Source organism: Microbispora triticiradicis (genome assembly GCF_005864065.1).
Lineage (GTDB): Bacteria > Actinomycetota > Actinomycetes > Streptosporangiales > Streptosporangiaceae > Microbispora > Microbispora triticiradicis.
This window is the reverse complement of sequence record NZ_VANP01000020.1, coordinates 56,288-113,958: the sequence shown is the minus strand read 5'-3', so window position 1 is coordinate 113,958 and position 57,671 is coordinate 56,288. Positions and strand designations below refer to the sequence as shown.

The window sequence follows — 57,671 nt, the reverse complement described above, 5'->3', positions numbered from 1 at the left end:
GCAGGTCGACGAACCGCTCCCGCGACGGCGGCGTCCGCTCCGCGAGCCGCCGGACCTCTCGCGACGCGGCCCCCATGTTCTGCATGTTCCCCGGCAGACGTTCTGCTGACTGCCGCTCTGGAACAAGACCGCCTCCACGTTCGGAGGATGGGCACCACCGGTTCGGTAGAGATCGAGCGATGGATCAGACTCCGTCGTCAGGCTCGGGTCAAGACCGGTCTGGACGCTCGCGTTCGACCGGCGTACGTTCAAGCCGAATTCGCAGCACCCCGTGACCCGGCCTCGTCATCACCTCCCTCGCCCGCCGTGGCCGGGGTGCCCCAGGTGGTCAGGTGGTCTCAGGCCGGGATCAACTGCCATTGCTGGTTGGTGCCGCCGTTGGCGGTCCACTGCACGACCTGGGCACCGTCGGAGGTGGACGCGCCGTACACGTCCGCCAGCAGCCCGCTGCTGTAGCTGACGATCGTGTAATAGCCGTCGCCGGTGGACCGCAGGTACCACAGCTGGTTGGTGCCGCCGTTGGCGGTCCACTGCTGCAGTTGCAGCCCTTGGGTCGTACTGCTGCCGTTGACGTCGAGGACCTTGCCGGTGGGGACGTAGCGCAGGGTGTACGCACCGCCCTGACCGCTGGTGACGGTCCACGCGCCGGAACCGGACTGCTGCACGGCCTTGGCGCCGTCGGCGGAAGAACCGCCGGCCACGCCGAGCGGCTTGCCGCTGTTGCGGTTGACGATGCGGTAGGTCGCGCCCGACACCGGGCCGCTCGAACCGGACCCGAGATTGAAGTACTCGACCGCGTCGCTGAACGTCGTGGCACCCGACTTGGCGGTCGTCAGCACCAGGTACACCCGCGAGCCGCTCGCCGGTGTGGTGAAGGTGACCGGCTGGGTGACCCGCGAGCCGAGTGGGATGTTCAGTGTGGTCTGCCCCGACGCGATCACAGTGCCGTCGGGCCGGTCGAGCCGTGCCGACCAGGAGAATCCGACGGAGGTGCCGCGCAGGTCGTCGTTGAAGACGGTGATGTCGCGGGTCACGGAGGCGTTGGAGGCGTAGGTGTTCACGGCCTGCGGCAGCGGGAAGGTGCCGTTGCCGTCGGAGGCTCCGGACGCCGACCAGTAGGGCAGGTCGATCGCCGCGACCGGATTGAACGCCGCTTGGACGCGCTGGATCTGGGGGTTGCTCCAAGGATCGGACAGGTTGTCCGCACCGTAGAGCGGATGACCGCCCTCCTCCGGCACGAAGTCCGTGGAACGCACCCCGGGCACGAAACCGGCCCACGCGGACAGCAGCGTGTACGGACGCAGGTCGGCGGCGTCCTTGCCACGTTTGGCGGCCGTCGCCGTGGCGAACCACATGAAGCCCTGCTTGGTGTTGCACTTGTTCCAGACGTACTCGCCCTCACCATCGGGACGGCCGGTCACGGTGGCCACCCGCTCCCCGTACTGCCCGACGCCGTCGAGGTAGTGGGCGAAGACCGCGAAGTTGCCGTACCTCATGTTCGGGTACCGGCTGGGTGCGTCGGCGCCTGGCGCGGCGTCGAGGCTGACCGGGCGGGTGCCGTCGTTGCCGTTCATCGCCGCGTAGAGATCCTGCTCGAACTGCTCGGAGTCGTTGCCGAAGGTCGGTTCGTTGGCCTGGCTCCAGCGGATGACGGCGGGATGATTGCGGTCCCGCAGCGTGAGCGCGCGGGCGTGAGCGACCATGTTGTCGTGCCCTGAGACGAAGTCCTGCGCGCTGCCGCGGATGCCGGTCTCGTCGATGATCATCAGGCCCGTCTCGTCGGCCACGTCGAGCATGTACGGACTGGCCGGCTCCTGGTGGATGCGCACCACGTTGTAGTTGAGCCGCTGGTAGTTGTCCACGGCCTGCGGCCAGCCGCCGTTGCCCGCCGAGGGCGGGAGGAAGCCGGGCAGCGTGTCGTAGGCGTCGCCCTTGCCTGCGTTGTCGACCCGGTCGTAGTCCGCGCCCTGCAGGTTGTCACCGCGGAAGTTCACCCGGACGCCGTTGATGTAGTAGTACTCGCCGTTCTGGGTGGTCTCACGGAACCCGAACCGGTATGTCGCGTCACTTGTCCGGCCGTCGTCGGTCGCCGCGCTGACCTTGAGACGGTGAAGCTGGGCTCGATACCCCGACCGGTAGGGGACGTTCGGCCACCAGTACGAGGTGCTGCCGAGGTTCCACGCGACGGAATCGACCGTGACCTTGGCCGTGGACCGCGCCCCCACGGTCACGGTGCGGGCCGGCAGCGCCGGGTAACCGAACGTCCCGCCGCCGTCCGACGACAGCTCGCCGGTCACCGTCACCGATCGAGCGCTGCTCGAGGTGTTGGTCACCCACACGTCGTAGCCGAGGGTTTGATTCGCCACCGAAGTACGGATGAACGCGTCACTGACGTACACGGCCGGATACACCCGCAGGAACGCGGAGCGGAAGATCCCCTGCGGGACCGCCTCGGACCAGTCGGCGGCCACGGGCACGATGTACTTGCCGTTCGCCGGGTTCTTCAGCGCGCCGCGGCCCTTCACGTCGACGGTGATCGTATGAGTGGTGCCCGGGGCGGCGTAGGCGCTGATGTCGAACTTCGACGGGGTGAAGGCCGTGGTCTGCGTCGCCACCACCCGGCCGTCCACCGACAAGGTCGCCTGGTGGTTCACGGCGCCGAACTCGATCCACGTCGACTGCGGCTGCCCCGAGTCCGGCACCGTCACCGTACGCGAGTACACCGCCTGGGACACATCAGTGAAACCCTGCTTGTACCAGCCACCTCCGGGCACCTTGATCGACGTCGTCGACCGGCCCGCCGGGGTGAAGCTCCACGTCCCGGCGAGATCGACCGAGGCGATCGCGGCATTGCCCGCGGTGAAGCCGTCGATGTCCCCGGCGGCGGCGACCGTCGCGCTGGACTCCGACGGTGCGGACTGCTGTGCCGCCACAGCCGGCTGAGCCCCGATCATCGCGACAAGGAAGACCGCCAGCACGGCCGGCCACCTGCTCACCGGACGTCGAGGACGGGAGGAGGGATCGCTCCGCTTCATGGGTAATCCTTTCGGGTGAATCCCTGGTGCGATGTGCGTCTCATCCGGCCGCCGCCCACGACGCCGCGGCGGAAACCGACGGCTCGATGGGGGCACGCTGTCTCCTGGTGATGGCAGTGTCGTATCGATTCGACGTATGGCCGGACACCACACGTAAGCTCGTGCCTCCTTACTGTCAAGGCTCATGGTTCAGGTGAGATGGGATCACTTGGGCCAGACGTTTCCACCACAGCCGATTCGCGATGGGAACCCCTACGTCGTGCAACTTTCAGACCGCGTCGGACGTCTCGTACATAGGATGTGTCAGCGGTTCCGAGATCGAGAACCGGAAGCGCATGCGGCGGAAATGTCCAGACTGGGCTGGATCTCCAGCGACTCGATTCGATGCCACGGCGAGCCCGTACGCGGGGCCACCGGTTCCGCCTGCCACTTGCCCTGACGCCGGGCGCCGGGCCCACGCCGACGCGGTCTCGCCGTCACACGGTGATGAGCTGCCATTCCTGGTTGGCACCGCTGTTGGCGGCCCATTGGATGACTCGGGCGCCGTCGGCTGTGGACCCGGCTTCGACGTCCGCGCACAGTCCGTTGCCGGCGTTGACGATCCGGTAGTAGCCGCTCGTGGCGGCGGGGACGAGTTTCCACCGCTGGTTCGCGCCGTTGGTGTCGGTCATCTGGACGAGCGCGGTGCCCTGGTTGGCGTTCGGGCTGGTGAGAGCCTTGCCGCTGCCGAGACTGATCAGCCGGAAGGAGCCGTCGGAGTTCTGTGTCATCCGCCACTGCTGGTTGGTCCCGCCGGTCCAGGGCCACTGGACGATGGTCGCGCCGTCGGCGGTGGAGCCGCCGTAGACGTCCAGCACCTTGCCGCTGTTGCGGTTGACCAGGCGGACGACGCCGGTGGACGGGCCGCCGGCGCTCAGCTCGACGGTGATCTGGGTCGGCGTACCCGCGGTGAGTGACACCTGCCGGGCGTGGCTGCCCAACGGCGAGGCGGTGACGCTCGCACCGGTGGTCAGGGAGGCGATCCCGCGCCGGCAGATGAGCGTTATGGTCTGGGTGATGTCGGAGACGACGGCGGCGGTGACGGTCCGGGCGTTGATGTCCCAGGTGAGCGAATCGATCCGGATGCGGTTGCGGCCGCGTACGCCGGTGATCGTGCCCTTGGCGAACTGGTCGGGCAGCGCGGGCAGCAACTCCAGGACGCCGGGCCTGCTGTAGATCAACGCCTCGGCGAGAATCGCGGGCAGCGAATTGGCGGCGTCGGCGTTGTAGATCGACAGGTTCGGGTTGTGCGAGGTCATCAACGATCGGAAGACCATGTTGTTGCCCAGGATCTTCCGCAGGTTGCCGTACACGCCGGCGCCGTCCTTGAGCCGGGCTCGGGCGAGGCCGCGGTGGATGGCACCGTGGGCCTCCCCTCCCTCGTCCCCCCGCAGGTCCAGGGCGCGGCTCGCGTAGCGGATCAGGTCGGGCTTGTCCTCGGGGTTGATCTCGTGCAGCGGCCAGACCGGGTACATGTGCTGTACGTGACGGTGGTTGTACCGGTCGGTCAGGCTGGGCCACGACCATTCCGCGAGCGCCCCGTCGCCGTTGATCCGGTAATCGGGCATCTTGGCCAGCAGGGCGGTCCAGCGTTGCACGCCCTGGCCCGGGCCCTGCTCGGTGCCGAGGAAGTCAGCGGCGTCGATGGCGGCCTGCAGCGCATGCCTGCCCGCTGCGATCTCGCCGGTCGCATTGATCGACAGTTGCCTGCCCGTGTTGCCCGGGCTGTTCTCCATGGAGAAGCACGGCACGAAGACGACCCTGCCGTTGGCGTCGGTGCGGGTGAGGAAGTCCTCGTAGAACAGTGCGAGCTCGATCAGGACCGGGGCGAGCCTGGTGCGGTAGAAGGTGGCGTCACCGCTGACCTGGTAGTACTCGAGCAGCGGATAGAGCAGCCAGTCGGCGCCGCCGATCCAGGTGTGGCCGGGGAACCCGCTGTCGAAGTGCAGCATCTTGCCGTACTCGCCGTCGGTCCGGGAGGGAGCGAGCAGGCCGCGAGCGCCGTAGAGGTTTCTCGCGTTGGTGCGCCAGTCGTCGATCTGGCCGAGGATCAGGGTGAAGTAGCCGTCCATGGCTTCGGTGAGGGACAGGATGTTGCCCCCGGCGACCTGGAAGTTGACGTTGGCGTCGGTGGTGAAGTCCCCGGCCCACGCCGCGTCCCAGGCGCCCGTCCACAGGCCGGTCAGCCGTGGTGGCAGGACGCCGCTGGAACTGAGGAACAGATAACGGCCGGAGTCGTACATCCGCTCCAGCAACGCGAGGTCGATGACGTTGCGGTTGGAGTTCTGCCGGCCGATCAGTTCACTGGTCGGCAGTTGCCGATCGGCCGCGCTGACGTTCAGGTCGAGGCGTGAACGGTCGTACAGCGGGGTGTGCAGGGCGGTGTGCCGCGCGAGCAACGCCGTGTAGTCGGCGGTCAGCGCGGCCAGCGCCGTGTGCAGGGGTTTCGCGTCCCACGCGGTGGACGACTCGTAGCGGTCGAGTTTCGTCAGCAGCACGAGCTTGGTCGCCGCGGCCACGACGATGGTCGACCCGCTCACCCGTACCGAGCCGCCGGTCGCGACCACCCGGGTGACGCCCTCATAGCCGAACGCCCCCTGCCCGGCCGGGTATGTGCCCCGCAGGTTCAGGTAGCCGTCACCGTTTCCGACCGTGGCGAGCGTGGTGAAGCCGACGGACCCCGGTACGCCGCTCAGGGCCGTGTTGACGCTCAGCGTGGTGTCGATCGTCCGGCCCGGCGCGGGAGTGAGTTCGTGGACGATCACCCGGTCGGCTCGGGAGGCGAAAGCCCGGCGCGTCCACGCACCGTAGCTGTCGGTCCACGTCGAGGTGACCTCACCGGTCCTGAAATCGGTGACCCGGGCGTAGTTGCCGACCGTCGTCATCCCCGGGGTGCTGATTCGCAGCGCGTAGCCCGGATGGAAGGTCTGGGTCCAGCGCAGCGACCATCCGGAGGTGAAGTCGCCGGTGGCACCGTTGAAGTCGCCGGCAAGCGCCTTGTCCCTGACCCCCGCCAACCGGCCCGACAGAACCGGCGGAGTCAGGTTACGGGTGCCGTTGGGCAGCACGAACCGATGATGCGTGAAGACCACCTTCTCCAGAGTGGGCGCGCCGTAGAGCATGGCCCCGTACTCCCCGTTGCCGGTAAGGAAGGCATCGGTCCAACTCGCGGCCGCGGCCGTGTCGTAGATGCCGCGTTGCGGCAGCGTCACCTGCGGCGGCACCGCGGCAGCCGCTCGGCCGGAGAAGATCGCCGAAGGAAGCGCGGCGGCGCCGACGGTCGCCGCCGTGGTGGCGATGAAGCGTCGACGGTTCAGCGGCATGTTCATCAAAGCTCCTGGTGGCGGGTTGGGGTGATGACCGCGGCCGAGCGTCGCCTGTACGGGCAGAGGACCGTTTCCGGGGGAGCCGTGGCCCCACCCGGGTTCCGGACCTCTGCCCGTGGCTCAATCAGCTGCGCAGGGTCCACTTCTGGTTGTTTCCGCCGTTGCAGGCCCAGAGGATGAGCTTCGTGCCGTTGGCGGTGCCCGCCGCGTTGGCGTCCAGGCACAGCCCGGACTGCACGCCGGTGATCGTGCCGTTGGAGTTGACGTTCCACTGCTGGTTGGCCTGGCCGTTGCAGTCCCAGATGATCACCTGGGTGCCGTTGGCGGTGCCCTGCCCGTAGGCGTCCAGGCACTTGTTGCCGTACACCTGCAACTGCTTGCCCGAGGTGTACGTCCACCGCTGGTTGGTGCCGCTCCCGCAGTCCCACAACTGCACCTGGGTGCCGTTGGCCGTGCTGGAGTTCGGCACCTCGACGCACCGGCCGGACTGGCCGCCCACGATCTGGACGCCCTGCTGCGGGTTGCCGCCGCCCGCCGGCGCGTAGCCCGCGGCGGCGATGTTCGCCTGTACGGCGTCCTCGGTGGCGGCGCTCGGATAGCCGGAGGTCAACACGCCCTCGAAGAAGGTGCCGCGGCCGGAGACGCTGTTGTCGCCGCCGATGCCGAGCAGGATGGCGCCTTCCTTCTTCATCGGGTTGTAGCCGTTGGGGCGCCGTCCGTCGAAGTAGTTCGTCAGGCCGCCCGACTGCGCGTTCCCGCCCCGGATGGCCCAGTGATTCGGCTCGCCCTTGACCATGGCCGTGACGAAACGGTGGTTGATCGACGCGAGGTTGTTGTAGCCCGCGTTCACCCCGGAGAACAGTCCCCACTCCAGGTCGGCCATGATCCAGGGACCGGCCCCGGCCCCGTAGCCCCACTGCTTGTTGGCGCCGAAGTAGACGGTCTCCATGATGGCGGGGGAGTCGGCCTGGCCGTCCGTCTGGGCGTTGCCGTAGTCGAAGCAACACCACTGGTTGTAGTGCGTGCCGTCGACGACGGCATAGATGCCCTCGGGCTGGTCGCCGGTCGCCACACCGTTGGTGTTGTTGTTGCGGTAGCCGGTGCCGGGCTCCACGCGGACGCCGTAGGCCTTCTGGCCGCCGATGGTGATCGGGGCCGCCTTCGCGTCGGCGAGGTTGTCGTATCCGCCCGCGGCCGGACCCTTCCAGTAGCCGGGCGGCGCCTGGGTGAGGCGGTTGTTGCGGCCGGACTGGTCGTAGAGGATGGTGATCACACAGTTCGTGCCGGCGCAGAACGAGTCCTGCGTGGCGGCGTTGACGACTCCGCCCGCGCTCAGCACGCCGATGTCGCGAGTGGTGTTGTCCGAGGCGCGCCTGACTTGGTAGAGCGGGCCGTTGTAGGCCGCGTACAGAGCACGCGTGGTGCTGTGCGCCGCCACACACGGCGTGCCACCGGCCGCGTAGATGTCACACGGACCCTGCGTCGCGGCCTGCGACGGCGTGGAGACGCCGGTCAGGCAGGCGGTGGCGATCAACGCGCTCGCCCCGGCCGTGAGCACCCTTCTCAGGCTCCCGAAAAGCATCATGCCTTCTTCTCTCAATCAGGAATCATGACCGGACGGCACCGATGCGGCAGGACTGGCCAGGCGCGTGTTAGCGCTAACATCGATGAGCGTCCGAATCGATTCGATGGTTAACGGGGTAGTGCGGAGTCAAATCAAGGAAGGTCCCGGCGTCAAGCACGTGGATCGCCTCTCTCGGACGCCCCGGCTGCCGTCGGCGCGCCGCCTGGGCTCTTACCGCGACAAGTGCGCACCGTCGCGATGGGATGTCGTGAAACTTTCATCCCCCGCGTCCGCCGTGCGGCACGCCCTCACCCGCCTCATCCAACCGGCCGTCCCGCTCACGTGGACAACCAGGCGGCCCCAGATTGGACGAGATCAACTGCCGCATAGAAATGGGACTATTTGTCCGGCGAGCCGTCTGCGCGGACGCCTTCGCCGCGTTCCCGAGAGCTGAAAGTGAATCCCCCCGCATGCCTCTGTCTGTAAGGGTCGCCCGGAACCTGATCTGGGTCCAGGCGACACTCGCCCTGCTCGGCATCGTCCTGCTCATCCCGGAGCTGGTTCTCGATTCCAACGATGTTTTGGAGAACCTGCTCTACGCCCCCTTCTACCTTCCGCCGATCCTCGCCGGCTGGTTGGCGAACCAGTGGCGCACCCGTCGCCCACGGATCCGTCACGCCACCATCGCGGTCCAGGTCGCCATCCCCCTGCTCGACTTCGTCCACTTCTTGGTCGAAGGCACTTTCGAGTGGGTTCTGACCGCGCCCTGGTCCGCGCTCATCGTGACGCTGCTCCTGCTTCCTCCGGCGAGAACCTGGTTCACGCCGACGCTGCAAACCCCCGGAACCCCGTCGCAGCCGGCACCGCGGCGACTCCCGTGAATCCCGCGGTGGCCAGCCACGACCGGAAGATCCGCCAGGCCGGCCACGCGGCCGATCCGGCTCGCAGCAGGTCGACGAACCGCTCCCGCGACGATGGCGTCCGCTCCGCGAGCCGCCGCACCGCCCGCGACGCGGCGCCCACGTCCTGCATGTTCCCCGGCAGACGCGGAGGTACGAGCTCCTTCTCGAAGCGCGCGCCGGCGACCACCGCGTTTGACCGTCGGTGACGGCGATTCGGATCGCCGTCACCGGGTCGCCGGGATGCTACGTGGCCGGTTGGAGGACGGTGACCACATGGCTGGTGTTCGCCGGCTCGATGACCGAGTTCCCAACCAGCCTGACGGTGTACTCGTGTTCACCGGCCGTGGTCGGCGTATCGGCGAAGCCGAACGATCCGTCGGCGGCGGGAGCCACCTTTGGCAGGGCTTTCGAGGTGACGGTGCCATCCGGGCTGACGACCTTGCGCGAGACGACGATCGTCGTTCGCGGGAAGGAGACGCCGTCGGCGCCGAAGGTTCCGCTGAATTCGAGTCGCTGGTCGACGGTGCCCGTCGCCGGTCCGGTCACGGTGAGCACCGGCCGGTACGGGGCCACCGTCACCGTCGCCGAGGCGCCGCGACCGTCGAACCATGAGTTGCCGGGCCAGTACACCTGATAGCGGAACGCCCCGCTGGAGGGTGGAGTGTCGGTGAACTCATAGGTTCCGTCCGCCGCCGTGGTGATCTCCTGATAGGGCCTGGAGGTGCCGTCGGGGAGCCAGCGGTACAGTTCGAGCGTCTGTACGCCGGGCAGCGAACCGGTGCTCAGCGTGAGCCGTCCGCTGAAGGTCGACTGCGTGAGCGCGGTCGCCGCGGAGGGAGCCGTCAAGGTCAGCGCGGAGGAGTGGTAGGGCGAAGGCGGCAGCCGCCAGAGGTGCATCCGCCCGGTGCCGGTGTCCTTCAGCACCGCCCAGGTGTATATGCCGTGGAAGGCGATGCTGCCCGCCACCAACGCCTTCCCCTGGTGGTCGGCCTCGTAGATCACCTCCGCCGTGGCCGGGTCGTACACCACGAGTTCCGCGGTGTCACCCGAAGAGGAGTTCCAGCCGCCCACGACGTACGCGCCGTCCGGACTGGCCGCGACAGCAGCGGGGAGGCCCTGCTCGCTCAACTCGCTGCTGTCGTAGGCACGGGCCTGAGTCAGGGTCGTCGTGTCCCAGGCGTCGAACCGGCGGGTGCCGTCCAACGCCGACAGTGCCGACCCGTCCTCGGTGAGGGCGAGATCCCGCAGGGGCGGCAGCCCGTCCGCGTCGCCGCGGATCTCGCCGCGCGGGATGCCCGGGGTGGTGTTGACGTCGTACACCCTGACTACAGCGGGACTGACTCCCGGCTCCCCGGCCACCAGCGTGGCCCCGGCGACGGCGACCAGCGGAGGCCGGGTCGTGCCCGGCCCCACCCGGACGGGGGTGGGTGTCGCCGCCGACACGATGAGGCCGACGACACCTCCCTCTCCAGCTTCGCCGCACCCGTATCCGATCCACAGCCGGTCGTGGGACTGCGCCAGATGCGACGGGCACGGGTACGCACTGAGGTCGATACGTCGGGTGATGGTGGCCGTAGCGGTGTCAATCTCGATCACTTCGTTCGAATCGCGCAGCGCCGCGTACACCTTCCTGGCGCCGTCCGATACGGACAGGGCGACGGCGCCGGACAGGCCGCTGATCGTGTCGATGGGCCGGCCGTCGTAGGACGCGACCACGATCCGGTCGTCGGCGGCGACGAAGACCTTGCCGCCGCCGGCCACCACGTCTCCGCCTCTGCCCGCGACGACGCCGAGGTCGGCGACGACCCCGGTGTCCGCGGCCGCGGCGGCCGGCGACTGAGCGGCGAGCAGGCTCGCCATCACGAGCAGGGATCCGGCCAAGGCGACTAATCGGCGGGATAGGGGAGCACGGCCAGAGGTCGACGGGCGCACATGCACTCCGTTCTGATGAGAAGGGGAGAAGCGAGCACTCTGACGTGCCTGGAGGACCCGCTTCCGATGGCGATCTTCATCAATCGAACGTATATTCGCATAGTGCGGCATCCTCGTCCAGGGCGTCTTCGGTACGGCGAGTGATCGACGGGTGCGACAGCAGCGGCCGCTCGCACGGCGTACGGGCCGAGGCGCTCGGCCCGTCTACTGAGCCGGCTCCGCCGAGCCGACCGGCCCGGCCTGTCCGCCGCCGAAAACCTCTTTGACTAGCCTTTGCGTCGCCTTCTGGAACGCCTCGCCGAGGGACAGCGCGGCGTCGTCGACATAGTTGAGCGCGGCGGTCAGGGTCTTGCTGCCGTCAGGCGTGCTGTACATCAGCGCGGCGTGACCCGCGGCTCCGCCGTTGTGGGTGATGACGGTGCCGCTGTTTTCGCCCGCGTCCTGCACGAACACCCCCAGGCCGTAGCCGGCCTTGGGCTCCGGCGTGCACATCTCGGCCAGCAGAGGGGCCGGCAGGAGCTTGCCGCCCACCAGCGCGGAGATGAACGTGTGCAAGTCCCGCGTGGTGGAGATCATGTCACCGCCGCTGGAGATCCAGGAGGGGTTGTGGCGGGTGACGTCGACCGTATGGGTCTGGCCGTCCTCCTCGTAGCGGTAGTAGGCGTGGGCGTGCGGCTCGGGGATGTCGGTCTCGGTGGCCGGCTGAACGGTGCCGGTCAGGCCGAGCGGGCCCAGGATGAGGCGCTGCATCTCCTCGGCGACCGGGCGGCCGGTGACCTTCTCGATCAGCAGCCGGGCCAGCACGTAGTTGGTGTTGGAGTAGCTCCAGTCGGTGCCGGGCTCGAACCGTGACGGCTTGGACAGTGCCAGCCGGACCAGCTCCTCGGGCCGGTAGGTGGTGAAGCGGTTGTCGATCCACTCCTTGCCGGAGGGGGTGGCGGGGATCCCCGGCACGAACGTGCCGTCCTCGAAGTACTCGCCGGTGAAGTTGAACACCCCACTGGTGTGCTGCAGCAGCATCCGCACCGTGATCCGCCGGTCCAGCCCGAACTCCGGCAGGTAGTCGGCGACCGGGCTGTCCAGCTCGACCTTGCCCTCGGCCACCAGTTGCAGCACCACGGTCGCCGTGAACGTCTTGGTGTTGCTGCCGATCCGGACATGTCCGTCGACCGGCGGCTTGGCGTTCTCGCCCAGCTTGGCCACCCCTGCGCTGCCGACCCACTCGCCACGTTCATCGTGCACACGCATCGTCACCCCGGTGAAGCCGGCATCGATCATTTCCTCGATGACCTTCTGCAGCTCCGGGCGGTCCTGGTCGGTGAGGGTGAGGGACATGGTGGCGTGCTCCTTGAGAACTGTTACGGATTTCGATCGAACGGACAGGATCGTCGCGCCTGAGAGGTGCCCCTCTCACAGGCTGCGGGCGGTGATGTCGCCGTAGGCGGTGGTCGCGTGGATGGTCAGGGCGGCGTCGGCGCCGTCGGTGTTCCTGAGCGCGTTGTGGATCCGGCCGTAGGTGGTGCCGGCGTCCAGGGCGGCGGAGACTCCGCGGGCGGCGCCGACGGAGATCTCACCGGCCTCGGTTCGCAGCGTGACGGTGCCGCTCACGGCCTCGGTGATGCGGAGGTCGCCCTTCAGGGTGCTGATCTCCGCGGGGCCGCCCAGGCGGCCGACCGAGACGTCGCCGGACTGAAGGGTGAGGCGAGCGCTCGCGGCCTCATCAAGCTTGACCGAGCCCTGCGCGCTCTCGACGACGACGTCGCCGAGCCTGCCGACTCCCCGGAAGTCGGCGAGGGCCGCCTTCGCTTCGATGCGGGAGCCGGCGGGCAGCTGGACGGTCACCTCGACGGATCCGGAAGGGCCGAGGATCTGGTTCTTCGCCTCCGGGGCCTTGATCCGCAGGACGCCGTCGCCGTACACGACCTCGGTCTGCTCCGCCGCCGTCACATCGCGGCTCTTGGAGGCGTTCGCGGGGAGGACCTCGACCGCGGTGTCGGCCCGGTCGGCGGCGATGAACCGGATGCGGCCGGCGGGGACGTCGAGGACGGCGGTCACCGGGATGGGGGTGTCGAACTTCTGCATCGTGCTCTCCTGCGGCTCGTTTTTTCCGATAGCGGAAACACTACGTTGCATTTCGCGATGCGGCAATCAGCTCGTTGTGTAAGACGGCCGTCACTGCAGGTAGAAGGCAGTATTTTGTTGCAATGGTTTTAAATCTAATGCAACAACACTCACTGCGCACGTTGCAATGAACCGAGAGTGAACGCTATTCTGGAGGCACCGCAGACAACGAAGGAGACCGCGATGCCGGGAGGCCGACTTACCCAGCAGGAACGCCAGCAGATCGCGCTGGGACTGGCCGACGGCCTCGCCTACGCGGAGATCGCCAGAGGCCTCGACCGTCCGACCTCGACGATCACGCGTGAGGTGATGCGCAACGGCGGCCCCACCGCCTACCGCGCCGACCTCGCCCACCGCGCCACCGAACACCGCGCCCACCGCCGCAGGCGCGCCGCTCCCCGGGACCCCAACACGCCCCCGCAGGCCCACGGGCGCGATGCCGAGGCCGTGCGCGAGTACGAGGAGACGTTCGCCACCGTCTTCATGCAATCGGGCCTGCCCAAGATGACGGCCCGGGTGCTGGCCGGCCTTTACACCGCCGACACCGGCAGTCTCACCGCATCCGAACTCGCCGGGCGCCTCCAGGTCAGCCCGGCGTCCGTCTCCAAAGCGATCACGTTCCTCGAAAGCCAGGGGCTCATCCGCCGGGAACGCGACGAACGCCGCCGCGAACGCTACGTGGTCGACGACGACGTCATGTACCAATCCACGATGGCCAGCGCCCGCGCCACCGCACACCTCGGCGAGGTCGCCCGGCAGGGCGTCGGCATCCTCGGCCCCGGCACCCCGGCCGCCGCCCGCCTGGAGAACATCGCCCGCTTCATCGACTTCGTCTCCGAGAGCATCGCCCGCGCTGCGGACCAGGCCCGCGAGATCCTCCACACGAAACCCGAAACGACCTCGGACGGCGTCACCTGAGCCGTCTTCGGATCGTGGGCGGGCAGCCTCGGCGACCACCGCCGGGACATCGGCGGCCGAGATGGCCAAGGTCCTGAAGGAGGCGGATCCCGCCGACCGGAACGACCTCCACATGCGGATGGGCCTGCACCTCGCCTACGACCCCCTGGAGAGAGTGGTCGCAGTCGAGGCCAGGCCCGACATGTTTCGGATCCCCGGCACCGAGCGCGCAGCACGAGCGCGGCACCGGGGAGGACGTGACCGCGGATCCGCGGTCACGGCGAGACGACCGTCAGACGGCCGTGCGCGACCACTGCTGGTTGGTGCCGCCGTTGCACGAGTACTGCTTGAGGATCACGCCGTCCGCGGTGGACGCGGCCGGTACGTCCACGCATTTGCCGCTGTGTCGTGCCCGGAGCTGGAAGTAGCCACCGTTGGCGACCATCTGGAACTGCTGGTTGTTCCCGGTGCCGCAGGTGTACTGGATGAGCTCGGCCCCGTCGGCGGTCGAGGCGCTGGTCACGTCGAGGCACTTCCCGCTGTGGCGGCTGATGACGCGCCAGTAGCCGCTGCCGGCGTCCTGGAAGCGCCACTGCTGCCACGCGTTGCCGTTGTAGGTGTACTGGTCGATGCGCGCGCTGTTGTTGGTGCTGGCCTGCTGGACGTCCATGGCCTTGCCGCTGTGGCGCGCGTCGATCCGGTAGAACGTGTCCGGCTGCGGCGAAGACGAGGGCGAAGACGAGGGCGAAGGCGAAGGGCTGGAGTCGCCGACGGTGTCGCCCCAGCCGTAGCGGACCCGGTTGGCGCCGTAGCCGTTGCGGGTGGACAGGTTGAGGGTGGTGCCGCTGCCGCCGAGAGCGAACATCGAGTACCAGTCGTAGCCGATGGTGCCCGGTTTGCCGCCGACGGCGGGCCAGTAGGTGCCGCCCATCTGGTTGTCCCGCATGACCTGCGTCACGGCGCGGAGGTAACGCACGAAGTTGTCGGTGCTGTTCGGGTCGCCGTAGTTCAGGCCGGTGGACATCGGCGCACCGTACTCCGTCACGACCGCGCGGGAGGCGCAGTTGCCCAGAAGCGACTGCATGTGGCTTCGGAAACCGTCGTAGGTCATCGCGCTGTAGAAGAAGGCGTAGTAGTGGAAGGAAAGCAGCGTCGAGTTGAAGCGGCTGTCGTTGCAGATGTCCCGCAGGTCCTGGCTGAAGCCGGTGCCGCCGATGAGTACCCGGCCGGGCACCGCCGAGGGGTGGGAGCTGAGCCAGTTCGCCGCGACGTTGCGCCACTCCGACGACGAATAGCCGTGCGGCTCGTTCATCGGCTCGAAGTAGACGTTGCCGTTCGAGCCGTACGTACTGATCACGCTGGACCACATCGCGTTCCATGCGGCGAGGTTCGTGATCCTGCCGCCGGAGGCGGCGCCGTCCTCCCAATAGGCCAGGATGACCTTGAATCCGCGTTCGGCGGCGGCGTCGATGGCGCCGCGGTAGGCGTTCCACCAGGTCGTGTTGGCAACGGTGTGCGTGTTGATGGGCAGCCGGACGGTGTTGACCCCCATGAGGTATTCCATGCTGTCGTAGAGCGAGTTGGCCTTGGCCCGTACCGTCGCATTGCTGTCGGACTGGCTCAGGCCCTGCACGACCAGCGGGCCGGTGCTGAAGTTGTCACCCAGCACGGCCCAGTTCATGCCTCGGAACTGGCTCGTGGCGGCGTTGGCCGACGGTGCGGGGGCGAGGGCTGCCACTGCGGTGAGCGCGGTCACCACAAGGACGATCAGCAATCGGCGCGCCGACCGGATGCTCCGCGATGGTCCTGATAAGTAACGATCAGACGCCATGCTCAGTGCCATGAAATGTCCCATCACTAGATGTCTGCTCGGAGAGGTTGGTGACGCGGCTGATGGGTGGACAGCCGGTGATCGGCCCGGAGGCGGGCGGTCGGCAGTTCTCAGTCAGCGGCAACATCCACCGCCGCGAGTCGATCACAAGGGTCTGTGGAGGAAGGTGTTAGCGTTAACACAGAGTGTCCGGACGGCTCCTCCCCCGGGTCTGGGTGGTGGTGGGTGGGAGCAAACATGAGGCCGTGATGATCTGTCAATCCCGGGATTAGACACGGACGGATGTGGGGCGTCTGCCGGGCGTCTCCGCCGCGTCGCCGTCGGGCAGCACTGAAAGTTTCACGGCACACTCGCATCATCTTTGATCACATTCGATCGCTACACTGCTCTCCAAGCGACAAGGAGGACGATGGCAGGCACCGCGAACAGCTCTGGCGAGCAGATGGCGGACCACACGCGTCCCGCTGCTCGACGTCCGATGCTCTCGGCTGTGTGGGGTGGAAGCCTGACCCGGCCGGCGCCGATCCCGCCGAAGACGGCACAGGGAGTCATCCACGTGCGGGTGGAGGTTGGCGAATGACGGTGTCCGGCCCAGCCGCACCGCTTCCGGATGAGCGGCGGGCACAAGTGATCGCGCTGCTTCGGAGACGCGGTGTCCTGCGGGTCACCGAGTTGGCGTCGGAGCTCGATGTCTCGGCCATCACCGTTCGTCGTGACATCGCCCGCCTTGCGTCCCAGGGGCTGATCCGGCGCGTCCGTGGCGGGGCTGCCCTTCCAGGCGCGACCATGGCAGCTGACGCACTGATCAGTCAGATACCCGAGGTCTCAGCCTCTCCCGAGGCGATGCCGGAGGCCGCCGGCGACGCCGGAACCCGGGCCACGGTCGGGATGGTGGTGCCGTCGCTGGACTACTACTGGCCCGACGTCATCCGCGGGGTGCGCGAGGCCGCGGCCGCCTCCGGCACGCGCGTCGTCCTGCGGGGCGCGACCTACCAGGCCGCCGACGAGCGGCGTCAGCTCTCCTGGCTCGTCGACTCGGTAGGAGTGGACGGCCTCCTGGTGGCTCCGACCACCACGGGGGAGGACGGGGAGGAACTGGTGCGCTGGCTGCAGTCCGCCGACGTGCCCGTGGTCCTCGTCGAGCGCGCCGCCGCCGTGGGGCCCTACCGGGAGGCCATGGAGTCCGTCGTGAGCGACCACGCGTTCGGGGCCGCCATGGCCGTACGGCACCTGGCCGGGCTGGGGCACCGGCGTATCGGCGTGGTCACCACAATGGACAGCCCGACGAGTCCGCATGTGCGGCGCGGTTGGCGACAGGCCTGCGAGGAGCTTGGCCTCGGGCTTGACGACGCGGTGGATGCCAACACGGTCGACCGCAGAGACCCCGAGTGGCCGCATGCGCTGAACGACCTGCTCGACCGGTGCAGCGCTTCCAGGACGACCGCGCTGCTCGTCCATTCCGACCCGGAGGCCATCTCCCTGGTGGAATCCTGTCAGGAACGCGGCATACGGATACCGAAGGATCTTGCCGTCGTCGCGTACGACGACGAGGTGGCTGAACTCTGCGACCCTCCGCTGACCGCGGTCCGTCCGCCCAAGTCGGCCGTCGGGCATGCGGCTTTCGGGCTCCTCTCGGCGCGCTTGGCGGATGACGATGCGCACCGTCCCAGGCACCGTGTCGTCATAGAACCCCGCCTGGTCGTCCGCTCGTCCTCATTGTGAGGTGGGCTTCCAGCCTGTCGACATTGCCATCCGGCCAGGTGACGACCGCCGCGGAGCTGTCCCAGCACACGGCCGGCGGCTCCCCCGGTTTCCGCCCGCCGAGGAAGATCGCCGCGTCGTACCAGGTGTGGGGTCGAGCCGGTCCAGTCGTGGCGCTCCACGGGATGAGTATCCGGGCCGCGAGTGGCGAGGCGTCCTCGGCGGATACCACGCCGGACGCGTCCAGCCCTTCCCCACCTACGATCCGCGAGTGTGCGGTGCCGTTCGACACGGTGGCCGTGGCCGCCAGGGCCGTTCCCGCCCCTGGCAGTGGCCATCCGCCGACGCGGAGCGCGCCCTGCTCGCCCCCCGCCGCGGACACCTGGATCAGGCGTATCTCCCAAGGACCACGCACGACTGAGATCGTGTGAATCCATGGGCCGAGGCGCACCCGTCCGGCCCGTCCGTATCCGTGGTCGGGGCTTGTTCGATCGGGCTCGATCCAGTGCGCCTGCCATTGGGACGCGCCGACGAGCGTCCCGGTGGGCAGCCGATCGATGGCAAGGGTCTCGAATCCGGTGCGGTGGCTGGGTTCACCGCTGCCCGTGAGGATCACCACCGACTGGTCCAGCGGGTGGCCGGCGTGCTCACCGGCGAGTACGGGCGAGGTGGCCGTCGAATATCCGAGGCGTGCATACAGCGGGGAGTCGGTCAGGGCGGATCCCGGGTGGGAGTGGTCGGTGCCGTGGTTGGTCACCCGTACGACGCCGTCCGCGCGCGTTCCGCTGACGAGCCATCCGGGCGAGGAGACGATGAGGTGGTAGTCGTGGGACTCGACCGGCAGGGGCTCCTCGACCGCCGTCCAGACCGGGTGATCGGCGGGGAGGGACAGCCCGAGGAAACCCTTGGCCGCCCAGTACGGTGACCCGGGTCCGGAATAGGACTGGGCGATCGGCCGCCACGGCCCGTGCCAGCCCAGCGTCAGCAGGCCCTCCTCGTCGGGGGCCCCGTGGTCGGCGAAATGCCGGGCGATACCGGAGGCGGCGCGGCGCAGGACACCCGGCGCGGGCGTCGCGACGCCCGCGCGCGCGCCCAGCCAGAACTGGGTCGCCGCGGCGAACCGGTAGGTGAGACTGCGGCCCTGGATGAGCGGCGAGCCGTCGGCGCCGACGAGATGGACGGCGTCCTGCAGGTAGCGCTCGAGCCGGTTCAGGTAGACCGGCCGTCGCGCGTCCGCCTCGGGGTCTCCGGCGGCCATCTCGGTCCAGATGAGCGGGTAGAAGTGCAACGCCCATCCGACGTAGTGGTCGTAGGCGCGCTCCGCGCCGTCGGCGTACCAGCCATGCTCTCGTGCGAAGCGGTCCGTCAGCGCGAGGCCCGCCTCGATGTCCCCGCGTTCGAAGGGGCCGCCGACGGAGGCGAGGAACTGCTCGACGACGATCTGGAACCAGATCCAGTTGATCGGCGGATAGTGCGCGCCGATCGCCGGCGCGAGGTAGTCCACCACCCGCTCCTGCACCCTCGGTGTCAGGCGGGCCCACAACCACGGCCGCGTCAGGTGGAGGACCAAGGCGATCGACGCGGCCTCGACCTTGGCCTGGTCGTGTTCGTCCAGGCGCACCCAGCGGTCGGGCGAATCAGGGTCGGTGCCCGCGGCCAGGCCCTCGGCGTACCACTCCATGAGGTTCAGCGGGTCGCGCCCGCCTTCTCCGGCCACCCTGAATCCGGCGGCCAGGAATGTGCGGGCGAAGCCCTCCAGCGCGTCGACGTCCGGTCCGTACCCTCCAGGTGCGCCGGGGAAGCTGATCCGGGCATGAGAGGCCGAGGCGTATCGGCGGGCCGACAGCAGGACGCGGTCGGCGAGTGCCGCCCAGTGCGCCCGGGTCCACCCGGTGAAGGGGGAGAGCTTCAGGTCATTGAGCTCGCGCAACATCCGCATGTCCTTCCCCGGCTGTCGAATGCGACGCCATCCACATCTGTGATGTCCACGCAACCCGAACCCGACGCGATGGTGGCATCCGGGCCTGGCAGGGTCAACACTGCGCGCTGAAGTAGCCACCATCTGATCAATAACGATCGAGCATTCTGATCGCTAGTGATTGCAAGGCATTGACGTGATTGAACCGAGTGGACATGATCGGCCTACCGGTAAGCGCTTTCCGGAAGGATCGTGAGTGACGGACGGACGACGGCCGCAGGCCCTGCTGGTCATGGACCCCGCGCACTTCACCGTGCAGTTCCAGGAGCCACAGCTGCGCCGGTTGCGCACCCTGGTCGAGCTCGGCGATCCGGTGGCGACCGGTGACCTCGACACGACGCGCGTACGGCGCCGGCTGCGTGAGGTCGAGGTGCTCGTGACCTCGTGGGGCTGTCCGCCGCTGACGGCCGAGCGGCTGTCCGATGCGCCCCGGCTGCGGGCGATCTTCCACTGTGCGGGCACGGTGCGCAGCTTCGTCACCGACGAGGTCTGGCGCCGCGAGATCCTGGTCACCAATGCCGCAGACGAGAACGCCATCCCGGTCGCCGAGTTCACCCTCGCGGCGATCATTTTCGCCGGCAAGAAGGTGCCGTTCCTCGCACAGGACGCGCGCGTACATCGGCAGGACTGGTCGTATGCCGAGCGTCGCGGAGAGCTGTCCAACCGTGGGCGGACGATCGGCGTCGTCGGCTTCTCCCGAGTGGGGCGCCGGGTGGTCGAGCGGCTGCGCAGTCTGGAGGTCGACGTGCTCGTCGCGGACCCCTACGCGGACGCGGCGCGGGTGAGCGCTGCCGGCGCCCGTCTGGTCCGGCTGCCCGAGCTGCTGCCGCGCTCCGACGTGCTCACGCTCCACGTGCCCGCGCTTCCGTCCACCCGCCACCTCATCGGGGCCGCCGAGCTGGCTCAGCTGCCGGACGGGGCCACTGTGATCAACACGGCGCGTGGTGCGGTCCTGGACACCACGGCTCTGGAGCGCGAGTGCTCCCGGGGGCGCCTCGACGCGATCCTCGACGTGACCGACCCGGAGCCGCTCCCGGCGACCTCACCTCTGTACGACCTGCCCAACGTCATGATCACACCCCACGTCGCCGGTTCCCTCGGATCAGAGACCCGGCGCATGAGCGAGAGCGCCCTCAGCGAGCTCGAGCGCTACCTGTCCGGTCAACCGCCCCGCGCGATCGTGACCGCAGACGAATTCAAGGTCAGTGCCTGACCCCGGCGCAGGAAGGAAACCGGATAGATGATCGCTTCAAACTCGGCGGGAAGGGCCCAGGGGCGACCCCGCTTCATTGGATACACAGGAGTCGCGGTCGTACTCGCGCTGGCGGTGACCGCGTGCGGAGGCGGTTCCGGCGAGAAGACGAGCGACGGGAACGTCACCCTGACCGTCTCCGTGTGGAACCTCGCCAAGACCCCCGAGTTCACGGCGCTGTTCGACGCCTTCCAGCGGGCGAACCCCGGCATCAAGATCAAACCGGTGGACATCCTCGCCGACGACTACGCCGACAAGGTCACGACCATGCTGGCGGGCGGCGACGAGACCGACGTCATCACGATGAAGAACGTCACGGACTACTCGCGTTACTCCAGCCGCGGGCAGCTCCTGGAGATCACCGACGTGGTCAGGTCGACCGACACCTCGAAGCTGGCCGGCCTGCCCGCGTTCAACGTGAAGGACAAGTACTACGCGCTGCCGTTCCGGCAGGACTTCTGGCTGCTGTACTACAACAAGAAGTACTTCGAGAAGGCGGGCGTCACGATGCCCCCCCAGCTGACCTGGGACGAGTACGCCAAGCTCGCCCGGAGCCTCACGCACGACGAGGGGGGTAAGAAGGTCTACGGCACCTACCATCACACCTGGCGGTCGGTGGTGCAGGCCATCTCCGCCGCGCAGACCGGCGGCGACCAGCTCAGCGGTGACTACTCCTTCTTCAGGGACCAGTACGAGATGGCCCTCGGGCTGCAGAAGGACGGCGCGACCCTCGACTTCGGCACGGCGAAGGCACAGAAGTCCGACTACCGCCCGATCTTCGAGAGCGGCGCCACGGCGATGTTGCCGATGGGCACCTGGTACATCTCCGGCATCCTTGGGCAGAAGCAGAAGGGCGCCACGGACGTCGACTGGGCCCTGGCGCCGATGCCACAGCGGCAGGGTGCCACCGGCATAACGACGTTCGGCTCGCCGACCGCCTTCGCGGTGAACAAGCGGGCGGCACACGCGGACGTGGCCAAGAAGTTCGTGCAGTTCGCGGCGGGCCAGGCCGGCGCCGAGGCGGTCAGCAAGGTGGGCGTGGTACCGGCGTTGCAGACCCCCGAAATCACCCAGGCGTACTTCTCGAATGCGGGGATGCCCACCGACGAGTTGTCCAAGAAGGCCTTCCAGCCCGACAAGGTCGTGCTGGAGATGCCCGTCAGTGAGCACACCTCCGACGTCGACACGATCCTCAACGAGGAACACGAGCTCATCATGGTCGGCGACAAGTCGATCGACGAGGGCATCCGCTCGATGGGTGACCGCGTGAAGAGCGAAGTGCTCAACTAGGGAACGGTGGCGGGTTCCGGAGGCACTGAGAGCCCGCCACATCTCCGTGAAAGAGCAGGAGGTCACGAAGGACGGCTATGGCTCATGCAATAACCCGATCGGCGTCCGAAAGTCCGCCTCGGAGGCGACCCGCCTGGCACCGCATCCTCATCGGATGGAGCTTCATCCTTCCGAACTTCCTCGGCTTCGCGCTGTTCACCCTGATCCCGATGCTCGCGGCGTTCGTGCTGGCGTTCCTGAAATGGGACTCCTACAACACGCCCGAGTGGGTGGGGCTGGAGAACTTCCGGCGGCTGCTGCGTGACGAGAACTTCTACGTCGCGCTCCGCAACACCCTTTACTACGCCGTCGGCCACATCCCGCTCACGCTGGTGGCGGCGCTCGGCCTGGCGGTCGCGCTCGACCGCAAGCTCCGCGGAGTGCAGTTCTTCCGCACTGCGGCGTTCTTCCCGTACATCACCTCTCTGGTCGCGGTGGCCGTCGTGTGGAACATGTTGTTCAACCCGACCGCCGGACCGGTCAACCAGCTCCTCCACGCGCTCGGCGTCGACGACCCGCCCCGATGGGTGGCCAGCACCGACTGGGCGATGCCCGCCGTGATCGTCACGAGCGTGTGGCGGGACATGGGCTACTACATGGTGCTCTTCCTCGCCGGTCTGCAGACGATCCCCAAGGAGTACTACGAGGCCGCCCGGGTGGACGGCGCCGGCGCATGGCAGCGTTTCTGGAGAATCACCCTGCCGTGCCTGCGCCCCACGACGTTCTTCGTCGTCGTCATGCTGACGATCCAGAGCTTCAAGGTGCTCGACCTCATCGTGGTCATGACCGACGGCGGGCCCGGACGCAGCACGCTGGTCCTGGCCCAGCTCGTCTACCGGGAGGGGATCACCGAGGGGCGGTTCGGCTACTCCTCGGCCATCGCCCTGGTGCTCTTCGTCATCGTGCTCGCCGTGACCGTTGTCCAGTTCCGCCTCAACGAACGGAGCAGCACCCGATGACCGCGCTGCCCGATGCTCCCCCGGCCGTCGCCCCGCCCCGGCCACCCGGCCGATCCGCGAGCCCCCGTTCCCGGGGACCGCGTCTGGTCCGGACGGCGCTGGCGTACGTGTGCCTCCTCACGGTGGCCCTGCTCGTGCTGGTGCCGTTCGCGTCGATGGTGTCGTCCTCGCTCAAGCGAAACAACGAGGTTCTCACCGTTCCCGTCGAGTGGGTCCCGCGGGAGTTCCGCTGGTCGAACTTCGTCGAGATCTGGGACCGGATCCCGATGACGACCTACCTGGGCAACTCGGTCTTCCTGTCGGGCGCCATCACCCTCCTGCAGCTTCTGACAGGCAGCTTTGCCGCCTACGGGTTCTCCAAGGTGCGCTTTCCCGGCAGGGACGCGTTGTTCCTGGCCTACATCGCCACCATCGCGGTGCCGTGGCAGGCGTACATGGTGCCGCAGTACATCATGATGCAGCGCGCGGAGCTGACGAACACCTACTGGTCGATCATCCTGCTTCAGGCGTTCGGCGCGTTCGGCGTCTTTCTCATGCGGCAGTACTACATGTCGATCCCGGACGACCTGTGCGAGGCCGCACGCATCGACGGCCTGAGCGAGTACGGCATCTACTGGCGCATCATGCTGCCGCTGTCCAAACCGGCGCTCGCCAGCCTCGCCCTGCTCACGTTCGTGAACACGTGGAACGACTACATGGGGCCGTTCATCTACCTGACGAGTAACGAGCTGTGGACCGTCCAGCTCGGCCTGCGCTCGTTCGTCGGCCAGTACGACACCGAGTACGCGATGATCATGACAGGCGCCGTGCTGTCGGTGCTGCCGATCGTGGTCCTCTTCCTGATCGGGCAGCGGTACTTCATCCGCGGCATCGCGACGAGCGGACTCAAGTGATGAGCCCTCACGGCGCCGCGAGAGCGCCGCGCCTGCTCAGACCGGCCCGGCAGGAGACGTACGAGAGACTGTTCTCCACCGTCTACGTCGGGCTCATGACCAACGTCCTGCTCGCCTTGACGTGCGCGCCGCTCCTCGCCGCGCTCGCGATCGTGAGGGACCCGATCGCGTCGTGGCCCTTCTTCGCCGTGCTGTCGTTGCCGTGCGGGCCGGCGCTGGCCGGGGCGTTCGGATGCTTCGCCGGGCTGGGAGAGGGATCGACGGACGTGCTGCGCGTATTCCGGTGCTCGTACCGGCGGGCGGCGTCGCGGGCGCTCCTCGTCTGGGCGGGCGGCGTCGCGGCCGTGAGCGTGCTGGTCGTCGACGTGGCCGCCGTCGCGCCCACGACCTGGGGACCGGCACTGGTCCCGTTCTTCGTCACGATGTCGGCGCTGGTGATGACGGTGGTCTTCACGCTGGTGGTGCTGCTGGCCGACGCGTCAGGGCCGGTGCGGCTGCGCCCTCTCGTGCTGCCCTGTCTCTATCTCGTGGCGCGGCGCTGGTACCTGACCGCTCTCAGCATCGCCGTGCTCGGCCTGGCCGTGGCCGTCATCCTGCTGAAGCCGATGACAGGCCTTCTCCTGGTGTGCTCTCCGCTTCTGTACGTCGCCTGGGCCACCATGCGGTTCGTCGTCGCCCCGCTCCTCTCCCCGGCAGCTGCGCATCGTCAGGAGGCCTGATTGGTCACGAACAGCGCGCCGCCGCGGCTTCTGACGGCGGGGATGTGCAGCGTCACCTATCGGCCGCTTCCCCCCGAGCGGATCATCGCACTTGCCCGGCGGGCCGGGCTGGAGCACATCGAATGGGGTCAGGACGCCCATGTGCGGCTGGGCGACGAGGCAGGAGCCGCCCGCCTGGGCGAGGCGACGAGAGCGGCGGGCCTGTCGGTCTCGGCCCTGGGCTCGTACTACCGGGCGGGCGTTCCCGCCGATCCGGAGGAGGCCGAGCGCCTGTGGCGGCAGGTGCTTGCCGCCGCCCGCGCGCTGGGCGCACCCCGCGTCAGGGTCTGGGCGGGCGACCTGGCCTCCGCGTCCTCCGGCCCGGCGGATCGCCGCAGAACGCTCGACCGCCTGAAGCGGTGCGTGGACAGCGCGGGAGACATCGTGGTCGCCACCGAGTTCCACGCCGGCACGCTCACCGACGAGGTCGCATCCGCGCTGTCGATGCTGGACGAGGTTCCCGGGTTGCGGACCTACTGGCAGCCGCCGAACGGCATGCCCGACGACGAGGCGCTGGCGGGACTGCGGACCGTGCTGGACCACGTGGACGCGGTGCACGTCTTCAGCTGGTGGCCCACCTCCGAGGATCGCCTCCCGCTCGACCACCGCGCGGCTCTGTGGCGGGCGGTCTTGGGCGTGCTGGCGTCGACCGGCAGGAGGATCGACGCTTCCCTCGAGTTCGTCCCCGGCGACGACCCGGGCATGCTGACCGGCGAGGCGGCCACCCTGCGCCGCTACGTGGACGAGGCCGGTCCCGTGGGGAGCGGTTCCGCGGCCCCCACAGGGGCCGGATGAGCGGGCCGGACACCCGGTGTGCTCTCCCGCAGGACCACCTCGCCCACGATGCGCTGGTACCGCGGGCGGCCGGAAGGCTCCCGCAGAACCATCTCCAGCGCCGTCTCGCCGATCTCGACAAGGGGAAGGCGCACAGTTGTCAGCGCCGGGATGACGTCCCGCAGCGTGGTGATGTCGTCGAATCCGGCGACGGCCACGGTCCGCTCAAGCCCGAGCGTCCGCAGGGCGGCGATGGCGCCCACCGCCATCACGTCGTTGACCGCGAACACGCACTCCACGCTGCGCCCTCGTGCGAGCAGTTCCAGCATGGCCGCGTGCCCGCCGTCCCTGGTGAACTCCCCGTGCACCACGGCGTCACGCGACAGGGCGACCCCCGCCTTCCTCAGGCCCTCCGCGAAGCCGGCGAGCCGATCCACCGCGGTGAGCAGGCCACGGGGGCCGGCGAGCACACCGAACGAGCGGTAGCCGAGGCCCGTGAGGCGGGTCGCGAGGTCACGCGCGCCGGAGCGGTTGGCGACGACCAGCGTGTCGACGGGCAGGCGTCGCTGGCCGATCAGAACGGCCCTGCCGCCCGAGCGTTCGAAGGCGTCGACCTCGGCGCCGAGCCGGGCGAGCGCGTCGCGGTCGTCCGTACGCGACCCGGCGATGACGATCGCGGCCGCCCGCATGCGCCGCAGCGCGGCGACGTACTCGATCTCCTTGTCCGGCCGTCGCCCCGCACTGGCGATGCAGACCATCAGGCCGTTGGCCTCGGCCACCCGCATCGCCCCGGCGGCTATCGAGGAGAAGTAGGGGTCCTCGATGTCCTGCACGACGAGCCCGACCACGTCGGTGCGTCCGCGGGCCACCGCCTGGGCCTGCGCGTTGGCCGCGTAGTCGAGGTCCCGCGCCGCCTGCTCCACACGCTCGCGGATCTCCGGACGGACCTTCCGAGCGCTGCCGTTGATGGCCCGTGACGCCGTGGCGAGCGACACCCCGGCCCGCCTGGCCACGTCCTCCAGTGTCACCGCGCCGCGCTTCGCACCCATGGTCCTCATCTTCGCCTGCCTGCGGTCGTGTTCCGAACCGCGGACTCCGGTTGACGTCCCCGCGGCCCTCGCCGTACGGTCCAACGTGTTGGAAAGCGCTTTCCGTAGTCTAGGAAAGCGTTTTCCACGTCAGATTCCGCAGATGGAGGAGGACGGATGGACACCCTCGGCGTCGTAATGAACGGGGTGACCGGACGGATGGGCTACCGCCAGCATCTGGTCAGGTCGGTCCTCGCGATCAACGAGCAGGGCGGGGTCGAGCTGTCGGACGGGCGACGGGTGACGCTCAGGCCGGTGCTCGTGGGGCGTAGCGCGGCGAAGCTGGAGGCCATCGCGGCCCGGCACGGCATCCCTGACTGGACGACCGACCTGGGCGCGGCTCTCGCCGACGACCGCAACGCGGTGTACTTCGACGCACAGATCACGAACGCCAGGATCGGAGCCGTCACGCGGGCCATCGAGGCGGGCAAGCACGTCTACACGGAGAAGCCCACGGCGGAGAACCTCGACGACGCGGTCGCCCTGGCGCGGGCGGCGCGCGAGGCGGGGGTGAAGAACGGCGTGGTCGCCGACAAACTGTTCCTGCCGGGGCTGTTGAAGCTGCGGCGGCTGATCGACGGCGGCTTCTTCGGCCGGATCCTGTCGGTGCGCGGGGAGTTCGGATACTGGGTGTTCGAGGGCGACTGGCAGCCGGCCCAGCGGCCCTCCTGGAACTACCGGGCCGAGGACGGCGGCGGCATCGTGCTGGACATGTTCCCTCATTGGGCGTACGTGCTGGAGAACCTGTTCGGCCGCATCGAGGCGGTGACCGCGCGGGCGGTGACGCACGTCGAGGAGCGGGTGGACGAGCACGGCCGGCCCTACAAGGTGACCGCCGACGACGCCGCCTATGCGATCTTCGAGCTGGCCGGCGGGGTGGTCGCCCAGATCAACTCCTCCTGGGCGGTGCGGGTGAACCGCGACGAGCTGGTCGAGTTCCAGGTGGACGGCACCCACGGCAGCGCCGTGGCCGGGCTGCGCCGCTGTCGCGTACAGCACCGGTCGGCCACTCCGATGCCGGTGTGGAACCCCGACCTGCCGGTGACCGAGCCGTTCCGGGAGCAATGGCAGGAGGTGCCGGACAACGCGGAGTTCGGCAACGGTTTCAAGACGCAGTGGGAGATGTTCGTGCGCCATGTCGTGGAGGACGCCCCGTTCCCGTACGACCTCGCCTCCGGCGCCCGGGGGGTGCAGCTCGCGGGGCTGGGCCTGCGCTCCTCGGCGGAGGGCGTGCGCGTCGAGGTGCCCGGGGCGGGGGCATGACCGCCGTCACACTGCCCGGACCGGATCGCCGGCTGGACACCTACCGGATGCGTGAGCCGGTCGCCTGGGCCCCGCCGCCGTCACCGCCCACCAGTCGAGTCGTGTACGCCGCCGCGCACGTGGTGGCCGACCCGTTCGCCGATCACGCGCCCGGTTCGCGTACGGCCCTCGACTGGGACGCGACCCTGCGCTTCCGCCGCCACCTGTGGTCGTACGGGCTGCGGGTGGCCGACGCGATGGACACCGCCCAGCGCAACATGGGCCTGGATTGGACGGCCACAACCGAACTGATCCGGCGCAGCGCCGCGGAGGCCCGGAATTTCGGCGACCCGGCCGACCTGCTGGGCTGCGGCGCCGGCACCGACCACCTGCCCCAAGCGGCCACTCTGGAGGAGGTCGTGGCCGGCTACCTGGAGCAGATGGAGACGGTCCAGGACGCGGGTGCCCGGGTCATCGTCATGGCCAGCAGGCAACTCGCCCGCCTCGCCCGCGGCCCCGAGGATTACCACAAGATCTACGGCAGGCTGCTCGGCCAGGCCGACCGGCCGGTGATCCTGCACTGGCTGGGCGAGATGTTCGACCCCGCGCTGGCCGGATACTGGGGGTCGCGCGATCTTCCGGCCGCCACGGAGGCGTTCCTGGCGCTCGTCCACGACCATGCCGCCCGCGTGGACGGGGTGAAGGTGTCACTGCTCGACGCCGAACACGAGGTGCGCCTGCGCGAACGGCTCCCGGCCGGGGTGCGGCTCTACACCGGCGACGACTTCAACTACCCGGAGCTGATCGCGGGTGGTAGCCACGCACTGCTGGGGATCTTCGACCCGATCGCGCCCGCCGCGGCGGCCGCCCTGCAGGCGCTCGACGCCGGAGACCGTGAACGGTTCGAGACCGTTCTCGCCCCGACCGTGCCACTCGCCCGGAAGATCTTCGAAACCCCGACCTACCACTACAAGACCGGCATCGTCCTGCTGGCCTGGCTGGCGGGGCACCAGGACGCCTTCGTGATGGTGAACGGCGCGCACAGCGCCCGGTCGATCCTCCACCTGGCCGAGGTGTTCCGCCTCGCCGACCAGGCCGGGCTCCTGCCCGACCCCGACCTGGCCGCCGCACGCATGCGCCATCTGCTCAACACCGCGGGAGTGACGCAATGACGGCGATCGAGCGGCTCTCGCTCAACCAGTGGACGACCCGGCGCTGGTCGGTGCGCGAAGCCGTCGACGGCTGCGTACGTCATGAGATCCCCGCCATCGGGTTGTGGCGGGAGGCCGTGGCCGAGCATGGCCTGGCGGAGACCGCGACGCTGGTCACAGACGCGGGGCTGCGCGTCTCCTCGTTGTGCCGGGGCGGCTTCCTGACCGGCCCCGACCGCGGTCTCGACGACAACCGCGCGGCGATCGACGAGGCCGCCGCCCTCGGCGCCGCCTGCCTGGTGCTCGTGGTCGGCGGCCTGCCCGGAATGGCACCCGGCGGCGCGCGCGGACCCGGCTTCAGCCGGGATCTCGCCGACGCCCGGGCTCGCGTGGCCGACGCACTCACCGCCCTGGTCCCCTACGCCGCCGAGCGCGGCGTACGGCTCGCGCTCGAGCCGCTGCACCCCATGTACTGTGCCGACCGCGCGGTGCTGTCCACCCTCGCCCAGGCGCTCGACCTGGCGGAGCCGTACCCGACCGCGCAGGTGGGGGTGGTGGTCGACACCTTCCACCTCTGGTGGGATCCCGAGGTGCTGACGCAGATCGAGCGGGCCGGTGACCGGATCGCGAGCTACCAGGTGAGCGACTTCCTCGTGCCGCTCCCCGCCGACACGCTGCTCGGTCGCGGCATGATGGGCGACGGTGTGATCGACTTCCACTCACTCACCGCCGGTGTCGAGGCCGCGGGCTACCGCGGTGACATCGAAGTCGAGATCTTCAACGCCGACATCTGGACCGCCGACCCCGATCACGTGTTGTCCACGATGAAGCGACGGTTCGCGCGGTACGTCAGCGGATGTGTTGAGAGCGGATGACGGCGGGTCGGGGGCTTCCGATCCATGATCGGAATCAGGCCGAACATGACGTATGCGCTAGGCCGGAATGTGAAAGCCCCGGACCTGTGACCCGCACAGGACCGGGGCTCATTCTGTGTCCGAGGGGGGACTTGAACCCCCATGCCCATCACTGGGCACTAGCACCTCAAGCTAGCGCGTCTGCCTATTCCGCCACCCGGACGTGGTGCCTCACGCGGGATCGTCATCCCGCGTCGGCTGATACAGGTTAGCACTCTCTCCGCCCTGCTTCATACCGGGAATCAGCCCCTCCGAACGGCGTGCGGCGGCCCGGGGGTGAAGGACACGCCTGTACGGCGGCAGGATGGAGGCGCGAGCCGTACGACGTGACAGACACGGGCGGGTCCGGCCCCTGGGCGACCGTCCGGTAGGAGGAGGCGCAATGACCCCACGCTTCGGGGAGGACGAGGTCGTCGAGCTGTGCCGCGACCTGATCCGGATCGATTCGGTGAACGCGGGGGACAACACGGGCCCCGGGGAACGCGAGGCCGCGGAGTACGTGGCCGGAAAGCTGGCGGAGGTCGGCCTGGAACCGCGGATCCTGGAGTCCGACAAGGGCCGGGCGAACGTGGTCGCCCGGGTGGAGGGCGCCGACCCGAGCCGGGATGCCCTCCTCCTGCACGGTCATCTGGACGTCGTGCCCTTCGACGCCGCCGACTGGACGCACCACCCGCTCAGCGGCGAGGTCGCCGACGGCTGTGTCTGGGGCCGCGGGGCCGTGGACATGAAGGACATGGACGCGATGATCCTCGCCGTCGTACGGCGGCGGCTGAGCGAGGGACGCAGGCCGCCGAGGGACGTCGTCCTCGTCTTCACCGCTGACGAGGAGGCCGGCGGCCACTACGGCGCCCAGTGGCTGGCGGGCAGGCACCCGGAGCTGTTCGAGGGCTGCACCGAGGCCGTCGGCGAGGTCGGCGGCTTCAGCGTGACCACGGAAAAGGGGCGGCTGTACCTGATCGAGGCGGCGGAGAAGGGCATCGCCTGGATGCGCCTGACCGCCAAGGGCAGAGCCGGGCACGGCTCGATGCTCAACGACGACAACGCCGTGACCGAGCTCGCCGAGGCGGTCGGCCGGATCGGCCGCCACAAGTGGCCGGTGCGGCTCACGCCGACCGTGCAGGCGTTCTTCGAGGAGGTCTTCGGCACCGAGGTCAGGGCCGAGGACGCGGAGGCGGCGGTGGCCACGCTCGGCCCGCTCGCCCGCATGATCGGCGCGACGCTCAAGAACACGACCAACCCGACCATGCTCCAGGCCGGCTACAAGGCGAACGTCATCCCCCAGGCCGCGACCGCGCACGTGGACGGCAGGTTCCTGCCCGGGTACGAGGACGAGTTCTTCCAGACCGTGGACGAGCTGCTCGGGCCCAACGTGACACGGGAGTTCGTCTACCACGACGTCGCGGTCGAGACGCCCTTCAAGGGCCCGCTCGTCAAGGCCATGGCCGACGCGCTGCACGAGGAGGACCCGGGTTCGCGGGTGGTGCCGTACACGCTGAGCGGCGGCACCGACCTCAAGGCCTTCAGCCGCCTCGGCATCAGCGGGTACGGCTTCGCGCCGCTGCGGCTTCCCGAGGACTTGGACTTCTCCGGGATGTTCCATGGCATCGACGAGCGGGTTCCGGTGGATTCGCTCCAGTTTGGCGTCCGGGTCCTTGACCGTTTCCTCGAATACTGCTGAGAAAGCTGTTGCGATCACGTGCCGTGCCGCTACAGTGACTCTCCGTTGAGGGTTGATCCGCTCCGGGTCGAGTCGGCCGGATGTCGGCTCAGCGGTATGGGGAGGTCGCGTGACGAGCACGTCGCAGGAGCAGTGGGGGGCGTCTTCGCCCTTCGCCGTTCCCGGCGTGCCCGTCACGTCTCCCGGCCGCCACGAGCGGAGCCGGATGGCGCGGTTCGCGGCCGGCTCCCGATCGGGCCGCCTGCTGGTCGTCGGCGGGCTGATCGCCGCCGCATGGCTGCTCGGTGTGCTTCTCGGCGTCTTCGGTACGGCGACCTCCGCCGCCGGGGCCGCACCCTCACCTGACGCCGCCGGGTCGGTTCTTCCTGACCGTCTCTCCGGTCCGGACCTCGGCCTGCCGCCCTCGCCGGGCGCCGCAGGCGTGGCGAGGTCTCACGGGAAGAGTGCCGACGGTTTCCCCACGGCGGCTGACGACACCTCGGTGAACGCCGAGGCGATGGCGGGGCGCACGGTCGACGGGCTGACCAGCCAGTCGAAGCCCATGCTCCCTCCGCCGTCCACCGCGGACCACGCGCCCGCAGACCAGGGCCTGGTCCCGCAGACAAGCGGTGGAAGCATCCTGTTCGGGGATGTCGCGCGGCCTGTGTTCGAGCCGCGTCTCACCACCCTGCCCGCCCCACTGGCGGCGGTTGTTCCCCCGGTGGTCCGCACAGCGGCGGACGACCCGTCTTTCTCTCCTGACTGATCCCGCCTTCGCGCCGGTCCGCCTCGGTACGGCGACCGGTGCCACCGTCTGCCCTGACCTGTGGTGCCCAGGCGGCAGGCTCCCGCGCGGGTGACGCGGAATCTCCCATCCTCGTGACCGTCCACCGCTCCGCTGTGCTCATTCGGCGTGGACAGAAGTCGCGAGCTGTCAGGTAACCCCCTAAGAAGAACCACTAGGAGCATTCATCATGCGAACGTGGGCGAAGGGCTCGGCCTCCGCGGCGTTTCTCGCCGTCGGCGTCATGGCCCTCGGCAGCGGTACGGCTTTCGCCGACACCGACGGCAGCCACTCGGTCCTCGGCGGCAACCAGGTCGACATCCCGGTGACCCTGCCGATCGACATCAGCGGCAACGCGGTGGCGGTCGCGGGAGAGTCCCATGGCTCGTCCCTGGGCGGCGCGGCCGTACAGGGCGCGGGCCAGGGCGCCGGGCGCAACCGCACCTCCGGCGCGGGGAGCGTCCTCGGCGGCAACCAGGTGGTCGCGCCGATCACCGCCCCGATCGACGTCTGCGGCAACGCGGTCGCCGTCCTCGGCGAGTCCGGAGCGGGCTGCCGCGGCGGTGCGGCCGTCAAGGGTCCGGGTCGCCGCGGCGGCGCGGGCGGCAACGTCACCAGCGGCACGCACAGCGTCGGCGGCGGCAACCAGGTGGTCGCGCCGATCACCGCGCCGATCAACCTGTGCGGCAACTCCATCGCCATCTTCGGCGATGCCACGGCGGGGTGCCGCGGCGGCGCCTACGTGGGTGGCGCCGGTCCGGCCGTCCGCGCCGGCGGCAACCGCACCAGCGGCCGCTCCTCGGTCCTCGGCGGCAACCAGGTGGTCGCGCCGATCACCGTGCCGGTCAACGTCTGCGGCAACTCCGTCGCCGTCCTGGGCGACGCGTTCTCGGGCTGCCGCGGCGGCTCGTTTGTGGGCGGCCCCGGAGGTCACGGCGGTCACGGTGGGTACGGCCACGGCGGTCACCACCGGCCCCGTCCCGGTTCGGGTGGTCACGACACCGACGGGCGCTACTCCGTGGGTGGCGGCACCCAGGTGGTCGCGCCGATCACCGCACCGGTCGAGGTGTGCGGCAACGGCTCGGGCAGCTGCCACGGCGGGTCCAGGCCGGGTCACGGCGGTCACGGCGGTCACGGGGGTCACGGCGGCTGGTCCGGCGGTTCGGGCGGTAACGTCACCAACGGCACGCACAGCGTCGGCGGCGGCAACCAGGTGGTCGCGCCGATCACCGTGCCGGTCAACGTCTGCGGCAACGCCATCGCGGTCATCGGCGACGCCTTCGCGGGCTGCCGCGGCGGCGCGAGCGTGATCGGCGGCGGGCACGGCGGCCGCTGGGGCGCCGGCGGCAACGTCACCTCCGGCCGTTCCTCGATCCTGGGCGGCAACCAGGTGGTCGCGCCGATCACGGCGCCGGTCAACGTCTGCGGCAACGCCGTCGCCGCGCTCGGCAAGGCCCACGCGGGCTGCCGGGGCGGGGCCGCGGTGGTCGGCGGCGGCGCCGGTGCGGGCGGCAACGTGACCTCCGGTCGCCACGGGATTGTCGCGGGCAACCAGGTGGTCGCGCCGATCGCAGCGCCGGTCAACGTCTGCGGCAACGCCGTCGCCGTGCTGGGCGACGCCGCCGCGGGCTGCCTGGGCGGGGCCAAGGTGGGCGGCTGGGGTCCCCACGGCTACCGGCCGCACCCGCAGCACAGGGCCGCGCGCGGCTCCATGGTGCCCGCCACGCCCGCCATGCCGGTGCTGTCGGGCGCCCACACCATGCAGCCGATGAGCGCCCCCGCAGCGCCCTCGGGGCCGGTGATCGGCAACCTGCCGAACATGCTCGGCCTGCCGGAGACGCCGGGTCTGCCGGCCGCCCCGCCCGTCCCGGCGGGCAAGGGCGTGAAGGGCGTGGCCCCCGTCGGCAACCCCGCCGCCGTCGTGTCCAAGGCCACCGGCGCGCTGCCGGCCGCGGGCTCGCTCGACGACACGGCCCGCACGCTGCCCGCCCAGCGGACGCTGGACGACGCCACCGCCTCGCTGCCCGTGGCCGACGCCACGCGGAACCTGCCGACCGGCGACCTCGGCAAGACCACCGAGGTGCTCCCGCTGGGCAAGCTCGGTCTCATGAGCGCCGAGCAGCCCGTCGGGCTGACCGGCATGAACGCCGGCTCGTTCGCCGCACTGGTCCTCGGTGCCATGTTCGCCGTCTCGGCGAGCCTGTTCGCCGTCACCCGCCGCTTCCGCTTCGGCCGCAGGTAGCCGGACGGCCGGGCGCGTGAAGAACGACGCGCCCGGCTGAGGACGCGAGGGATATCACGCTCGCGCCGGGCACGGCGGCGGCGAACCAGCCGCTCGTCGTACGGGCCCGGCGCGGGCCACCAGGACGCCGCCTCCCGGCCAGTGGAGGAGGGCATCGACGCTTTGCCCGTTCCGGGGGCGCGGCCCGGGGCGGGCAAAGCTCTTTTTGACCGTGGCGTCGCCGCCTCCGCGGCTCACATCGTCCGAGCGGCCCGTATGATCTTCCGACGCAGCCGGACGCGCCTGCTGCCGTCGGGATACAGGCGCAGCCGCTCCAATTCCCAGTCTCCGTGCTCGGCATGCTCCGTCAGCATCTGTCGCGCCACCTCCCGAGGGGTGCCACGCGGCAGATACAGGTCCAGGTAGGAGTAGTCGAGCACAGCCATTGGTCTCCGGGGCGTGCTAGGGAACTCGATGGGCTCTATTCTGCGTCCTCGTGGATAACAGCGCCAGGCGAGTTACATTCCCGGACAGAACCGGGTAGCCCGAGGGGGAGGAACGTGCGGCGGCAGGTACCTTCAAAGCGGTGCCTCCACGGCGCCCGGTGGGGGTAGGCACCCCCGTCCCGGGCGGCGAGGGTGTCAGTGAGCCGGGGCGCACGAAACCCGGAAACACGTGAAACACCCGGAAACTCCCGGATACACGGGGAACGACAGCGGACAGCGAGGTAGGAAGCAGCGTGCCAGCCAACAACGGCAACGCCGGCGGAACCCGCCTGGTGATCGTGGAATCGCCCGCGAAGGCGAAGACGATCGCCGGGTACCTCGGGCGCGGCTACATCGTCGAGTCGAGCATCGGCCACATCCGTGATCTCCCGGAGAAGGCCGACGACATCCCGGAGAAGTACAAGAGCGAGGCCTGGGCCCGCCTCGGGGTGAACGTCGACCACGAGTTCGAGCCGCTCTATGTCGTCAACCCCGACAAGAAGGCACAGGTCTCCAAGCTCAAGCAGCTGCTCAAGGAGGCCGACGAGCTCTACCTCGCCACCGACGAGGACCGGGAGGGCGAGGCCATCGCCTGGCACCTGCGCGAGGTGCTGAAGCCCAAGATCCCGGTGCATCGCATGGTGTTCCACGAGATCACCCCGCACGCGATCAGGGACGCGGTGTCCAACCCCCGCGACCTCAACCTCCGCCTGGTCGACGCCCAGGAGACCCGGCGCATCCTCGACCGCCTGTACGGCTACGAGGTCAGTCCTGTCCTGTGGAAGAAGGTCAAGCCGCGGCTGTCGGCCGGGCGCGTGCAGTCGGTCGCCACCCGCCTGGTCGTGGAGCGCGAGCGGGAGCGGATGGCGTTCACCGCGGCCGCCTACTGGGACCTCCAGGCGCTGTTCGACACCGGCCGGGCCGGGGACGACCCCCGGACCTTCTCCGCCACCCTGACCGGGGTGAACGGCAGGCGCGTGGCCCAGGGCCGCGACTTCGCCTCCACCGGCCGGCTCAAGAGCCCGGACATCCTGCACCTCGACGAGGCCGCCGCGACCGCCCTCGCCGGACGGCTCGCCGGCGCCTCGTACGCGGTGCGTTCGGTGGAGCGCAAGCCGTACACGCGTAAGCCGTACGCGCCGTTCCGGACGACCACCCTGCAGCAGGAGGCGAGCCGCAAGCTGGGCTTCTCCGCGAAGTACACGATGCAGGTGGCCCAGCGGCTGTACGAGAACGGCTTCATCACCTACATGCGTACCGACAGCATCACGCTGTCGGAGACCGCCGTCGCCGCGGCCCGCAGCCAGGCGATCAAGCTGTACGGCGCGGCGTACGTGCCGGACAAGCCGCGCGTCTACACCAGCAAGGTCAAGAACGCCCAGGAGGCGCACGAGGCGATCCGGCCGTCGGGGGAGGAGTTCCGCACGCCGGGCGAGACCGGGCTCGCCGGGGACATGTTCCGGCTCTACGAGCTGATCTGGCAGCGTACGGTCGCCTCCCAGATGAAGGACGCGGTCGGCGAGTCGGTGTCGGTCAAGGTCGCCGGCACGTCCGGCGCGGGCGGCGACGGCTCCGCCGGGACGGCCGCGGACCCGGTGGAGGTCGAGTTCAGCGCCACCGGCCGGACGATCACGTTCCACGGCTTCCTGCGGGCGTACGTCGAAGGCGCCGACGATCCCGCGACCGACCGGGACGACTCGGAGAAGCGCCTGCCCACGCTGACCGAGGGTGACCGGCTCACCGCGGCCGAACTGACCGCGCTCGGGCACTCGACCAAGCCGCCCGCGCGGTACACCGAGGCGTCGCTGGTCAAGGAGCTGGAGGACCGCGAGATCGGCCGGCCGTCGACGTACGCGTCGATCATCGGAACGATCCTGGACCGGGGCTACGTGTTCAAGAAGGGCACGGCCCTGGTGCCGTCGTTCCTCGCGTTCGCCGTGGTCAACCTGCTGGAGCAGCACTTCGGCAACCTGGTCGACTACGACTTCACGGCCGAGATGGAGAAGGTCCTCGACGACATCGCCAACGACCGCGCCGAGCGGGTGCCCGAACTGCGCAGGTTCTACTTCGGCGCCGGGGACGGCGACGAGGGCCTGAAGGAGATGGTCACCGACCTCGGGGAGATCGACGCCAAGGAGATCAGCTCGTTCCCGATCAAGGGGACGGACATCGTGATCAGGGTGGGCCGCTACGGGCCGTACCTCGACCGCGACGGCGCCCGGGTGAACATCCCCGAGGACATGGCGCCCGACGACCTGACCGCGGAGAAGGCCGAGGAGCTGTTCTCGCGCCCGAGCGGCGACCGCGATCTCGGCGTCGACCCGGCCACCGGCCGGAGGATCGTCGCCAAGGACGGCCGGTTCGGCCCGTACGTCACGGAGATCCTGCCCGAGGAGCCGGCGCCGGCGGACGGCAGGAAGCGGACGAAGAAGGCCGACGCCCCCAAGCCGCGCACCAGCTCGCTGTTCAAGACGATGGACCTGGACACGATCACGCTGGAGCAGGCGCTGATGCTGCTCCAGTTGCCGCGTGTGGTGGGCGCGATCGACGGCGAGGAGGTCACGGCGCAGAACGGCAAGTTCGGGCCGTACATCAAGAAGGGCACAGACTCGCGGTCGCTCGCGTCCGAGGAGGACCTGCTCACGGTCACGATCGAGCAGGCCAAGGAGTTGTTCGCCCAGCCGAAGCCGCGGGGACGCGGCCGTGCCGCCGCCGCTCCGCCGCTGCGGGAGCTGGGCGAGGACCCGAACTCCAAGAAGCCGGTGGTGGTGAAGGAGGGCCGCTTCGGCCCGTACGTCACCGACGGCGAGACCAACGCGTCGCTGCGCAAGGGCGACACGGTCGAGGAGATCACGCTGGAGCGGGCGGCGGAGCTGCTGGCCGACCGGCGGGAGCGGGCGCCCGCCCCCAAGCGGACCACCACCCGGGCCAGGACCACCACGAAGAAGCCCGCCGCCAAGTCCTGACCGCGTGACCCCGGTGGCGGCCCGGTGGCGGCACGGCCGCCACCGGGGTGCGGCGTCGGATCCGGGCGCGGGTCGCGCCCGGGGAGCGGTCAGGCCATGGCGCAGGGCGCGCCGTTGAGCGAGAAAGTGCTCGGCGCGTCGGAGACGCCGGTGTGCGAGGCGTTGAAACCGATGCTCACGGACGCGCCGGGAGCGATGTTGGCGTTCCAGGCCATGTTGGAAGCGGTGACGGTGTTATCCGGTCCCTGGTTCCAGTCGGCCGACCATCCCTGCGTGATCCGCTCGCCCGCCGACGGGAAGGCGAACCGCAGCGTCCAGCCCGAGATCGGCGTGCTGCCCGTATTCGTGATCGACACGCTGGCGGAGAAGCCCGTCCACCAGGTCGACTGGGTGTAGGCGACCTTGCAGTTGGGAGTGGGTGTGGACTTCGGCGTCGGCGTGGGGCTTACGGAGGGGCTCGGCGTGGGGAACCCCGGCAGGGCGGTGGTGGTGATCGGGTCGGACGGCACGCTGACGTTGCCGGCCGCGTCCCTGGCCACCACGATGTAGGTGTACCTGGCGTACGTCGTGAGGTTGCCCTCCATGAAGTAGGGCGAGGTCCGGGTTCCGACCAGCAGCCAGCCGGTCGAGGTCAGCCGGTAGATGGCGTAGCCGGTGACGCCGACGTCGTCGGTCGAGGCCGTCCAGCAGAACGCCGTGCCGGGGAAGTCGGCCACGCAGTTGTCGCGCAGCCCGGTCGGCTTGCTGGGCGGGGTGCTGTCTCCGGGGATCGGGCTCGGGCTGACCACCATGCCGGATACGGCCCGCGTGTTGATCAGCGCCGTCGGCGGGCTCGTGTGGCCGTCGGCGTCCTTGGCCACGATGTAGAAGGTGTAGACCTTGCCGTAGACGAGCCCGCTCAACACGGTGAGGGTGCTGGTGGTCGACGCCGCCTTGACGAAGCCGTCGGCCGTGAGCCGGTAGACCTCGTAGCCGGTGACGCCGACGTCGTCGGTGGACGCGCTCCAGCACAGGCCGACGTACCCCTGGGTGGTGCCGGTCGGCACCGGCGGCGGGCACAGCTGCACGTTGGACGGTGTCGTCGGCGCGCCGGGTTCGGCGCTCGGCGACGGGGCCGCGGACGGCCTCGGGCTGGGGGTGGGCGTGGCGGCCACCGCTCCGGCGGGCACGCCGGAGAGCGCGATCGCCGCGGCGACCGCCGCCCCTGCGGCCAGCCAGGCCAGGTAGCGGGGACTTCTCATGTGTCACCTCGTTGTCGTTCGGTCGGTGTCGGCACCCGGGGGAGTCGCCGGGGCCACGTCTGAGGGACGTTTCTGCCGCGATCGTCCGCTTGCTCCTGGTCAGGGGCAAAGATCGCCGATGGTGGCGCGGCATCGGGCCGACTCGGAGGTGAAACTTTCACCGGAAGGGCCTGCCGGTGATCGTTCTGGCCACGGCTCCCGGGAACGCGGCCGCCGGTGGCTCCTCGTAGCATCGTCGTCAGCCGGCCCCTGATCGTCAGCCGGTCGAGGAGAGATCTCGTGGGGTTCCTGGTCATGATCCTGACGGCGGTGGCCGTCGTGCACGTCTATCTGTGGCGGCGGCTGGTCCGGGCGTCGACGACGCCGGGTTCGCGCCTCCGCCGGGTGCTGACGTGGGCGCTCGTGGTCCTGGCCGCCCTGATGGTGGTGACCATGGCGGGGAGCCGGCTCTCCGGCGTGGAGGTCGTGCGCGTCGTCGCCTGGCCCGGCTACCTGTGGCTGGCCCTGATGTTCTACCTCTTCGTGTTCGGCCTGGTGGCGGAGGTGCCCCGGGCGATCGCGGCGTTCGCCCTGGCGAGAGGCCGCCGCACCACCCCGGGCACGGCCCCGGTGGACGGTGCGGTGGACGACGCCGAGGACGCGTCGGTCCTCGCCCGTACGGTGGCCGGGGAGTCCTCCGCGGTCCCGGGGCCGGCCGCGCCGGACCCCGCGACTCCGGTGGCCGCTTCCGGAGGCCGACCGGCCGGGGGAGGACCCGGAGCGGACGCGCCGGCGATCGACCGGCGGCTGTTCATCTCGCGTACGGCCTCCGCCGTCGTGGCGGCGGGAGCGCTCGCGACCGTGGGCTACGGCGTGACCCGGGCCCTCGGCGATCCGGTGATCGAGCGGGTGCCGGTCCGCCTGCCGCGGCTCGATCCGCGGATGAGCGGGCTGCGCATCGCGGCCGTCAGCGACATCCACCTCGGGCCGCTCACCGGCCGGGGCCACACCGAGCGGATCGTCCGCATGATCAACGGCCTGGAGGCCGACGTGGTGACGATCGTGGGCGACCTGGTCGACGGCACGGTGGCCGAGCTCGGCCGTCTCGCCACCCCGCTCAAGTCCCTCGAATCCCGGTACGGCGCGTACTTCGTGACCGGCAACCACGAGTACTACACGGCCGAGGGCCCCCAGGAGTGGATCGAGGAGCTGCGCTCGCTCGGCGTCCGGCCGCTGCGCAACGAGCGGGTCGAGATCACGCACGGGGGAGCCGTGCTCGACCTCGCGGGCGTCAACGACCTCAACGGCGCGCTCTCGGGCGACGGTCCGGACATGGGCAGGGCGCTCGGGGGCCGCGACGCGGACCGGCCCGTCGTGCTCCTCGCCCACCAGCCCGTCCAGGTGGCGCAGGCCGCCGCGCACGGCGTCGACCTCCAGCTTTCGGGGCACACCCACGGCGGCCAGATGGCGCCGTTCAACCTGCTCGTGCCGTTGCAGCAGCCCGTGGTGGCGGGGCTCGCGAGCGTGCCGCGCCAGGGCGGCGGCGACACCCAGATCTACGTCACCCGGGGCGCGGGCTTCTGGGGCCCGCCCGTCCGGGTGGGCGCCCCACCCGAGATCACTCTCATCGAGCTGCGCGCGGGCGGCTGATTCGGCCGGGTCGCAGGAGAGGACTCGGCCGCTCCTTTCCGTTCACTCATCTGACGGTCAATCTGGTTTGACAAGAAGGGCTGGCGGGCGACAGGAAACCGCGTTATGAGTGGATCGCGGCAGTGAACGCGAGCACATCGCACGCGAGAGGGACTGGGCGATCGTCATGGCGGCTGACACCGAGCACACCCCGGGCGACGAGGCGGACGACCTAGCCGGACAAGCCCGGACCGGGGTCGCGGAGGCGGTGGCACGGCAGCTTGCACGGGGGGCGGCCAGGCTCGCGCCGTCCGCCCTTTTGGCCACACTGTGCACCGGCGCTCTTCTCCCCATCGCGTTGGCTGATCCGGAACAGGTCGCGGTGGTCGGTCTCACTGAGATCGTGGGCGGAGTGGGGGTGAACGTCCTCAGCGATGTGATCCGCAACGCGGTCGAGGCGCTGCGCCGTCGCACCGGAGCCGCGGCTCTCTCGACCGAACAGCTCGAAAGCGAGCTCGCCGGGCGACTCGAACAGATGCTTTCGGAAGACACGACTCAGGGCCGCCTGCTGCGGTCCCAACTCGCCGCGATGGTGCGCGAGATCGGCGCCGTGGAGGTCGCCCTGCGGGCGGCTCTGGAAAGCGGGAACCGTGAAGTGCAGGCTGGGCTCGCCGAGGCGTTCGGCACGCTTGGCGTCCAGTTCGCAGAGTTCGGCTTCCTGCTCACAAGTCTCGACCAGGCCGCCGAGGAGATTCAGCTCACCCTTCGGCGTCACGACGCCGAACACCGCAGCGACCGCGAGCGGATGCGCCGTCAGTCCGTTGAGTTGCTGCTGATACGTGAGGAATTGGCGGCGCTTCGGCACGGCCGGCCCGCCGGCCACGGAGAAGATCACAGCCGCCGATGGCGGCACGGCCCGCCCTACCGGGGACTGTTGACGTTCGAGGCCGACCATGGCCCCGTGTTCCACGGCCGGGAGCAGGCAACCGCGGCACTGGTGGACAAGCTGGCCGAGCGGCTGGCCGCGCCGTCGATCGCCTTGTTCACCGGCGCCTCGGGGGTGGGCAAGTCCTCGCTGCTGCGTGCGGGGCTGCTCCCCGCCCTGGCCCGAGGGCTGCTACCGGCGCCGGGATCAGAGCGCTGGCCGCACCTTCTGCTGACGCCGACGCGGGCGCCCCTGGACGAGCTCGCCGTCCACTTGGCCGCCGTCGGCCGGTCGGATCTCCTGGCGGTGCGGCACGCCCTCGAGCAGGGGCAGGCTCACATGGTCGTACGCCAGGCCGTGCTCGCCGCCGGCGGCGAGCATGGTGCGGACGGCGCGCGGGCGGTCATCGTGGTCGACCAGTTCGAGGAGGTCTTCACTCTGGCGGAGGAGACCGGCCAGGGCCGTCCGTTCATCGCCGCACTGGCGGCCGCCGCCGGCATCCCCGCCGGACCGGGAGGCTCGCCCCCCGCGCTGGTGGTGATCGGCGTACGGGGGGACTTCCTGGACAGGTGCGCGGCATACCCGGCGCTCGTCGAGGCGATGACGGGCGGCCAGTCCGTCCTCGGTCCGATGAACGTATCGGAACTGCGCCGGGCGATCGTGGGACCGGCGGCGGCCGCCGGGCTGGAACTCGAACCGGGGCTGACCGACCTCGTGTTGCGCGACCTCGGGTCCGGTGACGGCTACGGTGCCGGCGCGCTGCCGCTATTGTCCCAGGCCATGCTGGCCACGTGGGAGAACCGCGATGGAGACCGGCTCACCATCGCCGGCTACGGCGCGGGCGGAGGTGTCGGGGATGCCGTGCGGACCAGGGCGGAGGCCGTCTTCACCGCCCTCGACGCTGAAGGCCAGGCGCTCACGCGCCGATTGTTCCAGCGGATGACCGTGGTGTCACCGGACGGACGGGCCGCCCGCCGCCGGGTGAGCAGGACCGAGCTGAACGGCCTGTCCGAGCGTCCTGGCGTCGTCGACGCCATCTTGGAGGCCTTCGCAGGCAGGCGCCTGCTCGTGCTTGGCGAGGAGAGCGTCGAGATCGCGCACGACTGCCTGCTGGAGGCCTGGCCCCGATTACGCGGCTGGCTGGACGACGACAAGACGGGTCGGCTCCTGGAGGGCAGGCTGCTGGACGCGGCGGAGGCCTGGCAAGGCCATGGCGAGGACGGCGCGTTCCTGTTCAGAGGGCCGCAGCTCGCCGCGGCACGTCAGCGGTTCGCCGATAACGAACTGCACGCGGCACTCGGCCCGCACGGACAGCGATTCCTCGCCGCGAGCGTCCGAGCCCGAAGCAGGCGCGTGCTGGCGGCCGCATCTGCGGCGGTTCTGCTGGTGGTCGCTCTGGGCGCCGCAGGCCTCGGCCTCCAGGTGCGCAGCAGCGCGATCGAACGGGGAAATCAAATCGCCTCCCGGCAGCTCGCCGAGTTGGCAGGGACGATCCGTAAGGGAGATCCGGCCGCCGCGCTGCACCTCAGCCTCGTCGCCGATCGGATCGCACCCACCGTCGAGTCCCGAGCGGCCCTCTACGCCTCGGACGCCAGGCCGTATCCGATCATTCTCGCTGGGCACACCGACCGGGTGCGCAACGTGGTGTACAGCCACGACGGGAGGCTCCTCGCCACTTCCGGCATCGACAAGACCGTGCGGCTCTGGGACACACATGATCTCTCCCAGCCGGCGCCACTTGCGGTGCTTCACTCCGACGGCCCCGCGACCCTCGCTTTCAGCAAGGATGATCATGTTCTTGTCGCGCAAACCCGTGACACGCTCTGGGTGTGGGATGTCACGGACTCCAGCCGTCCCGTCCTGAAGGCCTCGCGCCCCAGCCCGTCGAACCCGTGGACAGGAGTGGCTTCCAGCCCCGGCGCGCTGGTGCTCGCCAGTGTCGGAGACATGGGCAGAGTGCGCCTGTGGAACGTCGGCAAGCCGGCGGATCCCGTTGTCATGACGACCCTGGTTCCCAGTCCCGTGGAAGTTTACGCGGTCGCCTTCAGCCCTGACGGACAAACGCTCGCCACCGGAAGCGGGGCGACCGGTGGCGGTGGGCCCGGCACCGCCAGAGTCAGGCTCTGGAACGTCGCCGACCCTCGGCGGCCCGTGCTCGTGGTGACCCTGAAGGCCGACTCGGTGATGAGTCTGACCTTCAGCCCGGACGGCCGTCTCCTCGCTGCGGGTGGCACCATCGGCGCGCTGAAAGTGTGGGATATCACGAAGCCGCACAGTCCCAAGACGATCGAAGTTCTCAACGCTCCCACGAGTAAGGGCGCGGTAAACGCTGTGGCCTTCGCGCCTTCGGGAAATACCTTCGTCACGGCCGACGGGACCGGCACCGTCTCCCTGTGGAACTCCAATGACTTGTCGCGCGGATTCACCGTCGATCGTGACAGGTTCCCCACGAGCACCGGCGTCAACTCCGTCGCTTTCAGCCCTAGCGGGCAGGTTGTCGCAAGCGGTGATGATGAGAACGTGAAGTTGTGGCGGCACCCGAGCGCGACCCTCCCCGGCTCCATCGGAGCCAGCCAGGTCAGCACCTGGGGCCGCGCATTCAGCCCGGATGGAAAGTTGATCATCACACATGTCAGAACGGGCTCCGATCGCTTGCAGGTTCAGATCTGGGATGTCACCGATCCGCGGCACCCGCTACCCGGCGCCGCACTTCCCGCGCCATGGGTGCGTGCCGCCTTCATGCGCCGCAGCCGGACGTTGGTGACCCAGAGCGAGGACTTCTCGGCAGTTGCCCTCTGGGACGTCCGAGATCCCCGCCGTCCGGTGCGGTTGTGCAGCTTTCCGTCCGGTGGCGACGCTCCGAGCGTCACGCCCGACGAGCGTGCCCTCGCCGTGGGGAACGCATTCAACACGATCATTTGGGACGTCACCGACACACGCGGTCCGACTGCGACCGCGACGATACCCGCCGAGCACGGCACACCGACGTTCCTCGATGACGACACTCTGATGATCCGCGAGGGCCAGGGCTTGCGGTTGTGGGATGTTCGAGACAGGCACAAACCGACCCCTGCAGGGGCGATCTCCCCGCAAGAGGTGGTGGACGGGCTCGCCTTCGAAAAGGGCACCCGCCTTCTCGCCGTATGGACCGACACTTTCGGCGTGAAACTGTGGGACGTCTCCGATATCTGGCATCCGGTGCAACACGGCAACGTCGATAGGGAGGCACTGTCCGTACGTGTGAGCAGCATCGATTTCGTCGACAAACACACGCTGGCCGTGGCGACCGACAACGACGCACGCCTGTCGCTGTGGGATGTGCGCGACCCGGCGAAACCCCGGAGGATCAGCGTGCTGCCCAGCGACGGCGAGATCACGAACCTACAGGTGAGCGCGGATGGACGAATGGCATTTCAGACGGGGGCGGCGCTGCTGGGATCCGGGCGGGCCTATCTCTGGGACGTGAGTGATCCAGGCGCGCCCCAGGACCTGGGGTCGCTTCCTGAGGCGGACGCCCTGGAGTTCAGCCCCGATGGGCGCACTATCGCGATCGAGCAGCCGGATGCCACGCTCAGAGGCACCGGCATCATCCTGATGGACTCCGACTCCGAGAGCATCCACCGCTACCTGTGCTCCCTGCATCCGCGGCCGCTCAGCCGGGATCAATGGGAACAATTGGTCGGAGGGATTCACGCCTACGAAAAGCCCTGCCCGTAGGAATGCCCTTCCCGTCTGATCAACCCCGAGGTCCGATCAGCACGATGGAGTAGAGCATTGCCGTCATCATGAGAGCGAGGACGAGGCGGACGTAATACCCTCAGGCGACGAGCAGGCCCGAGCGGCCCGCTCGTCCGTCTCCCAGCCCAGCGAACACCCTGGATACGCTGACATCATGAGCACTCCTGCCCGGGCCGCCGCGCGACGCAAGCAGCCGCACGTGCTGGCGAACGCGCCGTTCCGCAGGCTCTGGACCGCCATGGCGACGTGCAGCCTCGGCGACTGGCTCAACATCATCGCGCTGACCGCCCTCGCCGGTAACCTCACCGCGCCGTCCGGCTTCCAGACGCAGAGCCTCGCCATCGGCGGCGTCTTCGTCGCCAAGATGCTGCCCGCGATCCTGCTCGGCCCGCTCGCGGGAGCGGTGGCCGACCGGTTCGACCGCAGGCTGACGATGGTCGTCGCCGACGTCCTCAGGTTCGCGGTGGTGCTGTCGATCCCGCTGGTCGGCGGCTACCAGTGGCTGCTCGTCGCGACGCTCCTGGTCGAGTGTGTGAACCTGTTCTGGGTGCCGGCCAAGGACGCGACCGTGCCCAACCTGGTGCCCAAGGAGCGGCTGGAGGAGGCCAACCAGCTCAACCTCCTCGTGACGTACGGCACCGCTCCCGTCGCGGCGGCCCTGTTCGCGGTCCTGTCGGGAGTCATCACCACGATCTCGGCGGCCGTACCGGCGTTCACGGTCGCGGCGACCAGCGTGGCGCTCTATCTCAACGCCCTCGCCTACCTCGCCTCCGCAGTGATGATCTTCACTCTGCGGGCCATCCCCAAGGACCACGTCCGCCACGTGGCCGCGCCGTCGGTGCTCAGGCAGATCACCGAGGGCTGGCGGTACGTCGGCGGCAACCGGGTGGTGCGGGGGCTGATCATCGGCATGCTCGGCGCGTTCGCCGCCGGGGGCGCGGTCATCGGCGTCGCCAAGGCGTACGTGCAGGTGATGGGTGGCGGTGACGCGGGGTACGGCACGGTGTTCTGCGCCGTCTTCCTCGGCATGGCGTTCGGCATGTTCTTCGGCCCCCGCCTGCTGGGCGGCCTGTCGCGGCGGCGGATGTTCGGGCTGTCGATCCTGAGCGCGGGGGTCACGCTGGCCGCCGTCGCGCTCATCCAGAACCTGGTCGTCGTCGTGGTGCTGACGGTGGTGCTGGGCGCCTGCGCCGGCATCGCCTGGATCATCGGTTACACCACGATCGGCCTGGAGGTCGAGGACGGGCTGCGCGGCCGCACGTTCGCCTTCCTGCAGTCGCTGGGCCGGGTCGTGCTGCTGCTGGTCGTCGCGGTGGCCTCGGCGCTGGCCGCGCTCTTCGGCCGGCACTACCTGCGGATCTCCGAGCTGACCTACCGCTTCGACGGGGCCAACCTCGTGCTGCTCCTCGGCGCGCTGCTGGCCGTGGCCGTCGGCGTGCTGGCGCTGCGCCACATGGACGACCGGCCGGGCGTGCCGATCGGGGCCGACCTGCTGGCCGCCCTCCGGGGACGGCGGTTCGTCCCCGACGAGGCCGAGCCCGCACGCGGACTGTTCATCGCGTTCGAGGGCGGCGAGGGCTCGGGCAAGACGACCCAGTCGCGGCTGCTCGCCATCTGGCTGCGGGACCAGGGTTTCGACGTCGTGCAGACCCGCGAGCCGGGCTCGACCAAGGTCGGCATGCGGCTGCGGGCGATCCTGCTCGACGCCGCCCACCAGGGACTCTCCGCCCGCGCCGAGGCGATGCTGTACGCCGCCGACCGGGCCGAGCACGTGGAGAAGGTGATCGTGCCCGCGCTCCGGCGGGGCTCGACGGTGATCACCGACAGGTACGTGGACTCCTCCCTGGCCTACCAGGGTGCGGGGCGGTCGCTCGACCCCGAGGACGTCGCCAAGATCAACAAGTGGGCGACGGGCGGGCTCGTCCCCGACCTCACCGTGCTCATCGACGTGCCGCCGTCGGTCGGGCTGCGGCGGATGGCCTCGCCGGCCGACCGCATCGAGGCCGAGCCGCTGGAGTTCCATGAGCGGGTGCGCCGGGAGTTCCGCGCGCTGGCCGCCGCCGACCCCGACCGGTATCTCCTGGTGGACGGCACGCTGGAGCAGCGGGAGGTGACGCTCCTGATCCAGGACCGGGTGCGGGACATCCTGCCCGATCCGGTGCCGTACGAGGCCGAGGAGGCCACCGGCACGATGCCCGCCATCCGTGACTTCGGATAGCGAATGACCGTCTACGGGGATCTGATCGGGCAGGACCGGGCGATCGGCGTGCTGCGGCGGGCGGCCTCCGCCGCCGCCGAGGCCGTCGCCGGGGGCCGCGGCGCGGGCATGACCCACGCCTGGCTGTTCACCGGCCCGCCCGGCTCCGGGCGGTCCACCGCCGCCAAGGCGTTCGCCGCCGCCCTGCTCTGCCCCGAGCAGGGCTGTGGCCACTGCGACGCCTGTCACCAGGTCGAGGTCGGCTCGCACCCCGACGTCACGTTCGTACGGCCGGAGGGCCTGTCGTACGGCGTGCGGCAGACGCGTGAGCTCGTGCTCAAGGCGGCGGGGGCGCCCACGCTCGGCCGCTGGCGGGTCGTATTGTTCGAGGACGCCGACCGGGTCACCGAGCAGGCGGCCAACGCGCTGCTCAAGGCGATCGAGGAGCCGCCGCCACGGACGGTGTGGCTGCTGTGCGCGCCGTCCGCGGACGACATGATCATCACGATCCGCTCGCGCTGCCGGGTCGTGACGCTCGGCACGCCCTCCACCGAGGCCGTGGCGAACATGCTGGCGACCCGTGACGGGGTGCCCCACGACGTGGCACTCGACGCCGCGCGGGCGGCGCAGGGGGACGTCGGCCGGGCCCGCCGCCTCGCCCTGGACGAGGAGACGCGGCGCCGCCGCGCCGAGGTGCTGTCGATCCCCCGCTCGCTGACGGGCGTGGCGGAGTGCGTCACCGCCGCCGAGCGCCTGGTGAAGACCTCCACCGAGGACGCCGACGCGGCCACGACCGCGCTGAACGAGGTCGAGACCGCCGAGCTGCGCCGGGTCTACGGCGAGGGGTCCACCGGCAAGGGGCTCAACAAGGGCCTGGTGCGGGGTGGCGCCGGGGCGCTCAAGGAACTCGAGACCATGCAGAAGTCGCGTGCGACCCGCATCAAGCGCGACTCGCTCGACCTCGCGCTGCTCGAACTGATGGCGTTCTACCGCGACGTGCTGGCCGTGCAGTTCGGCGCCTCGGTGGAACTGGCCAACGAGGACCGCAGGCACGAGGTGGAGGCCGTCGCGCGGGCGTCCTCGCCCGAGGACACGCTCCGCCGTACGGACGCGATCATGAAGTGCCGGGAGCGGCTCGCGGCCAACGTCCACCCGCAGATCGCGGTCGAGGCCATGACTCTCGCCCTCCGCTCGCCCGGAGTCGTCCACAGGGGATGATTGCCAGTCCCGGACGGGACGTATGGTGGTTCCGGGCGCTCGGCGTGCGACCGCCGTACAGAACCGAGGAGGGCCGGCTCTTTGGGCATGATGATGGCCGTGAGCTTCACGCGCTACGGACGGCTCTACTATCTCGATCCCGGTGCGCACTCGCCGAAGGTGGGCGACAAGGTCCTGGTGCCGACGGACTCCGGTCCGGAGGTCGCCGAGTGCGTGTGGGCGCCGCAGTACGTGAGCGAGGACGTCGAGGGCCTGCCCGTGTGCCAGGGCGTCGCGGGCGAGGAACACCTGGCCAGGGACGAGGTCAACCGCCGCCGCCGGGCGGAGGCCCGCAGCGTCTCCAAGCGGCTGATCAAACGGCACGAGCTGCCGATGAAGGTGATCGGCGTCGACTACCTGGACGTCGACAACGTCTACACCGTGTACTTCTCCGCCCCGCACCGGGTGGACTTCCGCGCGCTCGTGCGCGACCTCGCCCGCAACCTGCGGGCGCGGGTCGAGTTGCGGCAGATCGGCCCGCGCGACGAGGCCCGGATCCAGGGCGGCATCGGCCCCTGCGGCCGTGACCTGTGCTGTGCCACGTTCCTCAAGGACTTCGAGCCGGTCTCCGTCCGCATGGCCAAGGACCAGGACCTGCCGGTCAACCCGCTCAGGATCGCCGGCGCCTGTGGCCGGCTGATGTGCTGCCTGAAGTACGAGCACCCGCTCTACCAGGAGTTCCGGGCCTCGGCGCCGCGCGCCGGTCTCGCCGTGGACACCCCCGAGGGTCCCGGCACGGTGGTCGGGCACAACGTGCCCTCCGACTCGGTCGTGGTCCGTCTCAACGACGGCGGCCGCCGCTGCTCCTGCTCCCGGGCCAGCGTGTGCGCCCCCCGTAAGGCCCACGACGCGACGTACGGGGAGGCGCGGACGGCCACCGCCGGCGACGCCGAGTGAAACCCGGTCAGAGGTGGTCGTGCAGGAAGGCGGCCGTCGCGTCGGCGGCCTGGGTGACGTAGGGCTCCACGTCGTAGAGATCGATGTGCTCCCGGCAGTCCAGCCAGATCACCTCCTTCTTGCCCGGGCTCCGGTCGGCGAGCTCCGCCGCCAGTTCCGGCGCGCAGTAGGCGTCGGCCCGGCCGTGCACGACGAGCAGCGGCGTGGCGGCGAGAAGAGGGGCGGCCCCGAGCGCGTCGAGGGTCATCAGCGAGTGGAGCGACCCCCGGGTCACCTCGTTCACCCAGTGCGGTGACGCCGAGCGGGAGGTGCCGTAGTAGGCGTACGGCTCGGCGCCGGGCATGGCGGCCTCGCCGTCGCCGGGCGCCACCGCGGGCAGGAGTTCGTCGTACCGGTCGAGGAAGCCGCCGAGCGCGCCCCTGTAGGCGTCGACGCCCATGCGCTCGGCGAACCAGACCGGGCTGTTGTACGCGCCGGCGATCCCGGCGACGGCGCGCACCCGGGGATCGGAGGCGGCGGCCCGCACCGCGTACCCGCCGCCGAGGCACACGCCGACGAGCCCGATCCGGCCCGGGGCGACCTCGGGACGGCCGCCGAGCAGGCTCACCGCGGCGCGGAGGTCGGCGAGCTTGCCCTCGCCGTCCTCATGGCCCCGCCGCCCGCCGCTCTCGCCGAACCCCCGGTGGTCGAAGGCCAGGGTGACCAGCCCCGCCCGTGCGAGACGCTCCGCGTACAGTCCGGTGACCTGCTCCTTCACCCCCGTGAAGGGCCCGGTGAGCGCGACGGCCGGGGCGGGCCCCGGCAGATCCGGCAGCCGGAGATCCCCGACGAGATCGACACCGCCCGCCGAGAACGTGACCCGCTCGGTCCGTACGGCGGTCATCGGCGCGCCGGGCAGGCCCCGCCCGGCCGCCGTATATGGATGATTCGTGATATCGCTCATGCCCGCGTCCCCGTCCTAGTGTGTGATCTCGCGGTGAGCGTGAGGCTAGGCGTGCCTGAACCGCGGCGCCAGAAGGCACTTCGCGGTGCCCATCCCACAGGGCAGGGAGACGAGATGGACCCGGTGATTCCGGACGTACTGCAGGAGAGCTGCGCGACGCGGCAGGCGCTGGAGCGGTTCGCGGCGAAGTGGCGGGTGCTGGTGATCTACGCGTTGCTGGCCGGGCCCCAGCGGCCCGGCCAGTTGCGCCGCCGGCTGCCGGGCATCACCCAGAAGGTGCTGACCGAGACGTTGCGCGGCATGGAGGCGGACGGCATGGTCGAACGCCGGGTCGTCAAGGACACCGCGCCCCAGCACGTCGAGTACGCGCTGACCGATCTCGGCCGTACGCTGCGCGAACCGCTGGCCGCCATCTGCGCCTGGGCCGCGGAGCACGCGGGCTGAGGACCTCCGGGTGAAGGGTCGGCGGCCGGTGGACCGCGGGTAGGGTGCCGTGGTGAGCACGCCCCGGCTTCTGACCACGTGGTTGAGAACCAGGTCGCCCGACGAGCGGCGGCTGCTGCTCGCCCGGGTGGGCTTCGTCGTCGACGAGGACATCCCGCCGCAGGACCTGGCCCGGCTGCTGCTCCGGCGGCAGGCGGTGGTGCCGCTCGTCAGGTTCTGCACCCTGCCCCAGCGTCAGGTGCTCGCGGCCGTCGCCTGGCTGGCGGCGCAGCGGCACGGGCCGCTGGGTTATCACCTGGAGGGGGACGATCCGGCCTCCCGCGCCGTGCCCCGCGCCGACGTGCTCGACCTGCTGGCCGGGCCCTGCCTCGACCGCCGTACGGCCGCCGACGCCGTACTGGACCAGTTGGCGGGCATGGCGCTGGTGCTCCCGCCGCACGGCGACCAGGTGATCGTGCCCGGCGCCGTCCACCTGGACCTCGCCGGCGAGACGGGGCTCGGGCGTCCCGCCGCCGAGCTCCTCGCCGCGCACTTCAACCCCCCGGAGGTCCACGCGATCGCCGAAGTCCTGGGGTTCCCGAACGCCCGCGTGCGGGAGGTCGCGGAGCGGAACGTGCTCGGTCTGCTGGGCGACCCCGAGCGGGTGCGGGCCCTGGTCGCGGGCGCCCCCGCGTCCGTACGGGACTGGCTGCTCCGCCTCGTCGGGCACGGATCACGGCTGCGCACCCACGCCTACCAGGTCCACAGCGGGTACGGCTACCAGCACAACGTCAGGTACGTCGTCCGCCCCGGGGGATCCGGCGACCCGGCCACCGACTGGCTGGTGGCGCACGGCCTGCTGCTCCCGGCGGGGCCGCCCGACGTGGCGGAGGTGCCGTTCGAGGTGGCCACGGCGGTCCTCGGCGGGCCGCGCGTGCCGTTCACCCCCGATCCGCCGCCGCCCCCGGACGACCTCCCCGGTGCGGACGGGGCGGAGGGGACCGCGCAGGCGGCCGCCACCTCCGCGCTCTCCCAGATCGAACGTCTGCTCGCGGCGTGCGTCGATCAGCCGCCCACCCTGCGCAAGGCCGGCGGTCTGGCGGTGCGGGACACCAGGCGCATCGCGAAGGCCACCGGCGTGGGCGAGGACCTCGCGAGGTTCTGGATCGACCTGGCCACGCAGGCGGAGCTGCTCGGCCTGTACGCCGAGCCGGTGCCGCGCCCGAAGGGCCACCGCGGCAGGCTGCCCGAACCGGTGGTGAACCTGCTGCCCACCACCGAGTACGACACCTGGCTCAAGCGGTCGCCCGTCGAGCGGCTGGCCAGGATCATCGGCACCTGGGCGACCCTGCCCGCGACCTACACCCACTGGCCCGCGGAGGCCGGGACGCCCGTCGCCCTGACCGAGCCCTCGGACCCGCACGCGGTCAGCCTCAGGTACGCCCTGCTCGAAGCCCTCGCCGCGGTGCCTCCAGGGAGGGGCCTTCCGCCGGACGGCCTCCATTACCTGATGCTCCGCGCCGCCTGGCATCGTCCCCATCACGTCTCGGCCGCGCGGCTCGGCGCCGAGCAGGCGGGCGCCATCCTGCGCGAGGCCGGGCTGCTCGGCGTGACCGCCGGTGGCGCCCTCACGGCCGTCGGGCACGCCGTACGGGACCTCCTGGTCAGCGGTGAGGCGTGGCGGTCGCCGGAGGCCGCTCTGACCACGGCCCTGTCGGCCATGCTGCCGCCCGCCCAGGCCACCGCCCGGTTCCAGGCCGACCTGACGGCGGTGGTGCCCGGGATGCCCGACCCGTCCCTCGCCGAACTGCTGGACGGCGTCGCGGAGCGCGAGTCGGAAGGGCACGCGGTGGTCTGGCGGCTGAGCTCGGCGACCGTGCGCCGCGCGTTCGACCAGGGCTACGAGGCCGACGACCTGCTCGCGCGGCTCGCCGAGGCCGCGGAGGGGCCGCTGCCGCAGACCCTCGAATACCTGGTCAAGGACACGGCCCGGGTGCACGGCCGGATCCGGGTGGTGCGCTCCGGGTGCTGCCTCCGCGCCGACGACGAGGCGCTGATCGAGGAACTCGCCCGTGCGCAGGCGCTGCGCGCGCTGGGGCTGCGCAAGATCGCGCCCACCGTGCTGATCAGCGCCGCCGGCGAGGAGGAGACCCTCGCCCGGTTGCGCGCCGCGGGGTACGCCCCGGCGCTGGAGTCCGAGACCGGGGCGACGGTCGTCGAACGGGCCGGCACGCGTCGCGTACCGGCCCGTTCGTAACCGCCTGTCAGGTTGCCTTCGGGCAGACCGTGCCGTTCTTGGGCGCGCGCAGCGTGAGCAGGTAGTCGTCGACCGCGGTGTCCACGCAGGTCGAGCCGCTGCGGTAGGCCGTGTGGCCGTCGCCGTCGTAGCCCAGCAGCACGCCCGAGGTCAGCTCCTTCGCGAGCCCCTGCGCCCACTCGTACGGCGTGGCGGGGTCGCGCAGCGTGCCGACCACGAGGATGGGCGGCGCGCCCGCGCCCTTGATCGGCTTGTCGGCCTCGGCCGACTTCGCCGGCCAGTACGCGCAGGGCAGCGAACCCCACATCACGAACGGCCCGAAGTGCGGGGCCGTCTTCCCGGCCGCGTCGGCGGCCTTGCCGTACGCGTCGAGCGACGTGGGATAGCGGTGGTCCACGCAGTTGACGGCCATGTTCGCCTCGGTCTGGTTCGAGTACGTCCCGTCGGATCGGCGGTCGACCAGCAGGTCGGCCATCCGCAGCAGGGACGTGCCGTTGCCGTGGGTCATGGCCTGGCCCAGGGCCTGCCGCAGCTGGGGCCACGCGGTGCGCTCGTAGAGCGGGGTGGCGATGCCGAGCACCGTCCACGCCTCGTTGACGACCCGGCCGTCGCCGAGATCGTTCTTCAGCGGCTGCCGGTCGGCCCTCGCCAGCAGGTCGCTGATCTCCTTCATCGCGCCGTCGACCGTACGGCTCGTGAAGGGGCAGGCGCCGTCGAGGAAGCAGTCTTCGGCGAACGCCCTCAGCGCCACCTCGAAGCCCTTGGCCTGCACCTCGTTGGACTTGATGGCCGACATGGCCGGGTCCACCGCGCCGTCGAGCACCAGCGCCCGCACGTTCTTGGGGAACAGCTCGGCGTACATCGCGCCGAGGTAGGTGCCGTACGACTTGCCCAGGTAGGTGAGCCCGGCGTCGCCCAGGACGCCGCGCAGGACGTCCATGTCCCTGGCCGCGTCGGCCGTGCCCACGTGCGGCAGCAGGCGGGCCGACTGGGCCTCGCACCGCTCCGCGAACTGCTTGGACGCATTGTCCAGCTCGGTGACCTCCGCCGGGCTGTCCGGGCTGGAGTCCATGCCGACGTACTTGTCGAGCTGGGCGCCGGTCATGCAGTGGACGGGAGTCGACTCGCCGACGCCGCGCGGATCGAAGCCGACGACGTCGTACTGCTCGCGCACCCGCTCACTGACCACGGACTTGGCGGCCCGCGCGTACTGGATGCCCGATCCGCCCGGTCCGCCGGGGTTGATGAGCAGCGAGCCGGCCCGCGTGCCGGAGGCCGGGAGGCGGATCGCGCTGAGCTCGATGCGCTCGCCGGAGGGCTTGGTGTAGTCGAGAGGGACCTGGATCCTGGCGCACTGGAAGCCGTCGCCGCAGTCGCTCCAGTCGGGCCGCTGCTCGTAGAAGGGGCGCAGCTCCGACGCGGGCGTCCGCATCGCCGGGAGCGCCTTGGTCACACCGGGCTGCTGGGACGACGGGGCCGGGGTGCGGGCGGAGCAGGCGCTGACGGGCAGCAGCGCGATCACCGCCGCGGCCGCCAGGCGCCGGCCCGGGCCATCGCTTCGCCGCTTCGTCCTGTGTGTGACCTTCGCGGTCTGGCCGGCCAGTCGCATGCTCGTCGTTCCCCTGCCGTCGTCTGCGTGACGAGGACCAGCATGCCGCCTGCCGGCGGGAGCGGCCACCGGACGCGAGCGGTTCCGGAGAATGTCATGCGGCGCCCTCCGGCCGGATGACCTGGCCGGCAGAGACGGAGCGCTCCTCCTGTGACACCTGCGCCGGGCTTGTCCCGTCTCCCGGTAAAGGGACGATCCCGAGGCGGCGAGGGAGAATTTACCCGGCCCCGCCGATCTTCCCCGCCCGCCGTCCGAGCCGGCCCGTCTCCCGCGTACGGCGGCAGCCCGTGCGGGCGCGGCACACCGGCCGGCGACCGGTGCACGAGAGCCCGGCTGACCCTGTAGACTGTGCGAAGCCGTACGCGGCCTGCCGCCTTAGCTCAGTCGGCCAGAGCACTTCACTCGTAATGAAGGGGTCAAGGGTTCGATTCCCTTAGGCGGCTCCACCTCAGAGGCCCTCACCGGGATCCGGTGGGGGCCTTTGTCGTTTCCGTAAAGCAGCCGTCGAGTGCGGGCAGAGCAAACCCTGTCCCCGCTGGCTCCCGGCGAAGCCGGCGTCGGCGAACACGTACCGGACCGGCGTGACCAGGTACATGCTGAGCAGGGTGGTCTTGGCTCCGTCACGGTCTTGGACGGAGGCGGCCATCATGCAGACGACCAGCTTGTACGTGGTGCGGACGGGCTGCGCCTGTCGGCAACTGCCGGTCGACTTCCCGCCCTGGCAGACCGTGTACTGGTACTTCGTCCGCTGGGAAGAAGCCAAAGTCACCGAGCAGATGCTCACCGCGCTGCGGCGCCGGGTTCGGGCGGCGCAGGGGCGAGCCGAGGAACCAATGGCGGGCATCATCGACTCCCAGAGCGTCAAGGGCGCAGACACCGTCGGCCGCGAGTCCCGCGGCTACGACGCGGGAAAGAAGGTCAACGGGCGCAAGCGGTTCATCGTGCTCACGGTCTGGATCGGCCAACGTAAGCCACCCACTGCTGCCTCGCGTCAGACTGACGTACCTAGTGCTCGTGAGGGAGGGTATACCTCTGATGACGCTGCAGGTCGTACCGGCGAGGACAGCTAGTCAGTCCCAAGGAGTTCTGTCAAGCGAGTACGAGCGTCGACCAGGGCTTGGAGCACAGGAAGTTCGCCAGGCGCTTGGACCGCGAGATCCTCGTACACTTCGATTTTGCGGCGACACAGACCGATCTCCAGATCGCGATGCTCCTGCTCGCTGACGTCAGAGGTATCGGGCATCGCTCCGAGCAGCGCCTCGGCCTCGCCGATCAGTGCTGAGCGCTCACTTGTGCTCAGTGGTGCGAGACTGACAGTAGGCGATTGTTCACGCAACTCTTGCCGAGCGCTCACCCAAGCATTCAGGCGGGTGATGATCTGATCAAGGTGGTCGGCCGTGGCCAGCAGTTCGCCGGCGCGCTCGGGCAACAACCACGCATACAAAAGTCGGCGGTGGAAGTCTCGCTCCGCGTTGACATATCGCTCGTGGGCGGCTTGGCGGCTAACCGTCTTACGGCTGACTTTCCCCAGAGCGAGGCCTATGCGTTCCCAGCTGACGTCCTGCGTCCGCTCATAGATCACTGCGAGGGTCAGCAAGCGCTGCGCTTCTTCGACCAGTCTGGCGGCGTCCTCGACGAGTCGGCTTCCGCCGGCATGGGGGCTCGGCGGGGTAGGCACAAGCAAAGCGGTGCTGTCGGCCAGAACACGTGCCTGTTCTGACACCGCCAGACGGGCGATTGTGGCTGGAGAGAAGCCTGCTGATCTGGGCCTGCTTTCGTCCGTCGACTCAGGGGCAGCGGAAGTGGCATGGCTCATATGTCAAGTAAAGGTTGACAAGCGATAGAGTGTCAAGCTCAACCTGACACCCCAATGGTTGCGATACCACCTTGTGCCTGCTCAGCAGGCCGTCACCCCGGCGCGCCCAGTCCCACGAAAGAGGGAAGCTTTCGCCACAGGAACGGGTACGGCTTCGGGTTTACTGGGTGTGCATTTCATGGGAGCCCGGAGGTAATGGTGCCGTACCAGTACCCGCCGTAGATTTCATCGACACCGGTGATGTGGGGTTGCGTAGTCCCCACGCCCGTGTAGCACCGGTAATTCGGGAAAACCCATGTGCCATACTTGACTCGAACCGGACCAGGGAGGAAGCTGCCGCCAGAGGTGGTGCAGCTAGTTGTACTGATCGCGAGCTGAATTAGCGGCACGCGTAGCGGCTTCGGATTCCCCTGAAGATCAATCAGCGGCTTGTGGTCGATCTTAGTTTTGACCTTGTACTGGACGCCATCGGGGCCGGTCTCGATGGTGTACTCCTCGTCATAGTCCGACCCTGCGGCCACCTCGATTTTTAGAGGCTCTAGAATCTTGGCGTCGGTCGCCCGCTAATGGGGTCCAACTAAGGGGAAATTGGGGCCATAAGATTTCCTGTTTCGCTTTCGTGTGCCCCGCTGCCCCCCGCACCGTCCGCCCGTACGGCCACGTCAAGTCGTGACGACGTCGGCGACTGCGTCCCCGGACGGGCGGCCGGGTCGCCGATGGCGCTGCCGCTTCAGGTCAGGGGCGGATTAAGGTGACCGCGCGACGCCGGGCTCCAGGCGCAGCGGCGGGCGGCCCCACATCACAGCAGACGAGATTGGCCGAGGCTGGGGACGCGTACGCGCTCTCGGGGATCGAGGGTATTCGCAAGCCGGACCGCAGGCTCTTCGGGATTGCGGCCAAGCGGTGCGGTATGAGTCTCGACGCCGGAGGCAGGGTTCGATTCCCTTAGGCGGCTCCACCT

General features: G+C 69.9%; 39 protein-coding genes, 2 tRNA genes and 2 pseudogenes (1 of these 43 cut by a window edge). 26 read left to right on the top strand and 17 right to left on the bottom strand.

Annotation, left to right across the window (positions count from 1 at the left end; all coding sequences use genetic code 11):
- From FED44_RS32925 to FED44_RS37850, 4 genes are all read right to left on the bottom strand, one after another.
- On the bottom strand, positions 1-76 hold the 5' portion of the coding sequence (locus FED44_RS32925; RefSeq protein WP_138463107.1) for an acyltransferase family protein. Its footprint begins 1,298 nt before the window's first position; the window shows 76 of its 1,374 coding nt (coding positions 1-76); it begins with the start codon at positions 74-76; its stop codon lies beyond the left edge, outside the window.
- A gap of 262 nt (positions 77-338) precedes the next feature.
- Positions 339-3,035, bottom strand: coding sequence for an RICIN domain-containing protein (locus tag FED44_RS32920; protein ID WP_138463106.1), 2,697 nt, complete (start codon positions 3,033-3,035; stop codon positions 339-341).
- A 476-nt stretch (positions 3,036-3,511) separates the two neighbouring features.
- A complete protein-coding gene (locus FED44_RS32915; protein ID WP_138463105.1) occupies positions 3,512-6,403 on the bottom strand; it encodes a glycosyl hydrolase family 95 catalytic domain-containing protein in 2,892 nt (963 codons plus the stop codon).
- A gap of 121 nt (positions 6,404-6,524) precedes the next feature.
- Positions 6,525-7,985, bottom strand: coding sequence for an arabinofuranosidase catalytic domain-containing protein (locus FED44_RS37850; protein ID WP_138463104.1), 1,461 nt, complete (start codon positions 7,983-7,985; stop codon positions 6,525-6,527).
- Between the two features lie 344 nt (positions 7,986-8,329).
- On the opposite strand from FED44_RS37850, the gene FED44_RS32905 reads away from it, so the two are divergent.
- On the top strand, positions 8,330-8,845 hold the full coding sequence (locus FED44_RS32905; RefSeq protein WP_138463103.1) for a hypothetical protein: 516 nt from the start codon (positions 8,330-8,332) through the stop codon (positions 8,843-8,845).
- Positions 8,846-9,109: 264 nt separating this feature from the next.
- Here FED44_RS32905 and FED44_RS36160 read toward each other — a convergent pair whose 3' ends face one another.
- From FED44_RS36160 to FED44_RS32890, 3 genes are all read right to left on the bottom strand, one after another.
- Positions 9,110-10,747 (bottom strand): YncE family protein, encoded by a 1,638-nt coding sequence (locus FED44_RS36160; protein ID WP_167521658.1) that lies wholly within the window; start codon positions 10,745-10,747, stop codon positions 9,110-9,112.
- 255 nt (positions 10,748-11,002) lie between these two features.
- On the bottom strand, positions 11,003-12,133 hold the full coding sequence (locus tag FED44_RS32895; protein ID WP_111697851.1) for a serine hydrolase domain-containing protein: 1,131 nt from the start codon (positions 12,131-12,133) through the stop codon (positions 11,003-11,005).
- A gap of 75 nt (positions 12,134-12,208) precedes the next feature.
- Positions 12,209-12,880 (bottom strand): DUF4097 family beta strand repeat-containing protein, encoded by a 672-nt coding sequence (locus FED44_RS32890; RefSeq protein ID WP_138463102.1) that lies wholly within the window; start codon positions 12,878-12,880, stop codon positions 12,209-12,211.
- Positions 12,881-13,102: 222 nt separating this feature from the next.
- On the opposite strand from FED44_RS32890, the gene FED44_RS32885 reads away from it, so the two are divergent.
- Positions 13,103-13,837, top strand: coding sequence for a GbsR/MarR family transcriptional regulator (locus FED44_RS32885; protein ID WP_111697849.1), 735 nt, complete (start codon positions 13,103-13,105; stop codon positions 13,835-13,837).
- Between the two features lie 271 nt (positions 13,838-14,108).
- Here FED44_RS32885 and FED44_RS32880 read toward each other — a convergent pair whose 3' ends face one another.
- On the bottom strand, positions 14,109-15,572 hold the full coding sequence (locus FED44_RS32880; protein ID WP_208759302.1) for an RICIN domain-containing protein: 1,464 nt from the start codon (positions 15,570-15,572) through the stop codon (positions 14,109-14,111).
- Positions 15,573-16,274: 702 nt separating this feature from the next.
- On the opposite strand from FED44_RS32880, the gene FED44_RS32875 reads away from it, so the two are divergent.
- Positions 16,275-17,369, top strand: a complete 1,095-nt coding sequence (locus FED44_RS32875) for a substrate-binding domain-containing protein (RefSeq protein ID WP_208759301.1) — start codon at positions 16,275-16,277, stop codon at positions 17,367-17,369.
- On the opposite strand, the gene FED44_RS32870 is transcribed toward FED44_RS32875, so the two are convergent.
- Positions 17,329-19,281, bottom strand: coding sequence for a DUF2264 domain-containing protein (locus FED44_RS32870; protein WP_111697846.1), 1,953 nt, complete (start codon positions 19,279-19,281; stop codon positions 17,329-17,331). The genes FED44_RS32875 and FED44_RS32870 overlap by 41 nt on opposite strands.
- Positions 19,282-19,522: 241 nt before the next feature.
- Between FED44_RS32870 and FED44_RS32865 the strand changes: the two genes are divergently transcribed.
- The 6 genes from FED44_RS32865 to FED44_RS32840 all read left to right on the top strand — a co-directional run bounded on the left by FED44_RS32865 (position 19,523) and on the right by FED44_RS32840 (position 25,312).
- Positions 19,523-20,539 (top strand): hydroxyacid dehydrogenase, encoded by a 1,017-nt coding sequence (locus FED44_RS32865; protein ID WP_244302463.1) that lies wholly within the window; start codon positions 19,523-19,525, stop codon positions 20,537-20,539.
- Positions 20,540-20,566: 27 nt separating this feature from the next.
- The gene (locus FED44_RS32860; RefSeq protein WP_138463101.1) at positions 20,567-21,868 is read left to right on the top strand and encodes an ABC transporter substrate-binding protein; all 1,302 of its coding nucleotides are present in this window, start codon (positions 20,567-20,569) and stop codon (positions 21,866-21,868) included.
- Positions 21,869-21,945: 77 nt separating this feature from the next.
- Complete coding sequence (locus FED44_RS32855; protein ID WP_138463100.1) at positions 21,946-22,866, top strand: carbohydrate ABC transporter permease; 921 nt, start codon at positions 21,946-21,948, stop codon at positions 22,864-22,866.
- Entirely contained in the window at positions 22,863-23,759 is an 897-nt protein-coding gene (locus FED44_RS32850; RefSeq protein WP_111697843.1) for a carbohydrate ABC transporter permease, read from the top strand. The genes FED44_RS32855 and FED44_RS32850 overlap by 4 nt, the downstream gene beginning before the upstream one ends.
- Complete coding sequence (locus FED44_RS32845) at positions 23,759-24,478, top strand: hypothetical protein (RefSeq protein WP_138463099.1); 720 nt, start codon at positions 23,759-23,761, stop codon at positions 24,476-24,478. Before FED44_RS32850 ends, FED44_RS32845 begins: the two co-directional genes overlap by 1 nt.
- A complete protein-coding gene (locus FED44_RS32840; RefSeq protein ID WP_208759300.1) occupies positions 24,479-25,312 on the top strand; it encodes a sugar phosphate isomerase/epimerase family protein in 834 nt (277 codons plus the stop codon).
- On the opposite strand, the gene FED44_RS32835 is transcribed toward FED44_RS32840, so the two are convergent.
- Positions 25,252-26,340 carry a LacI family DNA-binding transcriptional regulator gene (locus FED44_RS32835; RefSeq protein ID WP_138463098.1) on the bottom strand — a complete coding sequence of 363 codons (1,089 nt, stop codon included), beginning with the start codon at positions 26,338-26,340 and terminating at the stop codon, positions 25,252-25,254. The genes FED44_RS32840 and FED44_RS32835 overlap by 61 nt on opposite strands.
- A gap of 156 nt (positions 26,341-26,496) precedes the next feature.
- On the opposite strand from FED44_RS32835, the gene FED44_RS32830 reads away from it, so the two are divergent.
- Genes FED44_RS32830 through FED44_RS32820 form a run of 3 tightly spaced genes read left to right on the top strand, consistent with a single transcriptional unit; the run spans position 26,497 to position 29,647 of the window.
- On the top strand, positions 26,497-27,642 hold the full coding sequence (locus tag FED44_RS32830; protein WP_138463097.1) for a Gfo/Idh/MocA family protein: 1,146 nt from the start codon (positions 26,497-26,499) through the stop codon (positions 27,640-27,642).
- Positions 27,639-28,793, top strand: a complete 1,155-nt coding sequence (locus FED44_RS32825; RefSeq protein ID WP_138463096.1) for a dihydrodipicolinate synthase family protein — start codon at positions 27,639-27,641, stop codon at positions 28,791-28,793. The genes FED44_RS32830 and FED44_RS32825 overlap by 4 nt, the downstream gene beginning before the upstream one ends.
- Positions 28,790-29,647 (top strand): sugar phosphate isomerase/epimerase family protein, encoded by an 858-nt coding sequence (locus FED44_RS32820; protein WP_138463095.1) that lies wholly within the window; start codon positions 28,790-28,792, stop codon positions 29,645-29,647. Before FED44_RS32825 ends, FED44_RS32820 begins: the two co-directional genes overlap by 4 nt.
- A gap of 116 nt (positions 29,648-29,763) precedes the next feature.
- On the opposite strand, the gene FED44_RS32815 is transcribed toward FED44_RS32820, so the two are convergent.
- Positions 29,764-29,849: transfer RNA gene (locus tag FED44_RS32815), tRNA-Leu, on the bottom strand.
- A 219-nt stretch (positions 29,850-30,068) separates the two neighbouring features.
- Between FED44_RS32815 and FED44_RS32810 the strand changes: the two genes are divergently transcribed.
- The 3 genes from FED44_RS32810 to FED44_RS37845 all read left to right on the top strand — a co-directional run bounded on the left by FED44_RS32810 (position 30,069) and on the right by FED44_RS37845 (position 34,369).
- Positions 30,069-31,364 carry a M20/M25/M40 family metallo-hydrolase gene (locus FED44_RS32810; RefSeq protein WP_111697837.1) on the top strand — a complete coding sequence of 432 codons (1,296 nt, stop codon included), beginning with the start codon at positions 30,069-30,071 and terminating at the stop codon, positions 31,362-31,364.
- A gap of 109 nt (positions 31,365-31,473) precedes the next feature.
- A complete protein-coding gene (locus FED44_RS32805) occupies positions 31,474-32,109 on the top strand; it encodes a hypothetical protein (RefSeq protein ID WP_244302462.1) in 636 nt (211 codons plus the stop codon).
- Between the two features lie 208 nt (positions 32,110-32,317).
- On the top strand, positions 32,318-34,369 hold the full coding sequence (locus tag FED44_RS37845; protein WP_138463094.1) for a chaplin family protein: 2,052 nt from the start codon (positions 32,318-32,320) through the stop codon (positions 34,367-34,369).
- 233 nt (positions 34,370-34,602) lie between these two features.
- On the opposite strand, the gene FED44_RS32795 is transcribed toward FED44_RS37845, so the two are convergent.
- Positions 34,603-34,794, bottom strand: coding sequence for a DUF5703 family protein (locus tag FED44_RS32795; RefSeq protein WP_220499497.1), 192 nt, complete (start codon positions 34,792-34,794; stop codon positions 34,603-34,605).
- Positions 34,795-35,087: 293 nt separating this feature from the next.
- Between FED44_RS32795 and topA the strand changes: the two genes are divergently transcribed.
- Positions 35,088-37,799 carry a type I DNA topoisomerase gene (gene topA / locus FED44_RS32790; protein ID WP_138463093.1) on the top strand — a complete coding sequence of 904 codons (2,712 nt, stop codon included), beginning with the start codon at positions 35,088-35,090 and terminating at the stop codon, positions 37,797-37,799.
- An 89-nt stretch (positions 37,800-37,888) separates the two neighbouring features.
- Here topA and FED44_RS32785 read toward each other — a convergent pair whose 3' ends face one another.
- On the bottom strand, positions 37,889-39,040 hold the full coding sequence (locus FED44_RS32785) for a cellulose binding domain-containing protein (RefSeq protein WP_138463092.1): 1,152 nt from the start codon (positions 39,038-39,040) through the stop codon (positions 37,889-37,891).
- A gap of 279 nt (positions 39,041-39,319) precedes the next feature.
- Here FED44_RS32785 and FED44_RS32780 point away from each other — a divergent pair, with 279 nt between their 5' ends.
- From FED44_RS32780 to FED44_RS32760, 5 genes are all read left to right on the top strand, one after another.
- Positions 39,320-40,669 carry a metallophosphoesterase gene (locus FED44_RS32780; protein ID WP_244302461.1) on the top strand — a complete coding sequence of 450 codons (1,350 nt, stop codon included), beginning with the start codon at positions 39,320-39,322 and terminating at the stop codon, positions 40,667-40,669.
- Between the two features lie 109 nt (positions 40,670-40,778).
- The gene (locus FED44_RS32775; RefSeq protein ID WP_138463091.1) at positions 40,779-45,290 is read left to right on the top strand and encodes a WD40 repeat domain-containing protein; all 4,512 of its coding nucleotides are present in this window, start codon (positions 40,779-40,781) and stop codon (positions 45,288-45,290) included.
- A 175-nt stretch (positions 45,291-45,465) separates the two neighbouring features.
- Positions 45,466-47,529 carry a dTMP kinase gene (tmk, locus tag FED44_RS32770; RefSeq protein ID WP_138463090.1) on the top strand — a complete coding sequence of 688 codons (2,064 nt, stop codon included), beginning with the start codon at positions 45,466-45,468 and terminating at the stop codon, positions 47,527-47,529.
- A 3-nt stretch (positions 47,530-47,532) separates the two neighbouring features.
- On the top strand, positions 47,533-48,726 hold the full coding sequence (locus tag FED44_RS32765; RefSeq protein ID WP_138463089.1) for a DNA polymerase III subunit delta': 1,194 nt from the start codon (positions 47,533-47,535) through the stop codon (positions 48,724-48,726).
- A gap of 87 nt (positions 48,727-48,813) precedes the next feature.
- A complete protein-coding gene (locus tag FED44_RS32760) occupies positions 48,814-49,662 on the top strand; it encodes a PSP1 domain-containing protein (RefSeq protein ID WP_111697829.1) in 849 nt (282 codons plus the stop codon).
- A gap of 7 nt (positions 49,663-49,669) precedes the next feature.
- Here FED44_RS32760 and FED44_RS32755 read toward each other — a convergent pair whose 3' ends face one another.
- Positions 49,670-50,605: an alpha/beta hydrolase gene (locus tag FED44_RS32755; RefSeq protein WP_208759299.1), complete on the bottom strand. Its 936-nt coding sequence runs from the start codon at positions 50,603-50,605 to the stop codon at positions 49,670-49,672.
- A 114-nt stretch (positions 50,606-50,719) separates the two neighbouring features.
- On the opposite strand from FED44_RS32755, the gene FED44_RS32750 reads away from it, so the two are divergent.
- The gene (locus FED44_RS32750) at positions 50,720-51,049 is read left to right on the top strand and encodes a winged helix-turn-helix transcriptional regulator (protein WP_138463088.1); all 330 of its coding nucleotides are present in this window, start codon (positions 50,720-50,722) and stop codon (positions 51,047-51,049) included.
- A 52-nt stretch (positions 51,050-51,101) separates the two neighbouring features.
- Positions 51,102-53,285, top strand: a complete 2,184-nt coding sequence (locus FED44_RS32745) for a helicase-associated domain-containing protein (protein WP_138463087.1) — start codon at positions 51,102-51,104, stop codon at positions 53,283-53,285.
- Between the two features lie 7 nt (positions 53,286-53,292).
- Here the strand turns inward: FED44_RS32745 and FED44_RS32740 are convergent, their stop codons facing one another.
- On the bottom strand, positions 53,293-54,894 hold the full coding sequence (locus tag FED44_RS32740; protein WP_111697825.1) for an alpha/beta hydrolase: 1,602 nt from the start codon (positions 54,892-54,894) through the stop codon (positions 53,293-53,295).
- Between the two features lie 369 nt (positions 54,895-55,263).
- On the opposite strand from FED44_RS32740, the gene FED44_RS32735 reads away from it, so the two are divergent.
- The 3 genes and pseudogenes from FED44_RS32735 to FED44_RS38590 form a co-directional block, all read left to right on the top strand.
- Positions 55,264-55,340: transfer RNA gene (locus tag FED44_RS32735), tRNA-Thr, on the top strand.
- A 147-nt stretch (positions 55,341-55,487) separates the two neighbouring features.
- Positions 55,488-55,661, top strand: a pseudogene (locus tag FED44_RS38595) (transposase); the annotation flags it as partial.
- Positions 55,662-55,730: 69 nt separating this feature from the next.
- Positions 55,731-55,841, top strand: a pseudogene (locus FED44_RS38590) (IS5-like element ISFal3A family transposase); the annotation flags it as partial.
- A gap of 119 nt (positions 55,842-55,960) precedes the next feature.
- On the opposite strand, the gene FED44_RS32725 reads toward FED44_RS38590, so the two are convergent.
- Positions 55,961-56,617 (bottom strand): hypothetical protein, encoded by a 657-nt coding sequence (locus FED44_RS32725; protein ID WP_133305878.1) that lies wholly within the window; start codon positions 56,615-56,617, stop codon positions 55,961-55,963.
- Positions 56,618-56,886: 269 nt separating this feature from the next.
- Entirely contained in the window at positions 56,887-57,231 is a 345-nt protein-coding gene (locus FED44_RS32720) for a hypothetical protein (RefSeq protein WP_111697822.1), read from the bottom strand.
- Between the last annotated feature and the right edge of the window lie 440 nt (positions 57,232-57,671).

Bases quoted from the DNA above. Each gene is read 5' to 3' on its own strand.
- FED44_RS32920 (WP_138463106.1), bottom strand. From the start codon at position 3,035: ATGAAGCGGAGCGATCCCTCCTCCCGTCCTCGACGTCCGGTGAGCAGG.
- FED44_RS32915 (WP_138463105.1), bottom strand. From the start codon at position 6,403: ATGAACATGCCGCTGAACCGTCGACGCTTCATCGCCACCACGGCGGCG.
- FED44_RS37850 (WP_138463104.1), bottom strand. From the start codon at position 7,985: ATGATGCTTTTCGGGAGCCTGAGAAGGGTGCTCACGGCCGGGGCGAGC.
- FED44_RS32895 (WP_111697851.1), bottom strand. From the start codon at position 12,133: ATGTCCCTCACCCTCACCGACCAGGACCGCCCGGAGCTGCAGAAGGTC.
- FED44_RS32890 (WP_138463102.1), bottom strand. From the start codon at position 12,880: ATGCAGAAGTTCGACACCCCCATCCCGGTGACCGCCGTCCTCGACGTC.
- FED44_RS32885 (WP_111697849.1), top strand. From the start codon at position 13,103: ATGCCGGGAGGCCGACTTACCCAGCAGGAACGCCAGCAGATCGCGCTG.
- FED44_RS32870 (WP_111697846.1), bottom strand. From the start codon at position 19,281: ATGTTGCGCGAGCTCAATGACCTGAAGCTCTCCCCCTTCACCGGGTGG.
- FED44_RS32860 (WP_138463101.1), top strand. From the start codon at position 20,567: ATGATCGCTTCAAACTCGGCGGGAAGGGCCCAGGGGCGACCCCGCTTC.
- FED44_RS32855 (WP_138463100.1), top strand. From the start codon at position 21,946: ATGGCTCATGCAATAACCCGATCGGCGTCCGAAAGTCCGCCTCGGAGG.
- FED44_RS32850 (WP_111697843.1), top strand. From the start codon at position 22,863: ATGACCGCGCTGCCCGATGCTCCCCCGGCCGTCGCCCCGCCCCGGCCA.
- FED44_RS32845 (WP_138463099.1), top strand. From the start codon at position 23,759: ATGAGCCCTCACGGCGCCGCGAGAGCGCCGCGCCTGCTCAGACCGGCC.
- FED44_RS32835 (WP_138463098.1), bottom strand. From the start codon at position 26,340: ATGGGTGCGAAGCGCGGCGCGGTGACACTGGAGGACGTGGCCAGGCGG.
- FED44_RS32830 (WP_138463097.1), top strand. From the start codon at position 26,497: ATGGACACCCTCGGCGTCGTAATGAACGGGGTGACCGGACGGATGGGC.
- FED44_RS32825 (WP_138463096.1), top strand. From the start codon at position 27,639: ATGACCGCCGTCACACTGCCCGGACCGGATCGCCGGCTGGACACCTAC.
- FED44_RS32820 (WP_138463095.1), top strand. From the start codon at position 28,790: ATGACGGCGATCGAGCGGCTCTCGCTCAACCAGTGGACGACCCGGCGC.
- FED44_RS32810 (WP_111697837.1), top strand. From the start codon at position 30,069: ATGACCCCACGCTTCGGGGAGGACGAGGTCGTCGAGCTGTGCCGCGAC.
- FED44_RS37845 (WP_138463094.1), top strand. From the start codon at position 32,318: ATGCGAACGTGGGCGAAGGGCTCGGCCTCCGCGGCGTTTCTCGCCGTC.
- FED44_RS32795 (WP_220499497.1), bottom strand. From the start codon at position 34,794: ATGGCTGTGCTCGACTACTCCTACCTGGACCTGTATCTGCCGCGTGGC.
- FED44_RS32785 (WP_138463092.1), bottom strand. From the start codon at position 39,040: ATGAGAAGTCCCCGCTACCTGGCCTGGCTGGCCGCAGGGGCGGCGGTC.
- tmk (WP_138463090.1), top strand. From the start codon at position 45,466: ATGAGCACTCCTGCCCGGGCCGCCGCGCGACGCAAGCAGCCGCACGTG.
- FED44_RS32765 (WP_138463089.1), top strand. From the start codon at position 47,533: ATGACCGTCTACGGGGATCTGATCGGGCAGGACCGGGCGATCGGCGTG.
- FED44_RS32760 (WP_111697829.1), top strand. From the start codon at position 48,814: ATGATGATGGCCGTGAGCTTCACGCGCTACGGACGGCTCTACTATCTC.
- FED44_RS32755 (WP_208759299.1), bottom strand. From the start codon at position 50,605: ATGAGCGATATCACGAATCATCCATATACGGCGGCCGGGCGGGGCCTG.
- FED44_RS32750 (WP_138463088.1), top strand. From the start codon at position 50,720: ATGGACCCGGTGATTCCGGACGTACTGCAGGAGAGCTGCGCGACGCGG.
- FED44_RS32740 (WP_111697825.1), bottom strand. From the start codon at position 54,894: ATGCGACTGGCCGGCCAGACCGCGAAGGTCACACACAGGACGAAGCGG.